Origin of the sequence: Mesorhizobium sp. M0276, assembly GCF_040321755.1 — a bacterium.
Lineage (GTDB): Bacteria > Pseudomonadota > Alphaproteobacteria > Rhizobiales > Rhizobiaceae > Mesorhizobium.
The window spans coordinates 1-57671 of the sequence record NZ_JAMYSC010000040.1; the positions used below are offsets into that span (position 1 = coordinate 1).

General features: G+C 60.4%; 50 protein-coding genes (1 of these 50 running past the window's edge). 18 read left to right on the forward strand and 32 right to left on the reverse strand.

Annotated features, from left to right (window positions below; genetic code table 11):
* Nucleotides 1-47: 47 nt before the first annotated feature.
* From trbK-alt to NKJ01_RS26135, 6 genes are read left to right on the forward strand one after another with little or no spacing between them, the layout of a single operon-like run.
* Nucleotides 48-323, forward strand: coding sequence for a putative entry exclusion protein TrbK-alt (gene trbK-alt, locus NKJ01_RS26110; protein WP_352732286.1), 276 nt, complete (start codon nt 48-50; stop codon nt 321-323).
* 4 nt (nt 324-327) lie between these two features.
* The gene (gene trbL / locus NKJ01_RS26115) at nt 328-1689 is read left to right on the forward strand and encodes a P-type conjugative transfer protein TrbL (RefSeq protein ID WP_352732289.1); all 1362 of its coding nucleotides are present in this window, start codon (nt 328-330) and stop codon (nt 1687-1689) included.
* A complete protein-coding gene (trbF, locus tag NKJ01_RS26120) occupies nt 1689-2372 on the forward strand; it encodes a conjugal transfer protein TrbF (RefSeq protein WP_352732291.1) in 684 nt (227 codons plus the stop codon). The genes trbL and trbF overlap by 1 nt, the downstream gene beginning before the upstream one ends.
* Nucleotides 2369-3415, forward strand: a complete 1047-nt coding sequence (gene trbG, locus NKJ01_RS26125; RefSeq protein ID WP_352732294.1) for a P-type conjugative transfer protein TrbG — start codon at nt 2369-2371, stop codon at nt 3413-3415. The genes trbF and trbG overlap by 4 nt, the downstream gene beginning before the upstream one ends.
* A complete protein-coding gene (locus tag NKJ01_RS26130; RefSeq protein ID WP_352732296.1) occupies nt 3412-4614 on the forward strand; it encodes a TraB/TrbI/VirB10 family type IV secretion system protein in 1203 nt (400 codons plus the stop codon). Before trbG ends, NKJ01_RS26130 begins: the two co-directional genes overlap by 4 nt.
* A gap of 3 nt (nt 4615-4617) precedes the next feature.
* On the forward strand, nt 4618-4836 hold the full coding sequence (locus NKJ01_RS26135) for a DUF2274 domain-containing protein (protein WP_352732299.1): 219 nt from the start codon (nt 4618-4620) through the stop codon (nt 4834-4836).
* On the opposite strand, the gene NKJ01_RS26140 is transcribed toward NKJ01_RS26135, so the two are convergent.
* From NKJ01_RS26140 to NKJ01_RS26185, 10 genes are all read right to left on the reverse strand, one after another.
* Nucleotides 4790-5743, reverse strand: a complete 954-nt coding sequence (locus NKJ01_RS26140) for a LysR family transcriptional regulator (protein WP_352732302.1) — start codon at nt 5741-5743, stop codon at nt 4790-4792. The two genes, NKJ01_RS26135 and NKJ01_RS26140, sit on opposite strands and share 47 nt — an antisense overlap.
* A 22-nt stretch (nt 5744-5765) precedes the next feature.
* Nucleotides 5766-6404: an acyl-homoserine-lactone synthase gene (locus tag NKJ01_RS26145; protein ID WP_352732304.1), complete on the reverse strand. Its 639-nt coding sequence runs from the start codon at nt 6402-6404 to the stop codon at nt 5766-5768.
* Nucleotides 6405-6634: 230 nt separating this feature from the next.
* Entirely contained in the window at nt 6635-7453 is an 819-nt protein-coding gene (locus tag NKJ01_RS26150; RefSeq protein ID WP_352732307.1) for a LuxR family transcriptional regulator, read from the reverse strand.
* Between the two features lie 420 nt (nt 7454-7873).
* Nucleotides 7874-9721, reverse strand: a complete 1848-nt coding sequence (locus NKJ01_RS26155; RefSeq protein WP_352732310.1) for an ABC transporter permease subunit — start codon at nt 9719-9721, stop codon at nt 7874-7876.
* On the reverse strand, nt 9661-10698 hold the full coding sequence (locus NKJ01_RS26160; RefSeq protein ID WP_352732313.1) for an ABC transporter substrate-binding protein: 1038 nt from the start codon (nt 10696-10698) through the stop codon (nt 9661-9663). The genes NKJ01_RS26155 and NKJ01_RS26160 overlap by 61 nt, the downstream gene beginning before the upstream one ends.
* 26 nt (nt 10699-10724) lie before the next feature.
* On the reverse strand, nt 10725-11813 hold the full coding sequence (locus NKJ01_RS26165; RefSeq protein WP_352732315.1) for an ABC transporter ATP-binding protein: 1089 nt from the start codon (nt 11811-11813) through the stop codon (nt 10725-10727).
* Entirely contained in the window at nt 11813-13099 is a 1287-nt protein-coding gene (locus NKJ01_RS26170; RefSeq protein WP_352732318.1) for a M24 family metallopeptidase, read from the reverse strand. The genes NKJ01_RS26165 and NKJ01_RS26170 overlap by 1 nt, the downstream gene beginning before the upstream one ends.
* 204 nt (nt 13100-13303) lie before the next feature.
* Nucleotides 13304-14293: a LacI family DNA-binding transcriptional regulator gene (locus NKJ01_RS26175; RefSeq protein WP_352732321.1), complete on the reverse strand. Its 990-nt coding sequence runs from the start codon at nt 14291-14293 to the stop codon at nt 13304-13306.
* Between the two features lie 236 nt (nt 14294-14529).
* The gene (locus NKJ01_RS26180; protein ID WP_352732324.1) at nt 14530-14952 is read right to left on the reverse strand and encodes a RidA family protein; all 423 of its coding nucleotides are present in this window, start codon (nt 14950-14952) and stop codon (nt 14530-14532) included.
* 58 nt (nt 14953-15010) lie between these two features.
* Complete coding sequence (locus NKJ01_RS26185; RefSeq protein WP_352732327.1) at nt 15011-16345, reverse strand: NAD(P)/FAD-dependent oxidoreductase; 1335 nt, start codon at nt 16343-16345, stop codon at nt 15011-15013.
* A gap of 199 nt (nt 16346-16544) precedes the next feature.
* Between NKJ01_RS26185 and NKJ01_RS26190 the strand changes: the two genes are divergently transcribed.
* Nucleotides 16545-17594, forward strand: coding sequence for an aldo/keto reductase (locus NKJ01_RS26190; RefSeq protein ID WP_352732330.1), 1050 nt, complete (start codon nt 16545-16547; stop codon nt 17592-17594).
* 168 nt (nt 17595-17762) lie between these two features.
* Here the strand turns inward: NKJ01_RS26190 and NKJ01_RS26195 are convergent, their stop codons facing one another.
* Nucleotides 17763-18227, reverse strand: a complete 465-nt coding sequence (locus NKJ01_RS26195; protein WP_352732333.1) for a hypothetical protein — start codon at nt 18225-18227, stop codon at nt 17763-17765.
* A 606-nt stretch (nt 18228-18833) separates the two neighbouring features.
* Here NKJ01_RS26195 and NKJ01_RS26200 point away from each other — a divergent pair.
* Nucleotides 18834-20018 carry a hypothetical protein gene (locus NKJ01_RS26200; RefSeq protein WP_352732336.1) on the forward strand — a complete coding sequence of 395 codons (1185 nt, stop codon included), beginning with the start codon at nt 18834-18836 and terminating at the stop codon, nt 20016-20018.
* Between the two features lie 242 nt (nt 20019-20260).
* Here NKJ01_RS26200 and NKJ01_RS26205 read toward each other — a convergent pair whose 3' ends face one another.
* The 8 genes from NKJ01_RS26205 to NKJ01_RS26240 form a co-directional block, all read right to left on the reverse strand.
* A complete protein-coding gene (locus NKJ01_RS26205) occupies nt 20261-21067 on the reverse strand; it encodes a hypothetical protein (RefSeq protein WP_352732338.1) in 807 nt (268 codons plus the stop codon).
* Nucleotides 21068-21257: 190 nt separating this feature from the next.
* Nucleotides 21258-21977 carry a CBS domain-containing protein gene (locus NKJ01_RS26210; protein ID WP_352732341.1) on the reverse strand — a complete coding sequence of 240 codons (720 nt, stop codon included), beginning with the start codon at nt 21975-21977 and terminating at the stop codon, nt 21258-21260.
* The gene (locus NKJ01_RS26215) at nt 21974-23668 is read right to left on the reverse strand and encodes a restriction endonuclease subunit S (RefSeq protein ID WP_352732344.1); all 1695 of its coding nucleotides are present in this window, start codon (nt 23666-23668) and stop codon (nt 21974-21976) included. The genes NKJ01_RS26210 and NKJ01_RS26215 overlap by 4 nt, the downstream gene beginning before the upstream one ends.
* Nucleotides 23665-25119: an N-6 DNA methylase gene (locus NKJ01_RS26220; protein WP_352732346.1), complete on the reverse strand. Its 1455-nt coding sequence runs from the start codon at nt 25117-25119 to the stop codon at nt 23665-23667. The genes NKJ01_RS26215 and NKJ01_RS26220 overlap by 4 nt, the downstream gene beginning before the upstream one ends.
* Before the next feature lie 6 nt (nt 25120-25125).
* Nucleotides 25126-25977 (reverse strand): FRG domain-containing protein, encoded by an 852-nt coding sequence (locus tag NKJ01_RS26225; protein WP_352732349.1) that lies wholly within the window; start codon nt 25975-25977, stop codon nt 25126-25128.
* A 2-nt stretch (nt 25978-25979) separates the two neighbouring features.
* The gene (gene hsdR, locus NKJ01_RS26230) at nt 25980-28424 is read right to left on the reverse strand and encodes an EcoAI/FtnUII family type I restriction enzme subunit R (RefSeq protein WP_352732352.1); all 2445 of its coding nucleotides are present in this window, start codon (nt 28422-28424) and stop codon (nt 25980-25982) included.
* Nucleotides 28425-28929: 505 nt separating this feature from the next.
* A complete protein-coding gene (locus tag NKJ01_RS26235) occupies nt 28930-31095 on the reverse strand; it encodes a GmrSD restriction endonuclease domain-containing protein (RefSeq protein WP_352609412.1) in 2166 nt (721 codons plus the stop codon).
* A gap of 396 nt (nt 31096-31491) precedes the next feature.
* Nucleotides 31492-33852: a hypothetical protein gene (locus NKJ01_RS26240; RefSeq protein WP_352732355.1), complete on the reverse strand. Its 2361-nt coding sequence runs from the start codon at nt 33850-33852 to the stop codon at nt 31492-31494.
* Nucleotides 33853-34429: 577 nt separating this feature from the next.
* On the opposite strand from NKJ01_RS26240, the gene NKJ01_RS26245 reads away from it, so the two are divergent.
* Nucleotides 34430-34726, forward strand: a complete 297-nt coding sequence (locus NKJ01_RS26245; RefSeq protein ID WP_352732358.1) for a helix-turn-helix transcriptional regulator — start codon at nt 34430-34432, stop codon at nt 34724-34726.
* On the opposite strand, the gene NKJ01_RS26250 is transcribed toward NKJ01_RS26245, so the two are convergent.
* The 3 genes from NKJ01_RS26250 to NKJ01_RS26260 form a co-directional block, all read right to left on the reverse strand.
* Nucleotides 34680-35936 carry a tyrosine-type recombinase/integrase gene (locus NKJ01_RS26250; protein ID WP_352732361.1) on the reverse strand — a complete coding sequence of 419 codons (1257 nt, stop codon included), beginning with the start codon at nt 35934-35936 and terminating at the stop codon, nt 34680-34682. The genes NKJ01_RS26245 and NKJ01_RS26250 overlap by 47 nt on opposite strands.
* A 292-nt stretch (nt 35937-36228) precedes the next feature.
* The gene (gene guaA / locus NKJ01_RS26255) at nt 36229-37791 is read right to left on the reverse strand and encodes a glutamine-hydrolyzing GMP synthase (protein WP_352732363.1); all 1563 of its coding nucleotides are present in this window, start codon (nt 37789-37791) and stop codon (nt 36229-36231) included.
* Between the two features lie 55 nt (nt 37792-37846).
* Nucleotides 37847-38350, reverse strand: coding sequence for a MarR family winged helix-turn-helix transcriptional regulator (locus tag NKJ01_RS26260; protein ID WP_352732366.1), 504 nt, complete (start codon nt 38348-38350; stop codon nt 37847-37849).
* An 86-nt stretch (nt 38351-38436) separates the two neighbouring features.
* Between NKJ01_RS26260 and NKJ01_RS26265 the strand changes: the two genes are divergently transcribed.
* Entirely contained in the window at nt 38437-38754 is a 318-nt protein-coding gene (locus NKJ01_RS26265; RefSeq protein ID WP_352732369.1) for a hypothetical protein, read from the forward strand.
* A 12-nt stretch (nt 38755-38766) separates the two neighbouring features.
* On the opposite strand, the gene NKJ01_RS26270 is transcribed toward NKJ01_RS26265, so the two are convergent.
* The 3 genes from NKJ01_RS26270 to NKJ01_RS26280 form a co-directional block, all read right to left on the reverse strand.
* A complete protein-coding gene (locus tag NKJ01_RS26270; RefSeq protein WP_352732372.1) occupies nt 38767-39402 on the reverse strand; it encodes a 5'-methylthioadenosine/S-adenosylhomocysteine nucleosidase in 636 nt (211 codons plus the stop codon).
* A 4-nt stretch (nt 39403-39406) separates the two neighbouring features.
* Nucleotides 39407-39865 carry a PaaI family thioesterase gene (locus tag NKJ01_RS26275; protein ID WP_023756802.1) on the reverse strand — a complete coding sequence of 153 codons (459 nt, stop codon included), beginning with the start codon at nt 39863-39865 and terminating at the stop codon, nt 39407-39409.
* Nucleotides 39866-40006: 141 nt separating this feature from the next.
* Nucleotides 40007-41296: an RsmB/NOP family class I SAM-dependent RNA methyltransferase gene (locus NKJ01_RS26280; protein WP_352732375.1), complete on the reverse strand. Its 1290-nt coding sequence runs from the start codon at nt 41294-41296 to the stop codon at nt 40007-40009.
* A gap of 316 nt (nt 41297-41612) precedes the next feature.
* Here NKJ01_RS26280 and NKJ01_RS26285 point away from each other — a divergent pair, with 316 nt between their 5' ends.
* Nucleotides 41613-42290, forward strand: a complete 678-nt coding sequence (locus tag NKJ01_RS26285) for an MIP family channel protein (protein ID WP_023756805.1) — start codon at nt 41613-41615, stop codon at nt 42288-42290.
* A 140-nt stretch (nt 42291-42430) separates the two neighbouring features.
* On the opposite strand, the gene mocR is transcribed toward NKJ01_RS26285, so the two are convergent.
* Entirely contained in the window at nt 42431-43891 is a 1461-nt protein-coding gene (gene mocR / locus NKJ01_RS26290) for a rhizopine catabolism transcriptional regulator MocR (RefSeq protein WP_352732379.1), read from the reverse strand.
* 98 nt (nt 43892-43989) lie between these two features.
* On the opposite strand from mocR, the gene NKJ01_RS26295 reads away from it, so the two are divergent.
* From NKJ01_RS26295 to NKJ01_RS26315, 5 genes are all read left to right on the forward strand, one after another.
* Entirely contained in the window at nt 43990-45108 is a 1119-nt protein-coding gene (locus tag NKJ01_RS26295) for a Gfo/Idh/MocA family protein (RefSeq protein ID WP_352732382.1), read from the forward strand.
* Entirely contained in the window at nt 45105-46004 is a 900-nt protein-coding gene (iolE, locus tag NKJ01_RS26300) for a myo-inosose-2 dehydratase (RefSeq protein WP_352732384.1), read from the forward strand. The genes NKJ01_RS26295 and iolE overlap by 4 nt, the downstream gene beginning before the upstream one ends.
* A gap of 114 nt (nt 46005-46118) precedes the next feature.
* Complete coding sequence (locus tag NKJ01_RS26305) at nt 46119-47075, forward strand: rhizopine catabolism ABC transporter substrate-binding protein (protein WP_352732386.1); 957 nt, start codon at nt 46119-46121, stop codon at nt 47073-47075.
* Nucleotides 47076-47130: 55 nt separating this feature from the next.
* Complete coding sequence (locus NKJ01_RS26310) at nt 47131-48228, forward strand: ABC transporter permease (protein ID WP_352732388.1); 1098 nt, start codon at nt 47131-47133, stop codon at nt 48226-48228.
* The gene (locus NKJ01_RS26315) at nt 48228-49007 is read left to right on the forward strand and encodes an ATP-binding cassette domain-containing protein (RefSeq protein WP_352732390.1); all 780 of its coding nucleotides are present in this window, start codon (nt 48228-48230) and stop codon (nt 49005-49007) included. Before NKJ01_RS26310 ends, NKJ01_RS26315 begins: the two co-directional genes overlap by 1 nt.
* 85 nt (nt 49008-49092) lie before the next feature.
* On the opposite strand, the gene NKJ01_RS26320 is transcribed toward NKJ01_RS26315, so the two are convergent.
* Nucleotides 49093-49617 carry a DUF8737 domain-containing protein gene (locus NKJ01_RS26320; protein ID WP_352732393.1) on the reverse strand — a complete coding sequence of 175 codons (525 nt, stop codon included), beginning with the start codon at nt 49615-49617 and terminating at the stop codon, nt 49093-49095.
* Nucleotides 49618-49718: 101 nt separating this feature from the next.
* On the opposite strand from NKJ01_RS26320, the gene NKJ01_RS26325 reads away from it, so the two are divergent.
* Complete coding sequence (locus tag NKJ01_RS26325) at nt 49719-50627, forward strand: LysR substrate-binding domain-containing protein (protein ID WP_352732396.1); 909 nt, start codon at nt 49719-49721, stop codon at nt 50625-50627.
* Nucleotides 50628-50727: 100 nt separating this feature from the next.
* Here NKJ01_RS26325 and NKJ01_RS26330 read toward each other — a convergent pair whose 3' ends face one another.
* From NKJ01_RS26330 to hisS, 5 genes are all read right to left on the reverse strand, one after another.
* Nucleotides 50728-51684 carry a calcium:cation antiporter gene (locus NKJ01_RS26330; RefSeq protein WP_352732398.1) on the reverse strand — a complete coding sequence of 319 codons (957 nt, stop codon included), beginning with the start codon at nt 51682-51684 and terminating at the stop codon, nt 50728-50730.
* Between the two features lie 190 nt (nt 51685-51874).
* A complete protein-coding gene (locus tag NKJ01_RS26335) occupies nt 51875-53647 on the reverse strand; it encodes an AMP-binding protein (protein WP_352732400.1) in 1773 nt (590 codons plus the stop codon).
* A gap of 328 nt (nt 53648-53975) precedes the next feature.
* A complete protein-coding gene (hisG, locus tag NKJ01_RS26340; protein ID WP_352732403.1) occupies nt 53976-54674 on the reverse strand; it encodes an ATP phosphoribosyltransferase in 699 nt (232 codons plus the stop codon).
* Nucleotides 54671-55792: an ATP phosphoribosyltransferase regulatory subunit gene (locus NKJ01_RS26345; protein ID WP_352732405.1), complete on the reverse strand. Its 1122-nt coding sequence runs from the start codon at nt 55790-55792 to the stop codon at nt 54671-54673. Before NKJ01_RS26345 ends, hisG begins: the two co-directional genes overlap by 4 nt.
* A 64-nt stretch (nt 55793-55856) precedes the next feature.
* Nucleotides 55857-57362, reverse strand: a complete 1506-nt coding sequence (gene hisS / locus NKJ01_RS26350; RefSeq protein WP_352732408.1) for a histidine--tRNA ligase — start codon at nt 57360-57362, stop codon at nt 55857-55859.
* A gap of 257 nt (nt 57363-57619) precedes the next feature.
* On the opposite strand from hisS, the gene NKJ01_RS26355 reads away from it, so the two are divergent.
* Nucleotides 57620-57671: the 5' end (the start) of a hypothetical protein gene (locus NKJ01_RS26355; protein ID WP_352732411.1), read on the forward strand. 203 nt of this gene lie beyond the right edge of the window; 52 of the gene's 255 nt are visible here — the first part of the coding sequence; its start codon is at nt 57620-57622; its stop codon lies beyond the right edge, outside the window.

A 57671-nucleotide genomic window follows, 5' to 3' on the forward strand; every position in this document is an offset into this window, starting at 1 on the left:
CGCGCTCTGTACCCACCCGGCCCTGGGCGGCCGGCTTCTGGCCCTAAATGTCGGCCCCGGGGCGGGGGGGGTGGTTTTTTGGGGGGGGCGCGGTGCCGGCCCCCGCGCTCCAACTGACCCGGAAGGAGGATCGCCCCGCGACCTCCTCGATCGGCCGATCGGAGGGCATCACCGCCGATCCGCTGCGCGGCGAGTTGATCCGCTGCCAGGCGCTTGGGGAGGCAGGCACGCGCGATTCGCGATGCCTCAGCATCTGGGCCGAGAACCGTCGCCGTTTCCTCACGCCCGCGCCGCCGGCGATCGATCGGCCGAAGGCCCGATAGCATCATGGGCGGCACTGGCGTCATCGATCATTTTCTCGAGGTTTTCACCCGCTACATCGATTCCGGCTTCGGCGTGCTCGGTGGCGAGGTCGCCTTCATTGCCACAACGCTGATCGTGATCGACGTGACCCTGGCAGCCCTGTTCTGGTCCTGGGGCGCCGACGACGACATCATCGCGCGCCTGGTCAAGAAGACGCTCTTCATCGGCGTGTTCGCCTACATCATCGGCAATTGGAACAATCTTGCCCGGATCGTCTTCGAGAGCTTCGCCGGCCTCGGCCTGAAGGCCTCGGGCACCGGCTTTTCGGCCGCCGATCTTCTGCATCCCGGCAAGGTCGCCCAGACAGGGTTGGACGCCGGCCGCCCGCTGCTCGACTCCATTTCCGGCTTGATGGGCTACTGGTCGTTCTTCGAGAATTTCATCCAGATCGCCTGCATGTTTCTGGCCTGGGCACTGGTGCTGTTCGCCTTCTTCATTCTCGCCGTCCAGCTCTTCGTCACCCTCATCGAGTTCAAGCTGACCACGCTGGCGGGCTTCGTGCTCATCCCCTTCGGCCTCTTCGGCAAGTCCGCCTTCATGGCCGAGCGGGTGCTCGGCAACGTCATCTCCTCCGGCATCAAGGTGCTGGTGCTCGCCGTCATTATCGGCATCGGCTCGACGCTCTTCTCCGAATTCACAGCCGGTTTCGGCGGCGCAACACCCACAATCGACGACGCCATGGCGATCGTGCTTGCCGCGCTCGCGCTGCTCGGCCTTGGAATCTTCGGCCCCGGCATCGCCAACGGCCTCGTCTCCGGCGGACCGCAGCTCGGCGCGGGTGCTGCTGTCGGCACGGGTCTCGCTGCCGGCGGCGTGGTGATGGCGAGCGGCGCCGCCCTTAGCGCGGCCGCAGGTGGTGTCGGGGCTGTGGCGGGTAGCGCGGCAACAGCCGCGCGTGGTGGTGCGGCTCTCGCCGGCGGTGCCCAGACCTCCTACAGCCTTGCCTCTGCCGGCCAGGTAGGCGCGGCCGGCATTGCCTCGGGCCTCAGCGGTGTCGCCCGCGCCGGCGCCAGTGCAGCCACATCGCCGTTCCGGCGCGCCGCGTCTCGGACCGCTGACAGCATGGCGCAGAGTTTTTCCAGCGGCGCGAAAGCCGCCTTCGATGCCACTGGCGGGGCATCGACCAAAGGCACGATCGGCGGCGGCGCTGATGCCGCGAACGATCCTTCCTATTCCGCAGGCTCCTCGATGCCTCCCGCCTGGGCCAAGCGCATGAAGCGCTCCCAGACGGTCAGCCACGGGGTCTCGGCCGTCAGCCACGCCGTCCGATCGGGCGACGCCCATGGCGGCGGCTCATCCATCAATCTCTCCGCAGGGGACCGCTAATGTTCAGACGACCGTCCACCCACTACGGCATGACACCCCAACCTGAGACCCCTTACCAAAAGGCCGCCCAGGTCTGGGATGAACGGATCGGTTCGGCGCGCGTCCAGGCGAAGAACTGGCGCTTGATGGCCTTTGGCTCGCTGCTCCTCGCCGGCGGCTTCGCGGCGGCGCTGGTCTGGCAATCGGGGCGCGGGACGATCGTTCCATGGGTGGTGCAGGTTGACCGGCTCGGCCAGGCACAGGCGGTCGAGCCGGCCGTTGCCGACTACCGCCCGACCGATCCGCAGATCGCCTGGCACCTGGCCCGCTTCATCGAACAAGTCCGCTCGATTCCCGCCGATGCGATTATCGTTCGCCAGAACTGGCTCCGGGCATACGACTTCACAACCGACCCCGGCGCGCTGGCGCTCAACGACTACGCTCGCGTCAACGATCCGTTCTCCAAGGTCGGCAAGCAGCAGATCGCCGTCGAGGTGTCGAGCGTCATACGCGCCTCCCCGGATAGCTTCCGCGTCGCCTGGGTGGAGCGCCGCTATCAGGATGGCTCGCTCGCATCCACCGAGCGCTGGACCGCCATCCTCACCGTCGTGATCCAGCCGCCGCGCGACGCTGAGCGGCTGCGCAAGAATCCTCTCGGCGTCTTCGTAAACGCCCTCAACTGGTCGAAGGAGTTGGGCCAATGATCTTTGATACCCGCACGAATGTTGGGATAGATTCACTGAAAGCCGGATTTCCTCGTTTCCGCAAATCCGTGCTTCCGCTTATGCTGCTCTCTGCAACGGCGCTTGGCGGTTGCGCCACCAAAAAGCCGCCGCAGATCTCCTACGACGATCCGCAGCCAGCTGTGTTCGCGCCCGCGCCGCCGGGGCCGGTCCAGGTCGTCGAACTGCCCCACCCCCTGCCCTTGCCGGGCCAGTTGAAGCCAATCAAGGAAACCCGGCGCGTTCCCGAGCCGACCGAGCCAACGGCCCGTGTGAACCAGGCCAACGCGGCCGCGCGCATGCAGCCAGTTCGCGATGGCTTCATCAATTCAATGCAGGTCTACCCGTTCACAGAGGGCGCCCTCTATCAGGTCTATGCCGCAGTTGGACAAATCACCGACGTCGCCCTCCAACCCGGCGAGCAACTTGTTGGCTCCGGCCCCGTTGCCGCGGGCGACACGGTGCGCTGGGTCATCGGCGACACCGAAAGCGGCTCGGGCGCAACGCGCCAGATCCACATCCTCGTTAAGCCGACGCGTGCGGACCTGACTACGAACCTTGTCATCAACACCGACCGCCGCACCTATCACATGGAGCTGCGTTCGACCGAGAAGACCTACATGGCCTCGGTCTCCTGGCAGTACCCACAGGATCAACTCATCGCCCTTCGACGCCAGAACGCCCAGGCTCAGACCGCCCAGCCCGTCGCCACCGGCGTCGACCTCGCCTCGATCAACTTCCGCTATTCCATCGAGGGCGACCGCCCACCGTGGCGGCCACTGCGCGCCTTTGATGATGGCCGCCAGGTCTTTATCGAATTCCCGCGTGGCATCGGCCAGGGCGAAATGCCGCCACTGTTCATCGTCGGCCCTGCGGGCGACACCTCCGAGCTTGTGAACTATCGCGTCCGCGCCAATCACATGATCGTCGACCGGATGTTCGCGGCTGCCGAGCTGCGTTTCGGCAGCAGCCGTAAGCAACAGCGGGTGCGCATCGTTCGGACCGACGGGAGGCCCGCGTGGTGAGCGAGGACCGGCAAGAGGAAGAACGGCCAACGGCCGGGGGCGATGCGCCTAGGCCCGCGCTCATGCGCCTGCGCGGCGAGACGCCGCGCGTCACCCGCCTGTCCCGGCGCGTGCTGGCCGGGCTGGGCCTAGTCGCCAGCCTCGGCATTGGCGGCGCGCTGATTTACGCGCTACAGACACGTCATGGTGGCCCCGGCAACGAGGAACTGTATTCGACCGACAACCTTACCACGGCGGACGGTCTTGCCGGACTGCCACGCGACTATTCCGGCGTGCCTCAGCCTACTGTCCCTCAACTAGGGCCTCCGCTTCCTGGTGACCTGGGGCGTCCGATACTCAGCACCCAGAACCGTGGTCAGCCCGTCGCAGGCGTCAGCGCCGAAGAACAACGCCGGCTTCAGGAGATGGACGTCGCGCGTACCAGCCGGCTATTCGTCGGCACCGAAACGCGGTCCGCACCGACCACTCCGCCACCAGCGTCGGCCGAAACGTCGGCAATGGAGCCGCCTACGCTGGCGGGCCTTGGCCTCTCTCCACAGCCTGCCAGCCCCACGGCGCAGGAACGACAGGCCGCCTTTCTCAACGCCGCCGCAGACCGCCGCACGGTCAGCCCCGATCGCGTTGCAGCGGCGGCCTCGCCCAATATCCTGCAGGCGGGTTCGATAATCTCGGCCGCCCTCATCACCGGCATCCGCTCCGACTTGCCCGGCCAGATTACTGCGCAGGTGACAGAGAATGTCTATGACAGCCCCACCGGGCAGATCCTCATCATCCCGCAGGGCGCGCGATTGATCGGCCAGTACGACAACGGCGTCGGCTTTGGTCAGCGCCGCGTGCTGCTGGTCTGGAACCGCATCATCTTGCCAAACGGAAGGTCCATCGTGCTGGAACGGCAGCTTGGCGCCGACTCTGAAGGCTATGCCGGCCTCGAGGACGGTGTCGATTATCACTGGCGCGAACTGTTCAAGGCCGCCGCGCTCTCGACGCTGCTGAGCATCGGCGCGGCGAGCGGATCGTCGAGTGGTGAAAGTGATATCGTCCGCGCGCTGCGCCAGGGCGCGTCCAACAGCACTAGCCAAATCGGGCAGCAGATCGTGGGCCGCCAGCTCGATATCGCCCCGACGCTGACCATTCGGCCGGGTTTCCCCGTCCGTGTGATCGTCACCCGCGATCTCGTCCTCGAACCCTACGGAGGCTGATCGATGGCCAAGCTGAAACTTGGAGCTATCGCCGACGACAAGCCAGTCAAGATGTCGATCGAACTTCCGGCCGCCGTTCATCGGGATCTCATCGCCTACGCCGAGGTTCTCGGCCGGGAGACCGGCCAGCCTGTCGGCGAACCGGCCAAGCTAGTCGCGCCTATGGTTGAGCGTTTCATGGCGACTGATCGGGCGTTCGCGAAGGCGCGGCGGACGCGGTAGGCCTAGATGATGGCAAGGGATAGCGCTCCTCCAACAGCGTGAGGAAGTGCGCGAGCGCCGGGTTGTCGTTGTTGCTCTGCCAATAGGCGGTGTAGCTGATCCGGCTCGGGCCGTTGCCGTCCTGCACATCGCGATAGACGACGCCAGCGTAGTAGGTGCCGATATCAGCCTCGAATACCAGGCTGACCCCAAAGCCCGCGCCCACCAGGCTCATTATGCTTTCACGGCTGACGTCCTGGCTGACTATCTTGGGCTGGACACCGGGCGAAGCCAGTTTCGCTAACAAAATGTCCCTGAGTTCCGGTCCGGGGTCGCGCTGGCTCAGCAGCAAGGTCTCGCCTCTGAGATCGGTCCAATACACGATCTCGTTCGTTGCCAGTGGATGGCTCTCTGGGAGAGCAACCATGACGCGTTCGCCCCACAAGGGCATTGCTCCCCCTTCGCGAGTGGCCGGCTCGCCGGTGACGATGGCAACATCAAGGGTGCCCTGCTCCAGGCCCACGAGCAGACTCGCTCGCGCTCCCTCGACCGTGCGGATTTCCACCCCAGGGAATCGTCGCGCATGTTCCAAAAAACTCGCCCGTAAATTCCCAGCCGACAGCGATGTGTAGTAGCCGATGGCCAGCCGACCGGCTTCTCCCCGGCCCGCGGCCTTGGCCGACGCCATCATGCGGTCCAAACACTCGACCAGATGCCGGGAGGCGCGCAGGATTTCGGTGCCGGCCGTCGTCAACCGCACGCCGCTGCTCGACCGGTCGAACACCGCGACGCCCAGACGATCCTCCATCTGGCGAATGCGACGGCTGAGCGACGACTGCTTGACACCAAGTGCCTCCGCCGCGCGACGGAAGCTGCCATAATGCGCGGCGGCGACAGCGTACTGAAGATGGCGGAGCTCGATCGTCATTGTCGGCTTGCCGAATCCGTGATCAAGCTGCCACCCTCTGGGTGAAGCGAGCCGCGAGCACTGGCCCTTGGAGCTGCCCCGTCTCGCGGACGTTCATCAGCGCGGCTTCAGAGATCGGCAGGTGGCCGGCCAACGCCTTTGTGTCGCCAATCTGCATGGGCGGAGCAAAGCGTTCCAGCGGCCATCCAGCGCGCCTCAAGATGCGCTCAAATCGAACATCCGTTACCGTGACCACAGTCTCTTGGCCGTTCGCTAGACCCCATTCAAGAATCCCTGCAAGCAGGCTGAATGTAACGTTGCGAAGGCCGGTTGCGCTCACGCTGTCAGCTGAGCTGGTATCCACACAGAAGCGCGAGCTTTCGAATATCTTGTCGCTTCGCGGAAAGGGATTAGATCCAAGTAGCACTGGGAAGGTGTTCGCCAGCATCATTGGCCCTGTTGTTGGCAGCAGCCTCGCACAACCGACCACCGAGCCGCTCTCGTCGACAGCAATGATATATGTCGGCTTAAGCGCGTCGTAAGCGTCGATCTCCATATCGCCCGAAACAGAAACATCCCAGTTCAGACGATCTCGAAAAACGCGATGGCGCAAGCGGTGCATCCCCGCGATCAGATCCGGAAATTCAGGGTAGTCAGAGTGAGTAATTGAAATTATGCTCATAGCAATAGGCTCCTTTGTTTGCAGAAAACAAAGAGCACGGCGTGACGATCTGCGTAGCTGTAGAGTTTTACAGGGTAGCTAGGCGACGAAACTCTAGCGTAAAATTTGCGTACGATAGACGTTGCTACAGTAGAAGCGGCTGGTGAATCTATAGGACTTCGGTCAGAAGGCAGGTCGTGACATGAGAGCGCCCGTGGCGACCGTACGGGAAGCAGCGTCGAACCGCTTCCTCAAGACAAGATCAGGCCGCGGTGCACAGCCTCGGCTACGGCTTGGGTCACTGTGGAAGCCCCCAGCTTCGACCGGGCATTTTCGAGGTGGAAAACTACTGTTCGCGTGGTGATGCCGAGAACCTTCGCGGTTTCGGGCGTCTTCTTGCCGCGTGCCGCCCAGGAAAGGCACTCCCGCTCCCGTTGGGTGAGCGGCGCGTCCGCAAGACGGGTCAGGCCCAGTTGGAGTTTCGCGTAAACGTGCGCATGATAGTAGAGCCCGGCAAGTTGCAGGGTATCCATTACCTCGGTCGGACGACGCTCAAGACTTGCGTCTCGATTGCCCGCGAGCGTGAACGCTGCGAAACGCCCAAAACCGCCGCGTATAGGAACAGTCGCGCCACTGTGAATCCCGAATTTGGCGGCCTCAGCGAAAAAGCGCTGCTGGGATGCTGACGGCAGTCGCAACGTCCGCCGATCCCATTGAAACAACCGCTGCGATGATCGAGCCAACCTGACTACAGGGTCGATATCCTCGTATTGTTGCTCGATGTACTGCCGCGCCCATGAAGCTGGATATGAAGAAAGAACCTTGAGCGCCGGTTCCGAAAACCCAAGATAGGCAAACCATTTGTAACCGAGCCGTGCAGCAAATCGATCAGCGGCAGTTTTGAAGCCAAACTCGTCATGAGCCGTTTCAAGCGCGTCGACAAATTCTCGGAATGCGAGATCCAGAACAGTCATCGATATCAGAGCCGCCGACATATTGCGGACCTCGCCTTGGGGTAGTTGCTCGCGAACGTCCGCATGCGCGACATCACCGGCATCTTTAGCTGCCACAGACCAAATCTCTCGGCACGTCTGGCAGTCCAGCAGTTCGTAACGGCCGGTCCCGTAGTGCATCTTGGCTGGGCAGATGCGCCCGGCATGCCGACGCCTTCTCAGATCAAGTACGCGAAAGGAACGTTGGAACCGCCACGGTGCGTCCTTTTGCGTCGAATTGGGGTGCCGGTGGGCCACCTGGGAGGTTGATGCCCACCGGCGTCCCGGCCGCGCCGCCGTACGGCCGGGATAGCGGATCAGCATTGGAATGACGCAAAACCGAGGCCCGCACGCCCCCGGCTGAGCAACTGAGAGGGAGCCGGAAGTTGACGGTCGCTTTTGTTGCCCCTGTCAAAACTCAGCTGTTCCACCGTTTCCTTTGTCTCGATCGAAGACCGGTATTCGCTGCTGATGAGCAACGAAGACAACAAAGACCGGTCAAGAAACGGGTTCAGGAGCGCCTTGCAACGTCAACAGAGCCTTTTTCCGTCGCCCGAGGACAACCGCCATGCCGGCGATGACCACGACGCATGTCACACCGAGTAGCATAACGGAGACGGCTGCGGATTCGGGGCTTGTGTTGAACCGAATGCCTTCCCAAAGCTTTCTCGGCAGTGTCTTCACGGACAGGTTGCTGAGGAAGATGGAAGCCACCGATTCATCGAATGAGAGAAGCATCGCAAGCAGAGCGCCGATGGCCAAGCCTGGAAACAGAAGCGGCAAGACAACCGTTCGAAAAATGCGCCACGGATTGGCCCCAAGGCTCGCAGCGGCGAGCGACAACCAAGGATCGATGGAACTGTATGTCGCGGATGCGACGAGATAGACCACCGGGAAGATCAGAACCGTATGAGCTATGATGATGCCTGCCTCGGTATCAACCAGCCCTACGCGCGCGAAGGTCAGATAGGCCCCCAGCGCGAAGACAACACTTGGTACGGTCGCGGGCGATAGCAGCAGGGCTTCGGCAGCACCCTGAAACCGGAAATGACGACCGAAGCCAAGCACCGTAAGAGTGGCCAGGGCGAGGGTCGCACCGCAGGTGGCAGCTCCGATGCGAAAGCTGGTGAATGCCGCCGCAATCCATTCCGGGCTGCCGAGGATCTTCTCAAACCACCGCATCGAATAGCCGGGAGGCGGAAAGATGAGTACGTCCGCCGCACTGAACGACACCGGAATGAGCACAACCAGCGGAAGGAGAATGAAGACAGATATGACACAGAGATAGGCTGGTTCGACAAGCCGCGCGGCGAAGCGCCAAGTCGCAGGCATGTGGAACCGCGAGGCGGGCTGGGCCACCGGCTGGCGAAGAAGTGCTTTGTCCACATTCCGCACCTGCTGTTGCGGCAATGTCGGCGGCAACGAGGCGGGACGCTGCCAACGCGAGAAGTATCGCGCCACCGAAGAGAGCGCCATGACGACAATCGTCGCCGTCGCTGCAAGCGCAATGCCGAGTGCGGCGGCGAAAGCCCAGTCGGCCCCGGTCTCTATTTCCGACTGGATCACTTGTGCAAGCATTTGCTGGCGTTGGTTGCCGAGGAAGGCAGGCGCAATGAAGCTCGCCATGTTGAAAAGGAAGATGATGATGACGCCGGATTGGATACCGCGGATTGCAAGCGGAACAAGTATGCCTGTCCAGGCGCGTAGCGGGCTGGCCCCGAGTGTATGAGCGGCCAGAAGAATGCGCCCGTCGATGCGCCGAAGGACACTGACGAGAGCGAAGACCATCATCGGAATGGAGGAGTGCACCAGGGCTAGAACGACCGCCGGTTCGCTGAAGAGAAGGGGGAGCGGCTGCGAAATCAGCCCGAGGCTGAGAAGCGTCGCATTGACAAGGCCACGCTGTCCGAGGATCGCCAACCAGGCGAAAGTCCGGACCAGCACGCTGGTCAAGAAGGGAACCAGCACCAATAGACCGAGAAGCAGGCCTTTCACCCCGGACGCCCGGCTCAAAAGCCACGCCAAAGGAAACGAAACGACGAGCGTTATCGCGGTCGATTCCAGACTGATGCGGACCGTCGTCGCGATGATCTGTGGGTACGGACTCCCGAGAATCCGCTGAAAGCGCTCGACGGCATCACCGCCGAACGCCTCTGGCACAATGGCAAGCAACGGCAGAGCGAAAGCGAGGAGCAGCAGCAGGAACGCTGGAGCCAGCAGGAAAAACCGCCCCCAATCTATGATACCACTCCGCCTCATCTTCGTTTGCTCCCGTTTACGCGCCGTCACTGCATGATGTAAGTGGCCCACCGGGCCTTCACGGACTCGTAGTTGTCGTGCCACCATTCTGAGTTGAGGACCGCGCCGAGCTTTGCGTTATCCGGATTGCTCGGCAGGTCCTTGGCAACGGCAGGGTCGAGAAGCTTCAGTGCATCGACATTGGTCGGACCGTATGGAATTTGCCGGGTAAGTTCTGCCTGCTGATCGGGCTGGACGGCGAAGTTGATGAACTTCATCGCCTCAGCAGCATGCGGAGCGCCCTTCATCACCGCCCAGAATTCCGTATCCGACAGCGAAGCATCCCAACTATAAGCCCAGTTGGCGCCTGCTTTGATCGCGTCGTTAACACGGCCATTCGCTATGTAGGCCAGGTCGATCTCGCCCTGCTGGATGAGAGCCTGCTGATCTGAGGCGCCCTTGTAGCCAATGATCTGGTCCTTGACCCGATCAATAACCTTGAAGGCGCGATCCACGTCCAGCGGATAGAGATCGGCCGGCTTTACGCCGTCACCCATCAGAGCGAATTCGAGGGAGTAGGTCGGGTCCGACGGCATCACGCGACGAGCTTTTACCCTAGGGTCGAAGAACTGAGCAGCAGTCACTCCGTTCGGGAACTTCTCCTTGCTCCACGCCAGATTCGTGCCGAACTTGATATAGCCGACACCATACTGTTTGCGGAACTCGGCCGGGATGCCATCAGCCTTGACGACCGAATAGTCGATCGGCTGAAGAAGATCATCCTTCACTTCGTTCACAAAGGCCGGGCTCTCAGCGGAGACGACGTCCCAACTGATGTTGCCGGTCTGCTCCATCGCCTTGACCTTGGGATAGCCGGTGCCGGTGGTGCCGGTCACCTTGGCGCCGGTGGCTTTGGCGTAGGGTTCGAAAAAGGCCTTTGTCTGGGCGTCCTGGAACGCACCACCGTAGGAGGCGACCACGACCTCCGCCGGATCGGCGGCAGGTGCCGATTTCGCGAAGAAGGTTACGCTGGCCGCCGCGAGTAAGGCAGCGGATACACCCATATACAGTCTGGTTTTTGTCATGTTTTTTACTCCCCTTAATATCCGCTTCAGGATGATCCTTCAGCCGGAAGAACAGCGACGGATGCCGGCGCCCATCGCGCGATGACGGGCTTGCCGGGAGTTAGGTGTCCGGCCGCATCATCTCCACGCATGATGCTGGCGAGCAGAGACTGCCCGTCGGAAAGTTCGAGCGCCACGCGCCAGCCAGCGCCGAGGTAGGTGACATCGCGGATCGTCGCGGGAATACCAAAGGCACCGTCCGATACGACTTCGGGTCCGGGGCGGACGGAGACGTTCTCCGGCCTCACCACAATATCGAAAGGCGCCGTCGCGGGAGACGGCAATGGCTGGCGCACGCCGGCGATCTCGTATCCACGGCCGCCATCCGTCGCGGTGACGCGCAGAATCGAGCACTCGCCGAGGAAACGAGCGACGAAGTGATTGGACGGCGCGGCGTAGATGGTTTCCGGATCGGCGACCTGGAGAAGCCGCCCCCCGGCCATGATCCCGATCCGGTTCGCCATGGCCATGGCTTCCGACTGGTCGTGCGTTACGTAGATGACGGTGATGCCGAGCTCGCCCTGAATGCGTTTCAATTCTTGCTGCATCTGGTCGCGGAGCCTTCGGTCGAGAGCGCCAAGCGGTTCGTCCATAAGCAGGAGGTCGGGGCCGAAGACGAGAGCGCGGGCAAGCGCCACGCGTTGCTGCTGTCCACCAGACAACTGCGAAGGATATGAGGACCAGCGATCGGCAAGATTGACGAGACCAAGCGCGGCATTCACTCGCGCCTCGCGCTCGGCACGCGCGACGCCGCGCATCCTCAGCGGATAGGCAACGTTCTCGGCAGCCGACATGTGCGGGAAAAGCGCATAGTTCTGGAAGACCACCCCGATCCGACGCCGATGCGGAGGCACGTCCGAGACAGACCTGCCCGACATCAGCACGCGGCCTTCGGTCGGCGTGTCGAACCCCGCCAGAAGCATAAGCAGCGTCGTCTTGCCAGAACCGCTCGAGCCGAGCAGCGCGAAGAATTCCCCAGACGAGATGTCGAGGGTAACGTCGCTGACCGCGCAGACGCTTCCGTAGCGCCGGGTGACACCCTGAAAAGAAACGGCGGGGAGCGGCTGTTCTCTCATTAGATGTCCCTGCCGAGGTCGAACGGAGTGAGCACCTCGTACCCGGTTTCAGTCACGAGAACGGTATCGCCGAAGCGAGCGCCACCAATGCCGTCGACATAGGGAGCTGGCTCGACGGTAAGCACCATGCCCGGCTCAAGCACGGTCGGAGAATTGGCCTTGAGCTCGATCCCGTCCCAATCGGAGTAACCGATCCCGCGACCGGTGCGGTGCAGGAAGGGACTCTTCCAACCCTGGCGTTCGATCACCGCCACGGCCGCAGCATGGACCTCTCCCGCCAACGCGCCTGGACCTACTTTTGCCAATGCCGCTTCCTGGGCCTCGCGCGCGACATCCACGACTTTGCGCAGGTCCGCCGGCAATGGTTTCAACCCAATGTGAAATGGCCGGTCGTAACCAATTGCGTGCCCGAAGAAGGACGGGCCGCAAAAACAAACCTGCAAGATTTCGCCCTCTCGCATTTTGCGACCGCCGCCAGCAGAATGGCAGCGCGCCGTGCGCTCGCGGCCGGCCCCCATCATTTGCATGCCCTGCACAAACGGCGACTGCTCCTCATTGCCGTTCCACCATTGTGCAGCCCGCTCCGTCCCGGCCGTCAGAGAAGCAAGCGCCACTTTCCATTCGGGAACGCCGGGGGCGACAAGCTCACGGCAGGCCGCGAACTGGTGTGCAACGATGTCGGTGCAGCGTCGAATGACGTCGATCGCCACTGCATCCTTGCGAGCAAGCAACTCGCGCAACATCACGGTGGCGTCCTTGACGCGCTCGGCGCCAAGTGCTTGCTCGACCAACTCAATGTTTAGAGCCCAGGTGGAATTGAAGTCGACGCCAATAGTGCGGGCCGTCGGAGCAATGTCTGCTACATACTTCGCGAGCGCGGCATGGTGCGTCATGGGCGCCGGCACCGGCTCTTCCCATTCGACCCATTCCATAGCCACCGGGGTGTTGCATCTCGCCCTTATCTCCTTTGCCTCGCTGCGAGGAGAGACAAAGGCCGGCGCGCCGTCCTGTAACAGGACCAGCCAAATCGGCCTGCCGACGGGGAGCCCATTCAATCCGGTGAAGAAGCGAAGGTAGTCGAAGCCTGAAATGGCGAGAACGTCGATCCCGCTACGCTTCATCGAAGCTTGGGCTCGTTCAATGCGATTGCGATAATCCGCATCGGTGGGAAAAGCGAGCCCGGAATTCTTAAGGTTCTCGATCATGGCGTTCTCTGATTTCTCGTGTGTGAAGCTAGCAGCCTGACTGTGCAGAAGCTCGGCAATCCAATCGTTTGTATCAATCATGCAATCGGTTGGATTGTCAATTGAGAATATTCAGGTGACATACCCGCGGAGTGCTGTTTCATGGCGCCTCAGGATGGCATTTTGTCGGGTTGGTTCGCGTGGCCCAAGGAACAGCGCCCCGCGGGGTTCATTTGCCCCCACAGGTCACACACTGAACTTCATCTTTGTGTGCCCGTAGCCAACACCGCTGGCCCGCCTTTTAAGTCACCCGATCCGCGCTACACTGTCCCTAAGGACCAGATGATGGGGCAGCACGATTTTCGCAGGCGCAATAATGTCCTGGTATATCTGGCCAAAGAGCGCCTCGGCTCCGGAGCGACCGATCTCGATGCGTGGAACCGACACCGTCGAAAGCGGAGGATGCATCAGCGCGGCCACCCCCAGGTCGTCGAAACCAACGAACGAGAGGTCGTCTGGAATACTGAGCCCGGCTTGCCGCGCCACCGCCATGGCGCCTATCGCTAAGTCGTCAGAAGCACAGAAGATAGCGGTGGGGCGCTGGCCCGATCCGAGCAGGGACTTCATGACTTCGACACCTGCGTCGGCGTCGAAGTAATCGGTTGGACGTACCGTGATCAGGTCGGCCAGGCCATTTTCCCGCATGAAGTCGACATAGGCCGCGGAACGGGCACGGAATGTCTCGGAGCTCATTATTCCCCCGATATGGACGATGCTCCGATGCCCCATGCCATACAGGTGGTCCATTACCTCCTTGGATGCTGCGTAGTTGTCCATGGTAACCCAGCAAATGCCCGGCTGCGGGACCGGTCGCGCCAAGGCGACAACTTTGCGCTGGAAGTCCGGCATGTTGAGGATAGTCTCGGGGATGCTTCCGGTGATGGTGATGATGCCGTCTACGACGCCGGTCAGTAGTCGCTTGCCGAGTTCCGCTTCGCGCTTGGCCTCACGCTGCGTAGCGCCCAAAAGAACATTGATTTCCTGTTCATCCAGTGCCTCGATTATGCCTTGAACCATCTCTGGGTAGGACTTCGACGAGAGCTCCGGAATGATGACCAGCACCTGATTGGCGCGACCATCACGCAGAGTACGAGCTGCCTTGTTAACGACGTAGCCGGTATCGCGCACAATCTCTTGAATTCGCGCACGCGTCTCCACAGTGACTCGCTCACTTCCCGACAGAGCTCGGCTGACGGTCGAAATGTCGACGCCCGCTATGCGAGCGATGTCGGCCATCCTGGGTTGTCGGCCGCCAGTCGGCTTTTCCGTCCTATCGTCGGTCAATGAATTAGCCATGTCCGTTCAGTAAATGGGTCTGGATAAGAAAGGCGCAATCTCCAACACGGTGCCTGCGAGGTGATGCCGCGTGCAAGTGCACACGGCAGGTTTTTTTGCTTCGCCAATGGCTGTACACGGAAAAGTTCGTTTCGACGAAGAAGGCCGGACCAAGTCCGACCTCTCGAGTCCCGAAATCAAAGACTGATCACCTTATGCTCAACTTCCGCCGTGCTGACGCCGCGATAGGCCTGCACCTCAATTTCCACCTTGTAATCGGGGCCTCCAAGTCCCGGGCACAGCACCGTGCGGGCGGGGTCAATCCCCTTAAAGCGTTCGCCGATATAGGCCATGACAGTAGGAGCATCCTCAGGGTTTGGAATATAGACCGTTGACATTACGACGTCGGCCAAGCTGGCGCCAACTGATTTAAGCGCACCTTCTATCTTGTTAAGGCACTCCTTTGCCTGCTCCACCGGGTCGATTGACATTTTCTGGGTTTTGTAATTCACACCCGCCGTGTTCGAGACAAAGATCCAGTTGTCCACAACGACAGCTCGCGAGTAACTCTCCCTATCTTCAAAGGGGCTTCCGGACTTTATTTTAGTGACGTTTGACATTTTTTCTCTTTTGCTAATGAGAGTGAGATAAACTTACACCATGCCTGATGTTTTTGCCTCAAGCATGCTCCGGCGAAAGAACTATCCTGGTTCCGTCGCTGAACCGAGACAGCCTGAAGGCTTTGGGATCAACGACTGGAGGCTTTCCGGTGACGAGGTCCGCCATCAGCCGTCCGGCGGCGGGGCCTATGCCAAATCCGTGTCCAGAAAATCCTGTAGCGATAAATAAACCGGGGACCTTTGCTGCCGCGTCGATAACAGGGATAGCGTCTGGCGTGACATCGATGACGCCACCCCAGCGTTGTGCGATCGTCGCGTGCCTAAAGACCGGCCAGTGCTTGGCAAGCGCGTTGAGAGCGCCGTCGGAGAGTTTTTTCGAAGGCACTGGATCGAGGACGCGCGTGTATTCGAACGCGCTGGCTTCATCCAGTGGCCGCTGCTTGGCATCTAACATGTCCTTGAAGAATTGGCCCGAAATCCGAAAGTTCAGGGACTTCCAATCGGACCGAAGCGCAGGCAGGTACTTGAACATGTACTTGAAAGAGCGGGGCACGATATCCACCACGTTTTCGTGGCCTGAGGCGATCGTGTAGCCACCGTCCAGGCGCTTTCTCAGGGCGAAGTCTTTGCACCACATCGCCTCTTCCGGTCCCCCTTCCAAGGGGTTGGTCCGCAGCACAGAAGCAGTGACATTAAGCTGCGGAATATCGATACCGTACCGGCGGGCGAAAAAATTGCTCCAGGCGCCACCGGCCAACACCACGGAATCGCAGGCGATAGGTCCATGCTCGGTAACGACACCAGACACCCGGCCGGCCGCAAGCTCCAGACCCCGAACGGCGCATTCGACCAGAATATTCGCCCCTCGTTCGCGCGCTGCCAACGCGATGGCCGGCCCGGCTAATTGCGGTTCAGCGCGTCCATCGCTGGGTGTTGACAAGGCGCCATGAAGCGGCAGGTCAAGCTCAGGGTATTTGTCCTTTAATTCCCTCGCAGACAGAAGATTGGACGACACCTGAAAACTTTGAAGCTGATCACGATACACCGCATTTTGGGCCTGGTCGCCTTCCGAGGGGGCGGTGAAGACGATGCCCGTCTCGCGGTAACCCGTCTCGCGGCCAATGCGCTCGACGAGACCATTCCAGATTTTTTTTGCCTCCATCATGAGCGGCATCTCTCGGATGTCCCGGCGAGAAAGGCGCACCCACCCCCAGTTCCGGCTCGACTGCTCGCATGAGATACCTCCCTTTTCGCAAAGGGCCACCGAATGGCCACGCTCCGCGAGTTCCAACGCGGTTGAGGCACCGACAATGCCGCCGCCAATTACGACCACATCCACGCGCTGCGGAATTTTCTCGTCACCGACAATCGGCAACACATAGGGACCAGGCATATAACTCCTTTGCCGCACCCCTCGAAGAGGTCGCCATTACCATCCAATCGGTTGTATTATCTGTACAATCGTTTGGATTGTCAACAGCCTAATTCATTGCTATAGAAATTGGAAAGCCGGGCGGCGATGACTTGACCCGTAGGATCGCGGCGTGCCGCGAGCCACCGCCGGCCGCCTGTTTCATTCTTGGGAGGAAACTATGGAATATCGTCTGCTTGGTCGTTCCGGCCTCAAGATTTCGACCATCACAGTGGGTACGATGACCTTCGGCGGGGTAGGCTGGGCAAGGACAGTCGGCGATCTCGGCATCCCCGAGGCCAAACGCATGGTCGATCTTTGCCTCGATGCCGGCGTCAACCTCATCGATACGGCCGACGTTTATTCCGACGGCAAGTCAGAAGAGATTGTTGGCGACGTCCTCGGCGGCAAGCGCAGGGATGGCGTGCTGCTCGCCACCAAGGCGCGTTTCCGCATGGGCGACGGCCCAAACGATGTCGGCTCGTCTCGCCAGCACCTGATCGCTGCCTGCGAGTCAAGCCTCAGGCGAATGAAGACCGACGTCATCGATCTCTACCAGTTGCATGAATGGGATGGCCAGACGCCGTTAGAAGAGACAATAGAGGCGCTCGACACGCTCGTTCGCGATGGCAAGGTTCGCTATATCGGCTGCTCGAACTTTTCCGGTTGGCACATCATGAAGGCTCTCGGCGTGAGCGAGAAAGACAAGCGCCAGCGCTTCGTCAGCCAGCAGATCCACTACACGCTGGAAGCGCGCGAGGCCGAATATGAGCTGCTTCCGATCGCCGTCGACCAAGGCCTCGGTGTGCTTCTCTGGAGCCCGCTCGCAGGCGGTCTGCTCTCTGGCAAGCATCGGCGAAACCAAACCGCGCCTGAGGGCACACGCCAGTTCGCCGGCTGGACGGAACCGCCGATCCGCGACGAAAATCGACTGTGGAACGTCGTCGATACGTTGGTTTCAATTGCGGAAAGCCGCGGCGTTTCGGCCGCGCAGGTGGCGCTTGCTTGGCTAATAGGACGAAAGGCAATCACCTCAGTCATCATCGGTGGACGGACGCAAGCGCAGTTCAAAGATAACCTGGCAGCAGCCGACCTGAACCTGACCGCGGAGGAGCGGAAACGTCTGGATGAGGTTAGCGTGCCGCCGATTATCTACCCCTACTGGCACCAGTTGGGTACAGCGAGCGACAGGCTGAGCGAGGCGGACATGACATTGCTCGCCCGCACTTGAATAGAATAGTCGACCTCTGTTGACGGCGATCGTCGAGCAGCGTTCGTGAAACACAACCGCCCAAACGGGGATGACCTTTAGAATCAACGATCGCGGAACTGCCTCCCCTTGAGTGTGGCTTTTTCCGCACTCTTAGCGCCGCTTGTCCGAGGCCCGCTTTGAGACCGGTCAAGAAACGGGTGCAGGAGCGCTTTGCAACGACAACAGAGCGTTTTTCCGTCGCCCGAAGACAACCGCCATGCCGGCGATGACCACGACGCATGTCACGCCGAGCAGCATGGCGGAGACGGCCGCGGATTCGGGGCTTGTGTTGAAGCGGATACCCCACTCGGTCCAAGGGATCGCTCGAGCGTCTGTCAGTTTGGTCATGGGACCCCAATCCGACCACACCAATCTTGCCTTGCGCAGTTCCTTAATCGCCCAATCATCGAGCTTGGCGAGAATGTCCTCTCCAGCCTGAGTTACCAGCCGATTGTCATACCAACTGCTGTGTCGGGTCGACGGCCGGCGCCCCATGCCGCTTTTGGTGAAGGGCACGCCCAACCCACCAGCTTTGGTCAGCGCCTTCGGCAGGAGGTGCGAGTCCACATACTTGCCAAACTCACCTGTTAGCTTGCATATCCCGCTGGCCATCAAGTTTCATCCTGTGCGTCTAACTTTATCCTGTCATCCCGATTGTGATCATGCGGAGCTATGACCGGGCGCGGAAAACTGTGTTCATTGGGCCATATCTTTCAGAATACTCCTCCGACAAGTCGGCTTGATAGGACTATACGCGACAATGCACTTGACTTTTTGTCTGCACTCAACAATCGCTTTGGCCAACTGGGGGATGCCAAGCTGAACTTTGATCCTGATTTGCCCGCCGCATGTCCTCCACAGGATGCCGAGGACACTAACGGGTTTGTCTATAGGGCAGTCCCGTCAGTTCCGATTTCGAGAGAACATTTCCTCTCATGGGTGCGCGCAAAGCAGCCTAACGCTAAGCCGAATGATTGCAGACACTGGGGTTTATCGGTGTGGACCTCTATAGATGCGGTCCAGCATGCCCGTGGAATTAATGCGCATCTGAGATCGCAGTGGATCGCCGAAGGTCATCTGAAGGTGGGCGACGGTGTAATAAAAGCTACGCCGACTAAACCGCAGCCTCAGCATCACACGCTTTGGTGCGACATCGGTCAGGACATCCCCTCCAAATTCTCTGTTATACTCCCGCCCACTCCAGAGGGGGCTTAGGTGATGTGGGATCCCTCGGTGCCGGCGCACGGGACTCTTGGCAACCTGATGGTTGAACCATCTGAGACGCTTTACGAGTACGACGGGCCATTGATTTTTCGTGCGAGGTTGGGGATCGTCGATCTCCTGCTTAGTAAATTGGCAGACCGAGATGGATCACAAACATACTTGGCTTGCCAAACTGACGATCGAACTGTCGACTCCCTTCGGGAGGGCCGCCTTTCAGTCTATGGCGCGTTCGATCAGAGGAGCTATTGGATATTGCTGCTAGATCCTTCCTTGAGGGTAGCTTCGTATTGGAACTGCCTACGCGAGGATTTGCCTCCAAAGTTCCTGCCCAAAGCGGGACTCGGATTGTTTCACTGGCATGGCCAAGTACCAGACTCCCTAGAACAATCGTTCGCTCTGCTGGCTATAAAATTTCGTGGAGCTTCCCTCACCGAGAATGGCATCCCGCTAGGAAAGCTGAAGAACTTGGTCGACCAGTCATTTTCGACGGTTCGAAAGCTGCTAACTCCTGCGGCTCTTGCTCACACCAAATCATCGACCTTTGATGTCGAAGTCGCGCCCCCCAAACTTGCCAGCCTTGTGATCGCAGTCAAGGAACCTGTTATCAATATGACTGCTGTTCGACGCATCAGGGCATTGGATAGGTATACGAGGCAAGATTTTGAAAATGCGGTCAGAACTCGGGGAGAGGACTTCGCGAAAAAACTCCTCGAAGTGCAATTCGTCACCAAGACAAAAACTGTTGATAAGGACTATGCGACGGAAAATTTCATTCTTCTTGATATTCTTTCTGACATACTTCCGGATGAAAAGGGGTTTGTGTCATCTGTAGAATTTAATGCCAAGACTGGCTCTGGTTTTACGACAGTTGTCTTTGACCGTGACGCCGGCGGATCAATTCGCAATATGGCTAAATCGGCCCAAGGCCGCGTAGTAACTGAGATAGGCTCCATAAGCGGAGTAATTTCTGGCAGCAAGTCACTAAGGGTGAAGTCTGTTCGCGGGAAAGAAGTTACATGCTCTTTTGGAACCGAATCTTTCGATATGTTGCTGGAAGACCCCCTGTTCAAGCTTCATAACCCAATCAACGTAACCGGAAAGCTTTGGCGGCGACCTCGAATTGACTTTATGGATGTCGATAGCTACCGCATTTCCGATCCTTCGAGTTTGTTTGGCTAGGGTATGGCAAAAGTGGAGCCCGCGCCTCGATAGATCGTGAGATCATGGGCTGATCAGTGTGGTATCCCCTTAAATATCGCCAATCAGCTTCGGCAATTCGCCATCAGCGTGAAGCGTCCTGTACAACGCTCCAATCTGAGTTCACATTCTCGCCGTTCAAAGGACATCGGCGTCATTCAGGGATGTCATTGGAGATCAAACTCGTGGCCAGCATGCCAGACGACCGCGCCGCCCCAACAAGCTTATCTACCAAATCGCGAAACACCGGGGATCGCGGCGAAGATCAGCTGGGCGGAGGTCCAATCGCCTAGGAAGAACTCTCCTCCCAAACTCCGCAATCGCTTGTCACCCTCGTCTTTGAATGCCTGCTCCGCCGCCTCTGCGGCCCGCCGGTTTTCATAGGGTTCTGAAACGAGCGCCATCACCCATTCTCCGATGGAGGCTGGTGGGAAGCCTAAATTGAGCTCCAAAGCACGCCGGCTTTTGTCGTTAGATACGCCGATCTTGACCAGTACAGATTTGTCGAATTGCGGCTTGGCCTGCCCCAAGAGCGCAAACCCATCGCCCTCGAAGCGCGCCAGATACATACAAGTTGGACCATCTTCGTATGTGGCCGTTCTTTTTCCGAAACTGCCGGGAAATGCACGGGAGGGCCGGAAGGCCTCGCTGAAGGCGGTCCGCTGCAACGCAGTGTCGGGGAGGGGTGATTCCCCAAAGACGCCCACCTCCGTGACCTTTATCCTCAAAGCCAGATCAACTTCCTCGGGAAGTAGAGGCGGGTTCCAAACCGCGATCGCCTGCCCGGCTTCAGGTCGATAGGTCTTGGGCGCGATTCGTTCCAGCAATATGGGTTCATCCACCCGCCAGGCGCGGACCACGGGAATGGCATAGGTCCATTTATCTTCCCAGCCTTTTGAACGCTTGTACTGCATTCCGTTAGCGGAGGCCTTGTCGGTATCGCGAATGGCATGCGCATTTACCTCAAGGAACCCGATCACGCGATTGCGGTAGCGCCTTTGTGTTTTCGCGCTAACGGCGCCGTAGATCATGAATAGGTCCCCGTCCTCTACTAGGCCGAGCATTCGGTCGCGCGGGCCTTCTTCGGACCAGCCGATATAGCCATCGTCCTCTGGGACGAACCCATAGAAGGAGCGAAGCCAGATGCGGCGAGGCTTGTCGGGAAAGTCAGTCATCAGTCTGAAGAAATACCGAAGCGGGTTGAGCGCTCATCTCTCCGCCTCAAACATCGGTTGACATGGCGAGGACATCCCACGGCGTGATGAGACGTTGAAGCGGCTCCGTCTCTTTGCCTGAGGCAGTCACGAACGCGGCACCCACCCGCGTCAAGGGCGACTCGACGGCAAGGAACATTTCGATGAGGCTATCTAGTGGGGTTCTCGGGCCTAAGAACCTGAAAGTCTCCATACGATTGGCATCGAGACTGCAACTATCGAAGATATCCGAGATTTTCATCTGCCGACCAACGATCGTCTCCGGCTCCGCCCACAAGAAATGGAAGACGGCCGCTTCGTTAAACACCCCAATGACCGTGTCCCGCTCATCCAGAATTGGTACATGAGTGAAGCCGCCCCGTTTCATCTCATCAGCCAGATCGCCGAGTTGGTCGGTAAGGCGGGCGGTATTGATCTCCTTACGCGGCACACCGACAGAATTGGCAGTAGGCGGATTTCTCAGATGGTTGAGCAGAGCCCCCACCTCATCGAGAAACGCCCTAGAAATCTCAATGGCGTTGCCATCGGAACGATGCTTGGGATGTTGGAGCGCGTTTCGCACGTCACGGACATAGACGAGCAGGGCGCGGTTCTTCTTCACAGTACCGTCGCGCTCTGACGCCCTTTCGATCTCGAACGAGTGAGATGATGGCGAACCGGCGCGGCCATTAACCTCCCGGACGATGTCCTCGAAGGTGCGGATGAAGCCCTCGGTTGGGTTGCTCATTCCGCCGCTTCCAGTTCGCGATCGTCGACCGGTGCCAGGGCCTCGGCCAGCAGCGCGTCGAGCAACCGGCGGCGGGTGGCGGCGGTGACGGTGAGGCTCGCCTCCAGCCGGTCGCAAAGCGCCATCAACGCACCGATCTTGGCGACGATGCGGTGTTGTTCGGCGAGGGGTGGGAGGGGAATGGGCAGTGAGACGAGCGTCGTCTGATTAATTTTCGGCATTGTCGCCTGCGCACCAGACGCATTCGCAGAAAGGAAATCACGGGCGGGCGGCGATATAGACGCAAAATGTGCATAGTCAATGCAAACGTGTTCAGACACCCGCACCTTCATAATCAGATCGGGAAACAGGAACGTGTTCGGCGGGCCTCGATAGATCGCCGCCATCCCAACATATTCGCGTGTGTTCCCTCGTTGAAAGAGGAGGTCGCCATCTTTGAGCCAGAACTCAGATTCGGCCGATATTTTCGCTTCAACGTGCTTGAAAAAGATCGGGTTAAACGTACCGCTTGTCGTCGCCGTCAAAGTGATCGCCTTGGGCGCACCGTCACGCTTGGTTGGATTCGGCGAGATGCCGTTTTGCGGTCCCGATACAATCAGTTGGTCGAGTGCTGCCCAATTCCACGTCCCGGGCAACGCATAGGGTTCGTCTTCTGGCTTGATCGAAACGGTCCCATGCCGCGAGCGAACTTTCTCCTTCGCGATGCGCTTCAGCAATTCCGACGCCGGTTCGTCCTTCGAATCCTGCGCCACCAGCTTGCCGCGCACGGCGAGGTTGAGGATGGTCTGACGCAGGGCCTTGATCTGGTCGGGGCGCGTGGTGAGGGCGGGCAGGGCGTCGAGGGCGAAGCGGGCGTCGGCCTGGAAGGCTTCAGGATCGGGCGCGTTGAGGCGGGAGAGGCTCGCCGCCGCCAGCCGGTCGCGCTTCGTCTCCCGCGCCTGCCGCGCCGCCTCCAGCCGGTCGCACAGGTCCATAAGTTCATCGATCTTGGCGACGATGCGGTGCTGCTCGGCAAGCGGTGGGAGAGCTATCAAAAGGGCTTCTAGTTTTCCCTTTGTGATATGCTGAAGTCCAACGCCACCGTGCGCCTTGGCGATCATCTCGTCCAAACGGCCATTGATCGCTAGGCGCAAGTAAAGCGGATCAAAGGCATGAAGGCGGAAATCACATCGAAAGATATGCTGATTTAGTACCGCATCGCCACGCTCCCAGATAAAAGCGCCGAATGAAGTGCCGGGTGTCCCCGACCAGCTAATAAGGAATGCGCCGTCCGTGATGAAAAACCGATCCCGAACAGTTTTCGGATCGCAGTAGTTGAACGGTGCATCTGGTCGATTGAGGTTCTGGATACGGACGATTTTGATCCCATCCTGTTTCCAATCGCTGGGCTTGAAAGCCATGCCGTTGAATAGTTCAAGGTGATCCCCAATTCGCACCCAGAGCCAACTAGCCGGAAGGACATAATCTGGTTCAGCGGTTTCGTTCTTGTCCGTCCGGCTTTCTTTTAGCGAAGCGTGCGACCGACTTTTCTTAGCCCGCTTCAACAATTCCGTGGCCGGTTCGTCGGTCGCATCCTGCGGCACAAGTTTGCCGCGCACAGCCAGATCGAGAATGAAGCGGCGAAGCCTCGTAATCGCGTCGGGCGCGTCCGCGATCCGCTCGTAATGCGCCAGCAGGCGATCCGCATTCATCGGGCCAGCGCCTCGGCGAGGATCGCCTTCAACCGGTCACGATAACCCGCCGTCTCGGCTTCGGCGGCGGTGAGGGCGGCCAGTAGTGTTTCCGGATCGCCATGATCGTCGGCAACGCTGTGCGGGTTCTTGATGTCTAGGTTATAGCCGCGCGCCTTTACCTCTTGCGCCGTGACACGCCACGCCTGCGGCGTCTCCTCGCGGCCCTGCCGCTCCTTGCCGCCCCACCAGTCGATGCAGCCCTGAAAATGCTCCAACCGGATCGGCTTGGTCATCGAATAGGCTTTCTGGCCTTCGGGGACGCGGTGCTCGTAGAACCAGATGTCCTTAGTCGGCTCGCCCTTCTCGAAGAACAAAAGGTTGGTGCCGATCGAGGCATAGGGCTTGAACACGGAATTGGGCAGGCGGACGATGGTGTGGAGGTTGCACTCCTCCATCAGATGTTCCTTCAGCCGGGTTTTCACGCCTTCGCCGAACAGCGTGCCGTCGGGCAGCACCACGGCGGCACGGCCATCGGCCTTGAGCAGGCGTACGATCAGTGCCAGGAACAGGTCGGCCGTTTCCTTGGTGCGGAAGGTCGGAAAATTGTTCTCGATGCCGTCCTCCTCCTTGCCGCCGAAGGGTGGATTGGTGACGACAATATCGACACGCTCGTCCTTGCTCCACGAGATCAGCGGTCGGGCCAGCGTGTTGTCGTGGCGTACAAAGGACGGGTCCTCAATGCCGTGCAGAAGCATGTTGGTGACGCAGAGCATGTGCGGCAGCTGCTTTTTCTCCACCGCGCGTAGGACACCTTGCATGGCCTCGCGCTGTTTGGGCGTGCGGACGTATTTGGCTTCCATGTGGTTGATCGCGCAGGACAGGAAGCCGCCCGTGCCGCAGGCGGGATCGAATAGGACTTCGCCCGGATGCGGATCAATGCGATCGACCATGAAGGCAGTCACGGCGCGCGGCGTATAGAACTCGCCAGCATTGCCAGCCGATTGGAGGCTGTTGAGCAACTGCTCGTAGAACTCACCAAAATGTCGGCGCTCGTCGAGATTGTTAAAGTCGATCTCATCGATCCTGTTTACCACCTGCCGGATCAGATGGCCTGACTTCATGTAGTTGAAGGCGTCTTCGAACACGTCGCGCACTACCTTGCGGCGGTCGCCGAGCTTGCCGGTGAGTTGAAGCCCTTTCAGCGCTGGAAAGAGTTCGCTGTTGACGAAGGCGAGCAGCGCTTCACCCGTAAGGCCTTCCGGGTCTGCCGCCCAATTCCGCCACTGGAACTTCGGTTGGATCGGCGAGACATAGCCATCGCGGGTGAGCTCAAGCTCCAGATCCTGATCGTCGATAATCTTGAGGAAGAACATCCAGCACAACTGGCTGATGCGCTGAGCATCGCCGTCAACGCCTGAGTCCTGGCGCATGATGTCCTGAATGGATTTGACGGTGGTTCGAACAATCATGATCTATCACATGCCCAAGCGTCTACGGACGGTTTGCGCCACTTCGTACAATGGATCGTGATCGTCCGGATACAGAGCAGCATGAGGAACCGGAGGAAAATCAGGATTCCCCCAGAATGTTCCTGGATTGAACACGAACTTGGCGACCAGCCTGCGACCGAAGTCGATCTCGAAGTGGCCGTAGTTTCGCTTTTGGTCATAATCACCCATGTCAGGGTATTCACCCAGAAGGTACCCTTCCTGAATATGAGGTCGCAAGGCCGATGGGGGACAAACACTGGCCAAGCGAACAATCTGCAAGCCAGCTTCCGCGCTCGCTGTTATCGCGCCACTTATGTTCGGCACCCCTAGAACCATAAGGTATGCTCTGCGAGGCGACTCGTCTGAAGCAAATGACGCTGCGACGCGCATAGACTGCGAAACATCGAGCAGCGGCGTGTCGCAGATGCCGTAGTGTTGAATTATCGACCAGCGCAAAATTCGTTGCCGGGCCAACCGTTCTGGTTCAGGAAATCCAAATTCCTGATACTCTGTCAGAAGTTGAGCCTCGGCTTCCTTCAACTTTTCGAAGCGATGGCGCAGTTCCGGCGCTCCGGGGACCGGCGTCCCACGAAACAAATTCGGCTTTAGCGTCGAAAAGTCACCCTCCGAGCTGGAGCGCTTGTGATCGCTAGGTTGGCCTCGGAACAGCAACACCTGGCCAGGGTTGAGGAACTGCAAAGTAGCTACCTTGGTTGCCAAATCGAGGAAATCTTGAACTTTACAACCCTTACTTTGACGAACCGCAAAGCACTCACGCGCTGCAATTCGTCCACGATCGGAGAAACTGAAGAGCTTCTCTTGCCCGACGATTTTCATGATCAGGCGGCTCCGTCGTAAAGTGCGTCCTGCATCTCGTGGACGGCCTTCTCGAAACCCTCCTTGCCGCCGAACGCGTTGATTAGTTGCACGACGCTGCCCATCGCGGTGAAGGGCGTCACCTTCAGCACGTTGGTGTCGTCGAGATTGAGCACGCCCTCGTCGCGATATTTTTCAAGAAGCGCATCGAGCACTGCGCGAGCTTGTTGGCCATACTTTGTGAACACGTCGCGCTTTTTCACGTTCTCGGCCCGTTCGCGACGGGTGAGCGGCTTCATGTCGAATGCGACGTGGCAGATCAGATCGAAGGGATCAAGGTTTTTGCCCATCTTGTCCGCTACAGCATCGAGCACCAGACCTTCGGCTTCCAGTTCCTCGATGATCGCCTGTTTTCGTTCCGCCGATTTCCAGCGCTTGAGGAAATCCTCGAGGCTAGCGAAGCGCTTCTTCAGCGCCGTTTTGGTGAAGTCACGCAGGGATTCGGTGACGAGCTTGCCGCTCTCGTCGAGATATTCCACGCGCTCGGCGACAATGCGGGCGCCGACGCCGTCGACGTAGATTTTTCGCCCTTGGTTGCCCGTCGGCTGCAGAAAGTCCGGCTGATCGACTATCACCTCGCCATTGCCCGGTTCGTAAGGCTCTTGATCGCGTTCCCCCAGCTCGATGACAGCCTCGTCGGGTGGCGTGATCGGATCGTACTCGTTGGGCTCATAAATTTGCACCGGATCGCCATCGAAATCCGGGTCGGCGAAATGGCTGGTCGCGCCGCGAAAGTCGATTAGCGTGAAGAAGTATTTCTTTGTGTCCTCGTGGACGCGGGTGCCGCGCCCGACAATCTGTTTGAACTCTGTCATCGAGCCAACCGCGCGATCAAGCACGATCAGCCGGCAGGTCTGCGCATCGACACCTGTCGAGAGAAGTCGCGAGGTCGTCACCAGCACGGGATATTTCGATTCCGGGTCGATGAACTTGCCGAGCTGGTCCTGGCCCTCCTTGTCGCTTCCGGTAATGCGCATGACGTAACGCTGGTTCTCGGCGACCAGATCGGCGTTCTCGTTGACGAGCGCCTGCCGCATACGCGCCGCGTGTTCCTCGTCCACGCAAAAGACAATGGTTTTTTGAAAGCGGTCGCCGCTTTCCTTGAGGAACTCGGTGATCTTTTTCGCGGTCAGCAGCGTGCGGTCGTCGAGTACAATGTGCCGGTCGAAATCCCTCGTGTTATAGATACGGTCCTCGACCTCGTTGCCGTCGCGGTCGAGCTGGCCGAGCTCCGGGCGAAAGCCTTCCACATCGCGATCGATATGAACCTTGATGACCTTATAGGGCGCGAGGAAGCCGTCGCTGATGCCCTGCTTTAGCGAATAGGTAAAAACTGGTTCGCCGAAGTAGTCAGTGTTGGAGACGTACTCGGTTTCCTTCGGTGTGGCAGTGAGGCCGATCTGGGTTGCACCGGAAAAATGCGCCAGAATTTCCCGCCAAGCCGAATCTTCGGCCGCGCTGCCGCGATGGCATTCGTCGATCACGATCAGATCGAAGAAGCCGGGCGAGAACTCGCGATAGAGTTTCTGGCGATCCTCCGGCCCCGTAATCGCCTGATAGAGCCCGAGATAGACCTCAAAGGCGGTGTCGATCCGTCGTTTTCTGTCAAGCGCGAGCGTGAGGTCTTCCTTGCTGCCGTCCTGCCGCTCGATGGTCTTGGCGTTGGTCGAAAGTTTCGCCATCGCCGCGCCGAACGGGCGGAAATCGTTCACCATCGTCTGGTCGATCAGCACATTGCGATCGGCAAGGAATAGGATGCGCTTCTTGCGGCCCGCCTTCCACAGGCGCCAGATAATCTGAAACGCCGTGTATGTTTTGCCGGTGCCGGTCGCCATGACGAGCAGAATGCGGTCGCGGCCCTTGGCAATGGCTTCGATCGCGGCGTTGACGGCGTTCACCTGATAGTAGCGCGGTGCCTTGCCGCTACCATCGTCAAAATAATCCTGAAGCACAATCTGTTCGGCCTCGGCGTCTAGGTCCTTCCAGGCGCGATAACGTGTCCACAGATCGGCCGGCGACGGGAAAGCGTCGAGCCCCAGATTGGTTTCGACGATGGCGCTCTGGCCGGTGCGGTCGTGGAAAACGAAGCCGTCGCCGTTGGAGGAAAACACGAAAGGAATATTCAGCGTCGTCGCGTAATCGAGACCCTGCTGGATGCCGTGGCCGACGCTGTGATTGTTGTCCTTGGCTTCGATCAGCGCGATCGGGATGTTCGGCTTGTAGTAGAGAACAAAGTCCGCTCTCTTCCTCTTCCCGCGATAGGTCATTTTGCCGCGAACAATGATCCGGCCGTTCGTAAAGGCGTACTCCTCCCGAACCTGCACCATCTCGTCCCACCCGGCACGTTTCACGGCGGGCAGGATGAACTTGGTGCAGATATCGCGTTCGGTAAGGTTTTTCTTGTCCACGGTGATCCCCACGCGCCTTCTCGCAGACAAGCGACTGAACAGCAACTCTGAAGACTGATCTCCTAGATTCAAGTTGCTGAAAGCGGCAATATACTGCCGTTCTGAGTACCTGCGGTGCTAGTCCGTTCGCGTATACCTCGCCTTATGAAGCGGCGCGTGCTGGGCGTGTATGTCCGATACCCGTGCCTCGCCGTGCCAACGGTACGGATATACGCGCCTTTCAGCAGCGGCGCAGCTACGTGGGCGTGTCCCGCCACTGAACTGTCATCCAGTTGCGATTAGAGCCGCGACCATTTCTGCTCCGATACCATTCTCTGGACCGCCGGAAGGTAGAGTTTCCCGGCTTTTTCACGAAGGCGGGCTGGCGGCGGATAAGGCCCGGGGACATTCGTTCTGTCTTACTACGAAAAGCGGCGACGACTAAGGCTTCTCGACGCTTGGTTTTCCAAACACGAGGCGGGTGAAGTGATTTGGATGCTCAACGCCAGGCCCTAATGCTCAGCGCTCATGTCTCCATATCTGCAGTGCTTCCCATTTGTCGGTCGAAGGCCTGTCTGATCATCCCCATCGCATATGGCAGATCATCCAAGCCAGAGATCTTGAGTTCGACGTCGCCGTTTCCCCACCGACCTAAATTCGATACGTCGATACACGCGTTCTTCGGATCCTCGATCTCATGAAACGGGACGTTGATGGATAGCCGAAGTGCCTTCGTTTGCGGCACAACATCGACGAAATTGGTCTCTGCTTTATAAGCCACGTAGACCTTCCAGAATTCCTCGGTAACAGCGGGGTCAAGACTAAGGATCGACTTGCGTAGCATGAAGAAGAGATCCTGAATCGGTCCTGGCGACAGGTTCGGATGGTCTTCTATCGTGTAGATGTGGGCCGGTACCACCGGGGCTGGGGGGCGGAACGTGTCCAGCACCTCCTGCTTCAATTCAGGCGCCCCCCACACTTTAGTCGATTCTGCGGCCAGCCGGTCCGCCCGGGCTTTGATGGATATTTCGTTCCACACCTGCACTTGGCCCAGGCCCTGGTTAAGCTTCAGCGGGCTAAATGCCAGACCGACAGAATTGCCGTCTTTGTCTTTGATCTGGTCTCGCTTTATCGCGAACGGTCGATCACTATATTCGCTGTTATAAGCGCTCAGCGTCAAGTTCCCAAGCGTGTGCAGGTAAGTCTGATGGACACTCTGCCAGTCTTTGCCAAGTTCCGCTTTCCATGTGCTGGAGATATCAGGGTTCTGAGGCAGAATATGCTCGATCGTATAGTCCTCGACCATGACGCGTTCTCTGCGGCCGTGGTTCTCGAGGCGGCGCAGCCAATAGCTACGGCTTCGGAAATTATAGAGGTCGCGCACCTTGAAGTCGCGCTCGAATTCAGCGTCGCTCGGGAAGCGCCGGTAGGATGGCTGCATCATGAACGAGGCCTGGAGGCTCTCCAGATATCGGCTCTTGTCCAGCGTCCGGCTCATCTGTGAGAACGTCTTGTTCAGAGAGTTGGTCGGGAACGAACAGATGGCACGGCGGAAAACGTAGCTCTCAACCAAACGCACAACCTTGATCACGTCGGGCAGCTCCAGCAACCCATTGCGGTAGTCGTGGTAGACGTCCAGCAGGAAAGGATACGACACATCGACCTTCAGCTCACGAAGGTCCCGGAAGGCTTGGTTGAGGTTGTAATCCTTCTCGGCGTCCAGGGCCATGGCGCAGTAGTATGTTGCGAACGAGTGGATCTCGGCGACCAGATCGCTGACGTTTCCCTTGAACCTCTGCGCATAACTTTTAAAGGCCAAGTAAACCTGCCGAACGTTTGGAATTTCTCCGGTCTTGGTGGTTAGGTAATGACGCATAAAAGCATCAAAATGAGAAGTATAGGCAGCTTGGCCAAACGCTTTTTCCATCGGGCGCCAGTAACTGGTATATAGCTCGGTTTGCAGTCGCGGCTCCAGTCCCATAAGAATGAAATTTCGGATCAGGTCTGCTTGGCTAAGCTCGAGGCCGGTGGAATTCATACTCTCAAAGATGAGCTGCGGATTATCCTGGGATCTATCTAAAGCGACCTCAACTATGACCAATTTGGACAGCCCCTTGCAGATGGCCTCGAGTTTGTTCGCATTCTCCACGATGAGGGACTGAAAGAGCTTGAAATTTTCGAGCACTCGAGTGCTACTTTCCGCAGGCAGTGGCGCCTCCCGCAGCAGTGCTAGCATTGTTTCCCTGTCTGCCTCGGAAAGTAGGAGCTTATAGTGGCGCTCTCCAGACTCGTCGGGATTCAGTAGATAGTAGTTTTTTAGTTTTCGAGCGGAAAAGGATTCAAGTATTTCCTCCAGCCTATTTTCCTCAAAGTGTTTCGCTAGAGCCGCGATCAGCAAGGTGCTTGTCGTTAAGCGTTGCTGCCCATCGATTACGAGAAGGGCCTCCTGGCTAGCAACAGTAGATAGTGCCCTCTCAACATAGACGATAGCACCGATGAAGTGAGCATTGATGCCATCGTTGCTGCCCGCTAGCATGAGATCGCGCCAGAGCTGGCGGCACTGGACCTCATTCCAGGAATAATTCCGTTGGTAGATTGGAATCACGAACTGGGGCGACTTCCGGATGAACTTTAGTAGATTAACTTCAGACGCCTTCATATTTCCCCCAATCGCGACGCACATTTCGCCCATAGGAGCCTCAAGCCACGTAAGAAAGCAAGTATCGGAGATACTAGCTCCCGCCATTGAGCTTGCTACGCCGGCCGCCGGCTGGTTCCTGGTGATGTGAACTGACACACATCCTCGCGACGCCGCGATTGCAATCCACCGAATTCACGGGAACGTGTAACCCTGTGGTAGCCGCCGCCTCGAAGCGCCTTTTTGGCCGGCCCCGATCTGGGCCGGCCCAAAAACGAAAAAGCCGCGGCGAACCGAGGCTTTTCGATGCTTGGTTCCCGAATGAAACCGGAGCGGGTGAAGCGATTCGAACGCTCGACCCCAACCTTAGCAAGCAACAATCAGTCCTCAATCGGCTTTACGTCGGCAATGATCAGGTCGCTCGTGGCGAGCTAGCGGAAACGTAACTGGTTACGCGGCCTGCCAGACTTGGTTCAATATCCGCGCGGCAAGTGCAGCTTTATCTTGCGGCAAAAAACGACCATAGTGCTGCGCCACCATGTCTGGCGTGTCCTGGATGGCGTAACTTGCCTGCTCATATGAGCCCGTCCGCTTCAGTATATGCGTTGCCAGCACGTCACGAACATTGTGCGGGCCGTGAGGGAGAAGACCGGGGATCGCGCCGCGCTGCGTATATGGATTGTAGATGCCATATCGCTGGATGGTCAGGCGCCACGCCTCATAAAATGTGTTTCGATCGTATGCGGCGTCCTTGCTGGTCGCCTTTACCGTTTTGATAAAGAAGGTGCCGGGGTCTTCCGATCCTCCAAGCAGCACTTGGCGATGGCGATCAATGTACGCCTCGATGTTCTCGTACAGACCGCCCAAGTTCGGCAGGACGAGCCTAAACGGCTTACTCCCGAAAAAGGACGAGTTCGCGTTCTTGAAAGCGACTGACGGAATGAGCACCTCCCAGCCCTTTTCGCGCTCGCTCCAGCGGAGTTCACCGCGTTTCATGTCGGCAAGCTGGCGCTCAGACCGCGGGAGTCTGCCGCGTTCACTGACCATCAGTTGGCGCAGGTTCTTCTGTCGCAACCCAAGATGCAGCCCGAACCGAAGCATCAGGAACGAGCGGACTGCTTCGGCGGCAGGACGGCGATGGAAGCGCTCATCAGGCATGAGCCGAAGAATCTCTTCAGTGATCTTTCGGTACTCGCCGACTGGGCTATCGGCCTCCAGCACAGGCATGATTGGTTCAAAGGGATCACGATGCACACGCGCGACACGCTGAATTTCCTTCACGCGAGAGGTGGCGTGCTTGAAGAAGACATCGCACGCATCGTCCCAATCCCCGCTCGCGCGATCAATGTCGGTCTGTGAAACCAGCCCATTGATCGGATGGATTCGCGACGCCAGATGAGGTTGCTGCCTGAGCCAGCCCGTGTCCTTGCGGGTGAGCGCGAGAGAAATTCGCAGCATGTCCACCTCCCATGCAGTGTAGAATCCGCGCCGTCTCTCGCGCCATTGCACATACCAGTCCCATACAGAGGGGAAGACGAGCAGGCCAAATGTCAAATGCTGCGTCGGAACGCCATAGCCACGTACGGGTCCGCTCGGATGCGCTGCTAACGCACCGAACATCAAACCGAGGTGCTCAACCTTCTGTGATGCCGTTTCCTCGCCCCAGACACCGTTGCGCTGTAGACCGAACGCAGTTAGTGTCGCGGTCTTGAAGCGGATCAGATCCGCCATTTCCATCGCAAGCGCCGGCGGGGCGTCTATGACGCCGGACATCAAGTCGGGGTCAGTTAAAAGAGCACCATCATCGTCATGCTGCTCGCGCCGAACTCGACAGCCGTCATTTGCGGCATCCGACTGACCATAGGTGATACCCGGGAAACGGATCGCGTAACGCTGCTTCAACGCGGCCGCCTGAAATTTCCTGTAGTCAGTTGACCCGCTGATAATCACGCGCCGAACCCATTCTAGAATCTCTTCCTGCTCCTGGGGACGACGCATGTTGAAGTCGTCAGGCAAATGCCACGCAAGCCGACGGCGTTCGGCCGAGCCGATATCATCGAGAATGTGGCCGGAGGCGGACCGCGTCTGAAGCGGGAGTTTCGCTTTAAAATACCCTGCCGGCAGACGATAACGACGCTCGATCCGAGCTAGGACTTCCATGCTCGCTACGCTGCGCGGCGATTTTGATCCTTGGAGCCAGTGACGAATTGTCGAGCGGTCGAGACTCTCATCGTCTCGGACAACAGCACGATGAAGATGCCAATAGCTGTCGCCATGACGGCGCATCTGGAAATCCAGCGCGGTTTGAAAGGTCGGTGGATCAAACCGTTCCTCGAAAAGAGGCTCCGGGAACTCCTCGATATCGCGTGGTTTGATGCCGGGCTTCTGCCGTTCAAGTGCCGCTTCGCGCCCCGGCCGGTCGACGTTTCTGTCGCGGCATGCTGAGGACGCCTTCGCAGGTGCCGGCTGCGGACGCCCTCGCTTGGGACGCTTCAGTTTGGCGTTACGGGAATCGCCGACGGTCGCCCGCTTCGGCGAAGCGTTCGCGTTTCGACCGATTGCATCCAGTGCCCGCTCGATTTCATCCCTGGCAGTTCGCAGCGCGTTTTCGTTGAGGCCGCACTGAATGGCGATTTCTTGCCAATCATAGCCGCGGGGTCTTCGCGGCGGAGTTTGAGCTCGGGAGATGAGGTTGAGCAGATACTCTCTGGTGCGCGCGCTTTCTTGAGGAGTGAGCACAGGGTCAAGACGGAGACGGCAGAAATCCGAGATTTTTCGGGTGAGTAGTCTGGTATGCGAGATTTCGGTCATGCAGCTAGGCTATGTGGTTTATCAGCGACAGCGGTGAAAGAGTGCGCGGACATACCCCGATTCTTGTCGCTTGGGAGGCCCAAAGCGCATGCCCCCTAACGGGAAAGTCGTTAACGGTTGAAACGAGTTGGATCTAATCACGGCACGCCCGCCCTCCTCCGGCTTGAAGCCCACAGTCGAATGTCAATTAAGAGTAGCCGATGGGGAAGTCTGAGAACCCAGCTTCCTTTGCGAGCGCGCGCGATTCGGCTGGTGGAGTCAGACAAAAAGTTCGAAAGCTTCCAAGAAACCCCAGCCCAACTGGACCCGGCGAACAATGAGGTTGGCGGACATCCCTGCGAACATCCGCATTTGAGCGGTCAATCGCGTTAGCAAATGAATTCAGTGGCCGCACTGTATTGGCGGTATCCCTCTCCCGACTCCAACCCCCGAAAATGTTGAAACCGGCATCCTGAAACGCCGTTGGACCTGTCCCTTTCACAGGTCGAGACCGCCGATGACACGACGCCGGGGCTGAAGCTCTTTTTTCATCGAACATAATCGCCTTCAATTTCGGCTCATTGCAGAGGAGTGCGTCATGGCCCAATCGAACGACGAAGCACTGAAGCGTACAATCCGAAGGCGGCAGCTGCGCGAGATGGTGCCGCTGGCAGACAGCACGATCTATGAAATGGAGCAGCGGGGCGAATTCCCGCGACGCTTCGCTTTGACCCCGAGATGCGTGGTCTGGGATCTGAGCGAGGTTCAAGCCTGGCTCGCGGCCCGTCGCGCAAAGCCAATCCTGCGGGCTCCGAAGCCGGATCTGAAGCAGCGCCGAGCCCGGCCGATCAAAGGGCCGGATCAGCCTCCAGGATCGGGATCGATGGCGGGATGATTGTCGGCACATGCTTCTTGCCTTCGACCCAGGCGTCCAGGATGTCCGACCATTCCTGCATCATGTGGCGGCGCTGGACCTCATATTCGGCCTTGTTGTAGACGCCGCGCGACGAGCGTCCATCCTCATGCGCCAGGCACTTTTCAATCCAGTCGCTGTTGAAGCCAAGTTCGTTCAGCAGAGTTGAACCCGTCCGCCGCAGGTCGTGCACCGTGAACGGCTCGAGGGGCAAACCCTCCGCCTTCGCCCGTTCGACAACTGCGTAGGTAACCCGGTTAAAGGTGGCGCGCGACATCGGAGCATCCGCGTCATACCGCGATGGAAGAAGGTATCTGGAATTTCCCGCACAGGTCTTCAGCGCGATCATGATGTCGAGGGCCTGGCGCGACAGGTACACGTTATGCGCCTTGGAGCGCTTCATCCGTTCCTTCGGGATCGTCCAGACCGCATTCTCGAAATCGACCTCGTCCCACACCGCGTCCTGCAACTCGCTCTTGCGCACCATGGTGAGCAGGTAGAGCCGCATTCCCAAACGGATCGTGGGAAGTGTGGCGATGTGCTCGAGCTGTTTCAGCATCACCCGAATTTCCGAGGGCGAAAGCGAGCGGTCCTTTGGCACGAACCTAGCAATCGATGCGGGCCCGACATCATTAGCCGGGTTGGCGACCTTCTCCCCGTGTAAGATCGCAAAGCCGTAAATCTGCTTCAGGATATCTCGCACATGGATAGCGGTCGCCGGAGCACCACGTTCGACGATGCTGCCACAGTGGGCTCTTAGATCGTCCGGCGTGATCTCCGTCAGGAGGCGATTGCGCCAGATCGGAAGAAGCTCTCGCTCGAAGATGGAGCGCCGCATGGCGCGCGTGCTGTCGGCCATCGGCGCGGCGGTGAGCCACTTCTCCCCGAACTCGCCAAAGCTCTTTGCCTCTTTCAGGCGGCGTTTCTCGCGCTGTTTCTCGATCGCCGGCGATCGTCCCTCGCCAATAGCGCGCTTCGCGTCGAGACACTTCTCTCGGGCCAGGGCAAGTGAGATTCCGTCCCGTCCATACCTGCCTAGATAGACCGTCTCACGCCGTCCGTTGAGTCTGTAATCCAACCGAAATGAGATCGCGCCACTGGGCATGACCCGGACATACATGCCGTCACGGTCAGCAAGTTTGTACATTTTCTGTTTTGGTTTCAGCGCCTTAAGGGTGGCATCCGTCAACATGCCTACAACGTCCTGAAAAGTACCGTCAGTACGATTTTGAGGCTTCGCGGCAGAAAATCTGTTTCGCTTTCAATGCGTTAAGGCAAAAAAAGTACCGTCATGAGCCTCGTTGGTCGTGACGGTACTTTGAAAAATTGGAGCGGGCAATAGGCCGAAGGTCCGTCAAGCGGTCCGTCAAAGCCAATCTCTGCATGCCGATTGTCGCTGATTGTCCCTGAAAGAATTTATTTTTGTTTTCAGTACATTAGGTCGCAGATTGGCGTATTTTCGGCGGCGTTTGGGTGGGTCTGAATCATTCCCACTCGATCGTCCCCGGCGGCTTCGAGGTGACGTCGTAGACGACGCGGTTGATGCCGCGGACTTCGTTGATAATGCGGGTGGCGGCGGCACCGAGGAAGGCCATGTCGTAGTGGTAGAAATCCGCCGTCATGCCGTCGACGGAGGTGACGGCGCGCAGTGCGCAGACGAATTCGTAGGTGCGTCCGTCGCCCATCACGCCGACCGTCTGCACCGGCAGCAACACGGCGAAGGCCTGCCAGATGGCGTCGTAGAGGCCGGCCTTGTGGATCTCGTCGAGATAGATGGCGTCGGCTTCGCGCAGGATCTCCAGCTTTTCGCGGGTGATGCCGCCCGGGCAGCGGATGGCGAGACCGGGGCCGGGAAAAGGATGGCGGCCAATGAAGCTTTCGGGCAGGCCGAGTTCCTTGCCGAGCGCCCTCACCTCGTCCTTGAACAGTTCGCGCAGGGGCTCGACCAGTTGCATGTTCATGCGCGCCGGCAGGCCGCCGACATTGTGATGCGACTTGATCGTCACCGACGGGCCGCCGGTGAAGGAGACGCTTTCGATGACGTCGGGATAGAGCGTGCCTTGCGCCAGGAAATCGGCGCCACCGAGTTTCTTGGCCTCCTCCTCGAACACCTCGATGAACAGCCGGCCGATGGTCTTGCGCTTTTTCTCGGGGTCCGACTCGCCCTCCAGGGCGCCGATGAAACGATCCGATGCGTTCACCAGAATGAGCGGCAAATTGTAGTGCTCGCGGAACATCGCCACCACGCCCGCGGCCTCGTCCTTGCGCATCAGGCCGTGGTCGACAAGGATGCAGGTCAGCTGGTCGCCGACCGCTTCGTGGATCAACAGCGCCGCGACGGAGGAGTCGACGCCGCCCGACAGTGCGCAGATGACCTTGCCCTTGCCGACCTGCTTGCGAATGGCCTCGATCGCGTGCTCGCGGTAGGCGCGCATGGTCCAGTCGCCCTCGATGCCGGCGATATTGTGGACGAAGTTCCGCAGCAGCCGGGCACCGTCCGGCGTATGCACCACCTCGGGGTGGAACATGATGCCGTACATCTTGCGCTCGATGTTGCCGAAGATGGCGAAGGGCGAGCCTTCCGACTTGCCGAACACTTCGAACCCCTTGGGCAAGGAGATGACACGGTCGCCATGGCTCATCCACACCTGGTGACGCTGGCCGGGGGCCCACAGGCCCTCGAACAGCGGGCTGTCCTTTTCGATCTCGACAAAGGCGCGACCGAACTCGCGATGGTCGGAGCTTTCGGCGACGCCGCCCATCTGCACGCACATGGCCATCTGGCCGTAGCAGATGCCGAGCACCGGCACGCCGGCATCGAAGACGATCTGCGGCGCGCGCGGACTGCCGATATCGACGGTCGAAGCCGGACCGCCGGAGAGGATCACGGCTTTCGGATTGATGCGCTTGAATGCCGCTTCGGCCGACTGGAACGGCACGATCTCGGAAAACACGCCGGCCTCGCGGATGCGGCGGGCGATGAGCTGGGTAAACTGGCTGCCGAAATCGACAATCAGGACGGTGTCGGGATGATTGGCTGTTTTCATGGCGAGCGTTTAGAGAAAGAAATGAGTCGGCGCAATGGGTTGCGAGGCCTGGCCGTCACTTCGATTCCACGACTTCACCTTCAGCGCCAGCGTCTTCACCCATTGCAGCAGCTTCTCCGGCCGCAAGCGCCCGCAGAGCGCCCATCAGCGCCGTGAACCGCTCCTCGCCAATGCGACCGACATAGCGGCGCTCGATCTCCATCTTGATACGATCGCCGTCTCGCAAGGCATCCAGTCCCTTGCGGGTGTAGCGCACCAGCTTGCCGCGGCCATCTTGCGGATCAGGCAGACGTTCGACGATGCCTTCCGCCTCGAGGCCGTCGAGCAGTTGCTGGATCGCCTGCTTGGAGATTGCCGAGCGTTCGATCAAGGCCGACTGGCGCATGCCAGCCCTGGTGATGTGTCCAAGCAGTCCGGCGCGCGCTTCGGTGAACCAGCCGTGACCGGCGGCCCGCATCGCGGCGGCGAATTCGGCCTGCCAGGCACGACTCGCCTGCCATAGCCGCCAGCCGACGTGATCGGGCAGCGCTTCGGCTTTTTCGTCAAGCTCCTTGACCATTTACTCCAGGCTCCATATAGTCAAGATACTTGACGATGTTCATGCCGTCGAGGCTCTTTCGAACTCAAGCACGCGGACACGGAACCATGACAATTCTCGACAAGAACACGCTGGCCGTTATCATGATTGGCACCACGCATGTCATCGACATGGGCGGCAAGGACGCCTTCATCCACTACGAAAACGAAAACCGGGCGCATATGCTGTTGCCGGATGGTACCCTTTTCCATGGGCTTTGGACCCTGCTCGACGATGCCTACAAGGTCGAATGGAAGGATGGTCCCACCGGCTCCTGGAAACTCGATCATTCGCCGGGAGCAATCGACTATGTCGATGCAAACGGCGCCGTGCGCGGGCGTATTTCGCGCATCGATTTCGGCGATCCAGCGAGCTTGGCGGCTTGATCCGATCTGCGGTCAGGCGCCGAGCAGACCGTCGCCGATCGCCTGTTCCAGCAGCCCGATCGCCCCGGCGAGCTTCTCGTCGATGACATGCAGATACTCGGTCCAGTCGTTGACGTGCCTGAGATCCGCCGCGCCGTCGGAAATGCCGCGCAGCCCGACCAGCGCGATGTCGAACAGCTGGCAGGCGCGCAGGCAAGCGAAGGTTTCCATGTCGACCATGTCGGCGGCGATCGCGTCATAGGCCGCGCCAGTGACGATCGCGCCACCGGTCGACAGCGTCGCTTCCTTGATTCCAGGAATTCGCAGGGGCAGCGGCACCGTCACCGGCAGATCGAGAAACGGGGTCGCCCCTTTCTCGAAACCGAGCGGCGAGGCGTCGATGTCGCGATAGCTGACCGAGACCGCCTGGTAGATTTCCGTCTGCTCCAGCGTCCGGCTGCCGGCTGAGCCGAGCGACACGACGAGATCCGGCAGCGCCTTCCGCGACTTCAGCCAGGAGAGTTCGGCGCTTAGCCTGACGCCGGCCTCGACCGGGCCTACCCCCGTCATCAGTGGCGTGAACAGTTGCTTGAGGTGCGGGCCGTATTCGGCCTGCGCAGCCATGACGAAGAGGACGTCCTTGCCGCCTAGTCGCGCAACGTTGCCCATCGGATCAGCCTTCTATGCCGTCGCGCCCGACCACCGTCATCATCGTTCCGGTCATCGTGGCGATCAGCTTGGCCTCGCCGTCGGCGGCGAAGGCATAGGCTTGGCCGTCGGCGACGATGATGGTGCGGCCGGGTTTGGTCACCGAGCCGCGGAACAGGAAGCGCTCGCCTCGGCCCGGCGCCAGCAGATTGACCTTGAACTCGATCGTCAGCACGCCTGAGTTTTCCGGCATCAGCGAAAACGCCGCATAGCCGCATGCCGAGTCCAGCGCGATCGAAATGACGCCGGCGTGGAGAAAGCCGTGCTGCTGGGTGAGCGCGGCCGAATAGGGCATCTCGATCTCGATGATGCCGGGCGTCACCAGCGTCAGTTCGGCGCCGATCGTGGCCATCGCTTTCTGACGCGCGAAGGATGTCCTGACGCGGTCGTCATAGTCCGGGGCGGGTACGATCTTTGCTGCCATGGCCGCTGCTTTCCTTTATGCGGATAAGCTTATTGCAGAGGCACCGGCGGCAGGCAAATGCTTTTGCTGCACTGCAGCAATCGGCCTCGTCCGCCTGCAGGGGTTTCACATCCGGCAGGGATTGGCGATCTCTGACGAGATTCAGGCCGACCTGCGCAACGCACAAAAGAAAAACCCGTCGGTGCCGCTCAGCGCCGGCGACAGCGAGATGTCCCCTTCGGCACCGATGCGGGCGGCTGCCGCATGGCCGGGAAAACGGCCGTCCCAGAGCGCGCGATGATCGACCGGGACAAATCCGGGGTTGCGGTCGCGGAAGGCCGCGACCTGCTCCCCATTCTCCTCATCGAAGACCGAGCAAGTGATGTAGACCAGCAGGCCGCCTGGCTTGACGTAGGTTTTGGCCGCATCGAGGATCGTCGACTGCTCACCCTTGCGGGCATGGAGCTGTCTTTGCGTCAGCCGCCACTTGGCATCGGGACGGCGCCGCCAGGTGCCGCTGCCAGTGCAAGGCGCATCCACCAGCACGACGTCCATGTGGTTGCCGAGCGGGGCGAGTTCGGACGGTTTGGTGACGATCTGGATATTGCGGTTTTCCGAGCGACGGATGCGGTCGAAGATCGGCGCCAGCCGTGCCTTTTCGGCGTCGTGGGCGAAGACCTGGCCTGTATTGCCCATCGAAGCCGACAGCGCCAGCGTCTTGCCGCCGGCGCCGGCGCAGAAATCCAGCACCTGCATGCCGGCCTCGGCCCCGGCAAGGGCGGCCACCACCTGCGAGCCTTCGTCCTGGACCTCGAACCAGCCTTTCTGGAACGCCGGCTCAGCCTGGACGTTCGGATGCCTGCCGTCGCCGTCGATCGGCGGAATGCGGATACCCTGCGGGGCGATTGCCGCGGGTTTCGCGCCGGTACCCGACAGTTCGGCCAGCACCTTGACGCGATCGGCCTGCAAGGTGTTGACCCTGAGGTCGAGCGGCGGGCGTGTCGCAAGCGCCGCTCCCTCGTCGACCCAGGTCGGGCCAAAGGCTCGCTCGAAAAGCGGCGCGCACCAATCCGGTACGTCTGCTCGTACCGCGTCCGGCGCATCGGCAAGCCGGCGTTCGGCAACTGCCTGAAGCTCGGCGGCGTTGAGCAGCGGCGGTGCGAACTTGTCGCCTTCGAGCGCGTCGTTGAGCGATTGCGCGGTCTGGCCCCATTCGAGAAGCAGGGCACCGAAGCCGATGGCGCGCGGCGTGTCCTCGCCCAAAAGCCAGCCGGCGGACCGCTTGTGGCGCAAGGCATCATAAACGATGTTGCCGATCGCCGCGCGGTCACCGCCGCCGGCGAAGCGATGCGACAGGCCCCAGTCCTTCAGCGCGTCCGCCACCGGCCGGTGGCGCCGGCCGATGTCTTCCAGCACTTCGATGGCCGCAGCCAGCCGTCCGCCCAGTCGCATTCGTCATTCCATCAAATCGAGCACATGATCTCAGCCTGCTCTTAGAGCCTTTCGCGCCTGGATTGAACCCCGCTTCCGCCTGGCGACGACGCGGCAACCCAAACCGAGACCAGCGACCCAACCAGTAAATGCCTCAGGCCGGCGGCAGCAGATCGATCAATAGATCAAAGATCTCTAATATTCGTGACCGGCGACCGCAAGCATGGCACGTGGCGCAATAGCTCTGCTTCCCAAGTTTTTCCGTTGAGAATACTCTTGGCGCCATGATTCGCGGCGCAGAAAAGACGGACCGGCGGATCGCTACGAGGAGAGGGCAATGAAAACTTATCTGGCGGAAGTTCTAGGCACATTTCTATTGGTGTTCATCGGTACGGCGTCGGTGGTTACGGGTGGTTTCGGCGGCGCTCTGCCGCTCGGGCAGGAAGGCATCGGCCTGGCGTTCGGCATCGGCCTCATTGCGGCGGCCTATGCGATCGGCCCCATTTCGGGCGCGCATCTCAATCCGGCGGTGACGCTCGGCGTCTTCCTTGCCGGCCGGCTGCCGGCCAAGGACGTCATCCCCTACTGGATCGCGCAGGTCATTGGCGCCATCCTCGCCTCGCTGGCGTTGTGGATCATTGTCTTCGGCCAGGTTGGCGGACACACTGGCGGCTTCGGCGCCAATGGCTGGGACGTGGCCAAATGGGGTGTCAGCTCGGCGTTCCTGTGGGAAGTGATCGGCACCTTCACCTTCGTCACCGTAATCCTCGGCGTCACGGCTGAAAAGCACTCGACGGCGTTCGCCGGGCTGGTCATCGGCTTGACGCTGGCAGGGTTGCATTTCGCCATCATCCCGGTGACCGGCACCTCGCTCAACCCGGCCCGTTCGATCGGCCCGGCGCTGTTTTCCGGCACTGCCGCGATCGGCCAGCTCTGGCTGTTCATCGTTGCACCGTTGATCGGCGGCGCCATCGCCGGCGTCGTCGCCAAGGCGCGTGTCTTCGAGAAGGACTGAGCTTCGGAAGGTTGAATACAAAGACCAGAATACAAAAGGCGCGGGCATCGTCCGCGCCTTTTTGTTAGCGACAGACGCGTCGAATTCTCATCAGCAGCTCGGCCTCAAAGGCATGATCAATCTCGGCATTTTGGCCAGGATCAGGTGCTTTTTGAGAAACAGGTTTTCAGCACGGTCCGAAATTTCTGCATGGTCTTTTCGGTAGTCTGCGCATCAGCAGCTGCAAAGCCCATGACAAGGCCGTTCTGTTTCGTGCCGTGACGGTACTGAATCGACAAGGCCGATACGTTGATCCCGTGCTGGAGCGCCGCCTCGGCAATCGACGTGTCGTCACATCCCTCGCGGAAAATGCCGACAACCTGGATCCCGGACTCGGTGGCGTGGAAATCCAGCCATTCTCCGAGATGTCTCTGTGAGCTTTCCAGGAAGAACTGCCGCCTGTCCGCGTAGAGACGCCGCATGCGCCTGAGATGGCGGGTGAAGTGGCCCTCGTTCATGAAGTCGGCCAGAGCTGCCTGGGTAAGCAATGGGGCAAACTGGCCGGTCACGCTCATCGCCGATACGATCGTAGGGTCGATGGCCTTGGGCGCCACCAGAAAGCCGAGGCGCATGGCTGGAAACAGTATCTTCGCGAAGGTGCCGACATAGACCACGCGATTTGACGCGCCGATGCCCTGCAGCGCGGGAATCGGCTGTCCTTGAAAACGGTACTCGCCGTCATAGTCGTCCTCGATGATCCATGAGCGCCAGGCCTCGGCCATGTGCAGGAGGTTGAGCCGCTGTTCCATCGGCATGGTTATCCCGAGAGGGTGATGGCAGGAGGGCGTCACAAAAATCATGCGCGGAATGACAGGCGGTGGATCAAGGTCCCACCCCGCATTGCTCACCCGCAGCGGGGCCAGCTTCGCTCCCGCCGAGACGAAGGCCGAACCCGCGCCGTAGTATCCTGGCTCCTCCATCCATACCGTGTCGCCTTCGTCGATCAGCAGCCGAGCAAGAAGATCGAACGCCGACTGGGCACCATTGGTCACGACGATCTGCTCGGGGCTGCACTTCACGCCGCGCGAGGCCGTGAGATAGCGAGCTATGGCTTCGCAAAGCGGAGGATAGCCTTTCACGTGATAGGTTCCGAAAAGGTCGATATGCGCAAATTTTGCACGGCGACTGAGCAGCTTGGACCAGGTGTTGAAAGGAAAGTTGTCCGGATCGGGCATGCCGGGGTGAAAGGCCAGCATGCCGGGCCGGCCATGATGGTAGGGTTGGGCGAGCATGGTCTGCCCACGCAAGGATATCGGGTTCTCGTCCGCTGACGAGACGTGTTCCTGCACCGCTGACCTGGTCGGCAGATCCATCACCACGGAGGGCCTGCGCGGCCGTATGGCCAGGTAGCCTTCCAGGGCCAGTTGGTCGCAAGCGGCAATCACGGTGTTGCGGCCGACGTGCAGGTCCCGCGCCATGACCCGTGTCGAGGGCAGCGCGTGACCGCTCGGCAACACGCGGTGCTCGATCAGGTCGCGCAACTGGACATAGAGCTGCCGATGCAAATTGGCGGGACTGTCGCGGTCCAGTGCAATGCCGTCGATCGGAAAACTGGTCTTCATCGTGGTTCCACAAAATCAGAACGATCTGGTTCTAACAATGGAACCAAAGCAGCCTTAGGCTCAAGAAGAATGCGATCAGGTTCAGATGGGGCTGACCGATGCAAAGCATTAAGGTGGGTGTGATCGGTGCGGGCGGTGTCGCGCAGGTCGAGCACATTCCTAATCTGCTCAGATTGCACCGGCAGTTCGAGATCCTCGGCGTCTATGATCCTTCGCGCAAAGTCCGCGACTTTGTCGGCGACGAGTTCGGCCTCGAGACATTCGCCGATCTAGACCAGCTTCTCGCCATGCCGCTCGACGCCGTGGTCATCGCCTCGCCGGATGCGTTGCACTGGGAACAGGCTCTCGTCGCCCTTGCCAGAGGGCTGCATGTCTTCTGCGAAAAGCCGCTTTGCTATAGCCCCGGGGATATCGACGACTTGATCTCTGCCAGGGATCGCGCCGGGGTGGTGCTTCAGGTCGGCTACATGAAGCGTTTCGATCCGAGCTACGAGGCGGCATTGAAAATGCTGCCGGGCACAGCGCAAACGCTTCGCTACATTTCGGTCGAGGTCAGCGATCCCGACGCGTGGCCGTTCGTGCGGCACCATTCCACATGCCGGGGTGACGACGTCGCGACGGGGCTGGCTGCCTTGACCGAAGCCAGGCAGCGCGAGCAGGTGGACCGCGCGGTGCCTGGATTGGACGATCCCGACGCGTTTCGTGGCTTTGTCGGCGCCTACTGTTCGGCGCTCGTGCACGACGTGAACGCCGTGCATGGGCTGCTCGATGCGCTCGGCGTCGCGGATGGCGAGATTGTCGGCGCCTCGCTTTTCGCGAGGGGCGAAGGCGGCCAGGGCGCAGTGCGGCTACTCGGCGGCCAGGCGCTGTGGAGCATGGCGCATCTGGCCGTTCCGGGGCTCGCCGAATACCGCGAGCGCATCACGCTTTACTTCGATGACGCCGCGCTCGAGCTGGAATTCCCCTCGCCCTATCTCAATCACCAGCCGACGCAGCTGAGCCTGCGGGCAAGCAACGGCCACACCCTCTCCAGCCGGGAGGTTCGAAGCGGCTACGAAGAGGCGTTCGTAGAAGAACTGAAAGGTTTCTGGTCGGCGATCGTCGAAGGGACGCCGGTGCGCAACACGGCCGAACACGCGCGTCGCGACATGGTGCTGCTGGCCGGCCTCGCGCGGCATCACCTTGCCCAATTCAAGCAATCAGGAGTTCGCCCGTGAAGGTTCGCATCGGCATCAATCCGATCACCTGGACCAACGATGACGTGCCGGAACTGGGTGGCGACACTCCGCTCGAGGTCTGTCTTCGCGAAACCAAGCAGGCCGGCTATTCCGGCACCGAGCTTGGCGGAAAGTTTCCGCGCCAATCGGCTGAACTGAGGCCTATCATGGTGCGGCATGGCCTTGCCGTGATTTCCGGTTGGTATGATGGCCGCTGCGACGAGAAGGAAGTCGGTGCGGAAATGGATGCAATCACGCCGCATCTCCAGCTTCTGAAGGATATGGGCTCGACCCATGTCGTCTATGCCGACACGTCGCGGGGGCGCCACAATGCCATTTGGGGGCCCATCTCGCAGCGCCCGGCTCTCGGCCCGGAGGAATGGCCGGCCTATGGCAGAAAATTGACAGCGCTGGCCGAGAGGATGGCGGATTTCGGCGTGCGCATGGCCTTCCATCATCATATGGGGACCATCGTCGAAACCGATGCCGAAGTGGGCTTGCTGATGCGGCACACTGGCGAAGCGGTCGGCCTCCTCTATGACACCGGCCATTCGATATTTTCAGGCGGCGACCCGCTGGCTTTGGTCAAGGCGCACGTCAAACGCGTCGTGCATGTGCATTGCAAGGACGCGCGCAAGCCCGTCCTTGATCGTGCCCGCGCCGAGGACATGAGTTTCATGGGCGCGGTCATGGAAGGGATCTTCACGGTCCCCGGCGACGGGTTCATCGATTATCCGGCCATTTTGCGGGTGCTTGCGGACAGCGGCTACAGCGGCTGGCTGGTCGTCGAGGCCGAGCAGGATCCAAACAAGGCCAACCCGCTGATCTATGCGACAATAGGATTCCAAAATCTGTCGCGCATGGCCAGCGAGGCCGGATTTACAGTCTTGAAATGATCGAGGCCGCGATGCGGCCTCCAGGGAACCAGTGCTGATGAATGAGACTGGACTGAAGGGGCAACTGGACTGCCGACCGTAATTGCGGCGGCGGAAAACAAACAGGAGGTTATTATGTTTTCGCTTGCGAAATTAATAAAGCCTGCGCTCGGCCTGCTGGCCGGCATTACAATGGTGACGGCGGCCACGAGCCTTGCGGCCGCCGACGAAACGCGCGTGGTGTTTGTGACGCATGGCCAGAGCGGCGACCCCTATTGGTCGGTCGTGAAGAACGGCATGGACGACGCAGCCAAGACGCTTGGGGTCAAGGCTGAATATCTGGCGCCCGAAACATTCGACATGGCCAAGATGGGGCAGATGATCGACGCCATCGCGGCCTCGAAGCCCGACGGTATGGTTGTTTCGATCCCCGACGCGGCAGCTCTCTCGGCACCGGTCAAGAATGCCATTGCCGCCGGCATTCCGGTGATCGTCATCGATTCCGGCGGCTCCAAACTGACGCATGACCTTGGCGGCCTGCTGTTCATGGGCCAGGACGAATTCCAGGCGGGCGTCATGGCCGGCGAGCGCATCAAGGCGCTCGGCATCAACAAAGCGGTCTGCGCCAACCATGAAGTAGGCAATTCGAGCCTCGATGACCGCTGTGCCGGTTTTGCCAAAGGTCTCGGTGTCGATGTTCCGGTGATGAACGGCGTCATCGACCCGACCGAAATGAAGAACCGCGTGACCGCCTACATGACCGCTCATGGGGACACGCAGTTCGTTCTTGCAGTCGGCGCCAGCGGTGCCGAGCCGACGCTGGCCGCACTCGATGAAATGGGCCTCGCGGGCAAGGTGAAAACCGGCACATTCGATCTTTCTCCCACGATCCTGCAGGCCGTAGTTGCCGGCAAGATGGAGTGGGGTATCGATGCCCAGCAATATGCCATGGGCTACATCCCGGTCGCCATGTTCGATCTTTGGAAGAAGTACAAGATCGCGCCGATCGCCGACTATCCGACAGGTCCCGGCTTCGTCACCAAGGATACCGCCGCCTCGGTCATAGAACTGGCAAAACTGGGCAAGCGTTGACGGCTCGCGGCCGGGCATCAGCCCGGCCGCTCTCACCGACGAAGGTAGCGCATCAATGACCGTAGAGCTTCGCGACGAGCGGGTCCGCTCCGTCTCCCGCCTGAGCCGTCTTCTGAGCAGGCCGGAACTTGGCGCGGCGGCCGGAACCGTTCTGGTCTTTGTGTTCTTCGCCATCACGGCGGGAAATACCGGGCTTTTCAGCGCCAAGGGGATCATCAATTTCCTTGAAGTCTCCGCCCAGCTTGGCATTCTCGCCGCTCCCGTGGCGCTTTTGATGATCGCGGGTGAGTTCGACCTGTCGGTCGGCTCGATGATCGGGTTTGCCGGCATCCTGATCGCCATCCCTTCGGTGTTCTGGGGCTGGCCGATCTGGCTTTCCCTGCTGTTCTGCTTTGCTGTTTGCGGCTGCATCGGCGCGCTCAACGGGCTGGCCGTGGTCAGAACCGGATTGCCCTCCTTCATCGTGACGCTCGGAAGCCTGTTCATGCTGCGCGGCCTGACGCTCGGCCTCACGCGCGGCATATCCGGGCGAACGCAGGTTTCAGGCGTGCACGAACTGGCCCTGAACGATCCCCTCAACAGCCTGTTCTCGGGACAGGTACTTTCCGGCCCCATCGCCTGGCTTTCGGACATCGGCCTGATCGGCAAACGCGCGGACGGCCTGCCGTCGATCTCCGGCATTCCGGTGTCCATCGTCTGGTGGATCGTCTTGACCTTGGCCTGTACCTGGTTGCTGACCCGCAGCCGCTTCGGCAACTGGATCTTCGCCGCGGGAGGTGAAGCCAATGCCGCGCGCAACCTCGGCGTGCCGGTTGCACGCACCAAGATCACCCTGTTCGTCATGACGGCGATGGCGGCCGCGCTCTTTGCGGCGATCCAGGTTCTGGTCACGGGCTCGGCCGACACGCTACGCGGAACCCAAAAGGAATTCGAGGCCATCATTGCCGTCGTCATCGGCGGCACGCTGCTTACCGGCGGCTACGGATCGGCCGTAGGCGCCATGTTCGGAGCGTTGATCTTCGGCGTGGTGCAAATGGGCATCTTCTACACCGGCATCGACACAGACTGGTTCAAGCTGTTCATGGGTGCCATGATGGTCATCGCGGTGCTGTTCAACAGCTACGTGCGCAACCGCGCCATGAGGAGCCGGTGATGGCCGAGCCCTATGTCGAACTGAAATCGGTCAGCAAGTATTTTGGCTCGGTCGTTGCGCTGAAGGACGTATCTTTCGATGTATGTCTTGGCGAGGTGCATTGTCTGCTTGGCGACAATGGCGCCGGCAAGTCGACGCTGATCAAGACGCTGTCCGGCGTCTATACACCTGACGAAGGTGAGATCCGCGTTCAGGGCAAGCCCGCAAGGTTTGCCTCACCGGCCGATACACGCAACAGCGGCATTGCCACCGTCTACCAGGACCTCGCTCTGGTGCCGCTGATGAGCGTGGCGCGAAACTTCTTTCTCGGGCGCGAGCCGATGCGGAAGTTCGGACTGATCCGGCAGTTTGACACCGAGTTCGCGAACCGCACGGCGTATGACGAGATGTCGGCGATGGGGATCCAGCTGCGCGATCCCGAACAACCCGTGGGCACGCTTTCAGGCGGCGAGCGTCAGTGCCTGGCCATCGCCCGCGCCGTCTATTTCGGCGCCAAGGTTCTGATCCTGGATGAGCCGACATCCGCGCTGGGAGTCCATCAGGCTTCCGTGGTTCTGAAGCTTGTCGTGCAGTCGAAGGCGCGCGGCATCGGTGTCATCTTCATTTCCCACAACGTTCATCACGCCTATGTGGTTGGCGATCGTTTCACGTTGTTGAAGCGCGGCAAAAGCACTGGCACTTACGCAAAAAGCGACATTGATCGCGACCAGTTGCTCAATCTGATGGCTGGCGGCAAGGAACTGGTCGATCTGGAGCAGGAGCTGACCAATCGGCCATAAGCAGCCCGACTTGAAGCGCGCCCGACTTGCCTGACGAGCGCGATACATCCGGCATCACAGCTGAAAGGCACCGCGTTCGCCACGGTTAGGAAGCACTCGCATCTTCTGCAATGGCTCGAGTCGCGTTTTGGTGAGGGCGCGCCAGAAAATAGAATGCGGCGATGTGCGTGATCATCAGCAGCGGTACATAGATGATCGGGATCGCGTAGGTGGCGCCCAGCTGCTCCGCATGTGCAGGGAGGCCGACCTGTATCGCGTGGTAATAATCGACGACGAGGTCGGTCATTCCGACCAGGTTGAAAGCGACGACGAGCGGCCAGAAGAGCTGCGGTAGCCTCACCGTGAGCAGCGCCAGCATCGCCAGCACCCCTGTCGCGAAATCGCCATAGGCGGCGAACACGGCGAAACCGGCTGGCAGATCGGGGCTTACGACGCCCGGCAGGATGAACACGAGGCCAAAGAAGCGGAAGCTGTGCAGCGTGGCGATGGCGCGCTGCGCTCCGACCCGGTCCATTGAGCTCAGCCACGGCAGCCCGTATGCGCCGAAGCAAAGCAGCCACGCGACATAGCCGAGAACGAGATGGATTTGGAACAGCATTTCGGTGGACATTTGGCCTCCTGTCAGCAGCTGGTTCACGCGGCCTCCCAGCCAGTCGATTACCTCTAGGCCCGCTTTCATAGTTCGACTAGCCGGTGTAATCATCACAACCCATGAAGCAGAACTACACAGTCCGACACGGTGCGCTGGAGGGCGTCGAGGCTTTCCTGGCCGTCGCCAGGCGGCGCAATTTCCGCCGTGCCGCAGCCGATCTCGGGGTGACGCCATCCGCCGTGAGCCAGGCGGTGCGCACGCTGGAAGCCCGCATGGGTGCGGCGCTGTTCGTCCGCACGACGCGAAGCGTCGGTTTGACCGAGGCCGGTCAGCGGTTCCTCGACCGTGCGGGCCCTGCCTTCGAGGAACTCGTCGCGGCAGGCGAGGCCGTACGCGACCTTGGCCAACGGCCGACCGGGCTGCTGCGCCTCTCCGTACCCCGCGCCGTCGTGCCGCTGATCCTGGAGCCGATGATCGCATCGTTCTGCCGGGCCTATCCCGAGATCGAACTGGAGATCGCCGCGAGCGACGAGATGGTCGATCTCGCGACCGGCGGGTTCGATGCCGGCATCCGCCTAGGCCAGTTCATCGCGCCCGACATGGTCGCCGTGCGGCTGACGCCAGCGTTCCCCTTCGTCGTCGTCGGCAGCCCGGACTATCTCGAACGCCACGGCCGCCCCGAGCGTGTGGACGACTTGCGCCACCACGCCTGCCTGCGATTGCGCCGCTCGAACGGCGCCCTTGCACCCTGGTCATTCGTCGACGGCAACGAGGCAATCGAGGCGATGGTGTCAGGTCCATTGATCGCGCACGACTATCCGACGTTGCTCGGTGCGGCGATACAGGGCATCGGGCTGGCCCAGACGCCTCGTCCCGTCGCCGCAGGCCCCATAGAACAGGGAAAACTCAGATCGGTGCTGGACGGCGTCGCCGCCACGACGCCGGGCGTTTTCCTCTACCATCCCGGCAAACGCCAGATCCTGCCGAAGCTGCGCGCCTTCATCGATCACCTCAAATACGAGGGGTGAGGCTATGAGGGACGTCGCACCTGCGCCCTCACGCCGTCTTCAGCGTCACCAATAGCGGCCCCCTCATTCGCGCAGTAATTGCCCGCTCGAACCAAAGCTTTCACGGTACAAATATCAAAAATATATAAGTAAAAAATACTACAAGATGGATCATGCCGGTCAGGAATGTCGTTCTTTCAGTACTAAAACTCACGTTGCATATGAAGAGCGCTAAAATCAAAAGCACTGTGTCAGTCGCAGGAAGCCCCAAGGTTAACCCTCTTCCCGTCAGCAGGCTGGCGGCTGCGACCGCCGGTATTGTCAAACCAATTGTAGCGCAAGCGGAACCCATCGCGACATTCAAACCGCGTTGCAACTCATTGTTGAGGGAAGCGCGAACCGCCGAAATGGCCTCTGGCATCAAAACCAGCCCCGCGATCAATGCCCCCACAATACTGTCAGCCTGTGTCACCTGATAGGTAACGAGCGTATTTTCAACACTTGCGGCGACTTGCTCGGCGAGCATGACAATGCCAATCAGCCCGATTAACAGGAGCAAAGTGCTGGCAGAGATGCTTTCGTGAGGGGCAGTTCGCAGCGACACGCTGTGCGCCTGCCCTTCGATAAAGTCGTCTCGGTGCCGGACAGTCTGCGCGAACACAAAACTTGCATAAAGCAGCACCGAAAGCACGCTCACGAAACCAAGTTGAGCTGCTGAAAATGTGCCAGGACCCGTAGTTCGTGTGTAGGTCGGCAGAATAAGCGTCATGACGGTCAGCGCGGCCAGAACCGCCAGATATGCGCTGGTCCCTTGTCGAACGATTGCCTGCTTGCGATGGCGCCAGCCGCCAAGCGTGAGACACGTGCCGACAACGCCGGTAGATGTAATCATCACCGTCGAGAAGACGGACTCACGTGCAAGCGTAGGGTTGTTCTCTCCATGCAGCATCATGGAAACGATGATCGACACTTCGATTGCCGTCACGGCAAAAGTCAGCACCAACGTACCGTAAGGCTCCCCTACACGCCGAGCTACCGCTTCGGCGTGGTCGAGCACCACGAAAATGGTGATAAACATGATCGCACTCGAAAGCGTTCCGACAAGGATCCTGACGCTCGGCGAACCTTCGTCTACCGACAGCCCGCTGGCTCTGACTGCGACAGCCATCACCAAGGCGGCCAACGGCATCGCATAAGAAGTCACCGATCGCGCGAAACCACTCATTCAGGCCCTGTGCGTTTCTGCGAACCTTGCGGAAAGCCTATACTCACGCCGTCTTCTGCGTCACCAATCCCAGTTCCTCGATCATCGCATTGCGCATCAGGAATTTCTGCGGCTTGCCGGTCACCGTCATCGGCAATTCGGAGCGGAAGCGGATGTAGCGGGGGATCTTGTAGTGGGCGATCTGGCCGGCGCAGAAGTTTTTGATTTCCTGTTCGGTGACGATCTGGCCGGGCTTGAGCACGATCCAGGCGCACAGCTCCTCGCCATATTTGGCGTCGGGAATGCCGAACACCTGCACTTCCTTGACCTTGGGATGGCGGTAGAGGAATTCCTCGACCTCGCGCGGGTAGACGTTCTCGCCGCCGCGGATGACCATGTCCTTGACCCGGCCGACGATGTTGCAATAGCCCTCGGCGTCGATGGTGGCGAGGTCGCCGGTGTGCATCCAGCCGTCGCTGTCGATCGCCTCGCGGGTCTTCTCCTCGTCGTCCCAGTAGCCCTTCATCACGGAATAGCCGCGTGTGCAAAGCTCGCCCGGCGCGCCGACGGCGACGGTGGCGCCATCGGCATCGACCGCCTTGACCTCGACATGGGGATGGACCCGCCCGACGGTCGAGACGCGCTTTTCCAGCGGATCGTCGACGCCGCTCTGGAACGAGACCGGGCTGGTCTCGGTCATGCCATAGGCGATGGTCACCTCCTCCATATGCATCAGCGACACCACCTTCTTCATCACCTCGATCGGGCATGGCGAGCCGGCCATGATGCCGGTGCGCAGGCTGGAGAGATCGAAGGACGGGAAGTCCGGATGGTCGAGGAGTGCGACGAACATGGTCGGCACGCCATAGAGCCCGGTGCAGCGTTCCCGAGCCACCGCCTTCAGCGTGGCGCCGGGGTCGAACCCCTCGCCCGGGAAAACCATGGTCGCGCCCTTCGAGACGCAGCCCATCGTGCCCATCGACATGCCGAAACAGTGATAGAGCGGCACCGGGATGCAGAGCCGGTCGTCGACGGTGAGCTTGATCGCCGAAGTGACGAAATTGCCGTTGTTGACGATGTTGCTGTGGGTCAGCGTCGCGCCCTTGGGCGCCCCTGTCGTGCCCGAGGTGAACTGGATGTTGATGGCCTCGCCCGGTCTCAGCCCCTCCGAGATGCGGTCGAGGCTGTCATGCTCGTCGCGCCCGGCCATGGCCAGCACATCACCGAAATTGAACATGCCGGGTGAGTTCTCGTCGCCCATGCGGATGACGATCTTCAGCGCCGGCAGCTTTTGCGCCTTGAGCTTGCCAGGCGTGGCCTTCGCGATCTCCGGCGCCAGTGTCTCGATCATGCCGAGATAGTCGGAGGTCTTGAACTTGGCCGCGGTGATCAGCGCCTTGCAGCCAACCTTGTTCAGCGCGTAGTCGAGCTCGGTCAGCCGGTAGGCCGGGTTGATGTTGACCAGGATCAGGCCGATACGGGCAGTGGCAAACTGCGTCACCAGCCATTCCCAGCGGTTGGGCGACCAGATGCCGACGCGATCGCCCTTTACCAACCCCAGCGCCAGGAAGCCGGCGGCCAGCGCGTCGACCGTGTCCGACAGTTCGCTCCAGGTGAAGCGCTTGTCCTGATCGACGAAAACGGCCGCATCGAGCGTGCCGTATTTGCTGACCGTGTCGGAAAACAGCGCCGGGATTGTCATGTCGAGCAGCGGCACGTTGCGCTCCCCCGAGACATGCGCCTTGCCGTCGACAGGTGCTACGAAAACACCGCCATTGCGCGCTCCGCGTCCGCGCAAACTGGTGGCGCTCTTCAGCTCGTCGAGATTGACTGGCATCGCTCTCTCCTCCCGGGGCTGGCCAAACCTATCAGCCCGAGGGCGTGGTGAAAATCCCGCCGAAAGTCGTGTCGAGGCAACGACCCGGTCAACGATGCTTCGGAGACTCGCGCTTGCTGACGAAGCATCAAAACGCAAAAACCCGCCTGGGCGGCGGGTCACTGGCGCAAATCAGCACCATAGCCAAATTAGTAGCATAACTGCCCTCACAAGTCAATGAAACGCTGCCGGCACAAAGGCATCTACATCGCCGGACCGGCCGTCGTCAGGGTTTTTGTCAAGCTGGGTTCGAAGCGCCGAGGATAGTGGCGGGCGGGAAGGGCCGCCGCTATCCGACCGCTGCCGCTACCTTCACGGCAATGTCGCGCAGGATCGCTTCATCCGCCGCCGCCCGTGTCTTCTTCGACGCCACGAGACAGGCCTGCGATCGCAGCACGAGGCCATCGCCAAGCACCTTGAGATGGTTGGCGCGCAGCGTCGAGCCAGTGGTGGTGATGTCGACGATGACATCGGCCAGCCCCGCGGCCGGCGCGCCTTCGGTGGCACCAAGGCTCTCGACGATGCGATAGACTTGGATGCCGTGCTTCTGCGAGAAGAATTGCTGGGTCAGCCGCCAGTATTTGGTGGCGATGCGCAATCGCCTGCCGTGGCGCTGGCGGAAATCGGCGGCGACATCGTCAAGGTCGGCCATGGTGTCGACGTCGAGCCATATGTCCGGCACGGCAACCACGACATCGGCACTGCCAAAGCCGAGACGGGCGACGATTTCGGCGCGGGTCTCCCAGTCAGCGAGGTTCTCTCGTACCAGATCTTCGCCGGTGATGCCGAGATCGACCGTGCCCTGGCCGATCTCGCCTGATATCTCGGAAGCCGACAGGAACACGACTTCGACATTGTCCAGGCCCTCGACGCGGGCGTGGTACTTGCGTTCGTCGCCGGGCAGGCTGACCGCAAGTCCGGCTTTGGCCAGTGTTTCCAGCGCCTGCTCCTTCAGGCGGCCTTTCGACGGGATCGCGAGCGTGATCATGGCGCCGTCTCCCGCAACGCCTCGATGCGGTCGAGCCAGACGGAAAAGCCGACGCCGGGGATCGGCGTCTTCGCGCCAAGCAAGGTCAGCAGCCGGTCGTAGCGGCCGCCACCGGCCAAGGGCCGGTCACCATTGTCAGCCGCGATTTCGAAAACCAGGCCGGTGTAGTAATCGAGCGGACGGCCGAAGGCGGCATCGTAACGGATTTTTCCGGCCGGCAGGCCATGCGCCTCGATCGCCCTGGCGCGGGCAGCGAACTTCTCCAGCGCGGTATCGAGCGAAAGCCCGGCAGCGCTGGCGAAGGAGGCCAGCGCCTCGGCCGCGCCGTCGAGCGGCACGTCGATCGCCAGAAAACCCTTCAGCGCCGCGAAGGCCTCGTTCGACAGCCGCACGCTGCGCAGTTCGGCTTTCTCGATCAGCCGCCGTGCAATGTCGGATGGCGGGCGTCCGGCGGACGCCGACAGCCCCGCCTCTTCCATGCCGCCGGCGATGTGGGCGGAAAGTCCGTCCAGATCACCGTCGAGGACAAGAGCAGCGACCGAGCCGGAGAGCTGGCCGTTGCGCGGCGGGTTGGCGAGATCGGCGAGTGCCGCCTCAAGCATCGGCGCCGAACCGAAGGCGCGGGCAAGACGCATGCGCCAGCCGCGCGGCAGGCCAAGGGAAGCCAGCACAGCCTCGAAAATGGTCTGGTCGCCGAGCGTGATCGCCAGGGCCTGGCCGGGCAGCACCAAGGAAAGCAGCGCATGCGCGTCCGCCAGCGAGCGGGCATCGGCTTCAGCGGTGTCGCGGTCGCCGAGGTCCTCGATACCGGCCTGGAAGAACTCGTTGCCGCCCTCGCGCCGCTGGCGAAAGACCTCGCCGAGATAGGAATAGCGCCGCGGCGTCCCGGCCTGCGAATTTATGTGGTCGAGACAGACCGGAATGGTGAATTCAGGCCGCAGGCACAATGTCTGCCCCGTCTCGCTTTCCGTCAGAAAGATACGGCGGCGCAGATCCTCGCCGGCCATGTCGAGGAACGGGTCGGCCGGCTGCAGCACCGCGACCTCGACCGCATGCGTGTCGCGGGAGGCGAAGAGGTTGGTGATGTCGGCTGCGATGGCGGGGTAGCGGGAGGTCATCGATCGGATGGGCGCGAGGCACCCCCCTCTGGCCTGAGATGGCCGGCAGGCCAGAGGGGAGTGTTCAAGCGCCACCTTTCGCGCGATCGGCAGCCTGCGCCGCCAAAATCTTCTTCACCTCGGCGACCAGTTCGCCCTCCGCCACCGTCACCTGCGCCGGACGGGCGGCGCGCCATTCGGCGTTGTCTGTGATCTCGGCCGACATGCGCGCGCCTTCGATCAGGTCCTTGATCTGCAGCTCGCCCTTGGCGCGCTCGTCGCCCCCCTGGATGATTGCGACCGGGCAGCCGCGACGGTCGGCATATTTGAGCTGTGCTTTCATGCCGGCGCCGCCGAGGTACATTTCGGAGCGGATGCCGGCGGCACGCAGCTCCGACACCATCTTCTGGTAACGGCCGAGGCTGTCGGTATCCTTGTCCATCACCAGCACCACGACCGGCGCGATCACGTCCGAGGCGTCGAGCTTGCCGAGGTTCTTCAGCGCGGTCATCAGCCTGGAGACGCCGATGGAGAAACCGGTCGCCGGCACCGGCTCGCCGCGAAAGCGCGAGACGAGGCCATCATAACGGCCGCCGCCGCCGACCGAGCCGAAGCGCACGATCTGGCCGTCCTCATTGGGGATTTCAGCCAACAGCTCGGCCTCGAAGACTGGGCCTGTGTAATATTCGAGGCCGCGCACGACGGAACGGTCCATGGCAATACGGTCCTCGCCATATCCGGCCGCCCTGACCAAGGCTTCAATCGTCGCGAGTTCGCCCACACCTTCCTGGTAGACTGCGTTCGAACTGACCATGGCATCCTGGCCGGCCTGTGTATTCCTCGCCGTCGCGAGAAGGACTGCCTCGGCTTGCCCGCTGTTCAACCCGGCGCCCTTGGCGAAGTCGCCTTCGCCTTCCTTGCCGCCATCCCAGCGCCCCGGCCCAAGCAGAAGCCTCACCCCTTCCGGTCCGAGCTTGTCCAGCTTGTCGATCGCGCGCAGCACCGTCAGCCGGCGGCCGGCATTCTCGTCGCCGCCAAGGCCGATCGCCTCCAGCACGCCGTCCAGCACCTTGCGGTTGTTGACGCGGATGACGTAGTCGCCGCGCTTGATGCCGAGCGCTTCCATCACATCCGCCATCATCATCGCCATCTCGGCATCGGCGGCCACGCCAGGCGTGCCGATCGTGTCGGCATCGAACTGCATGAACTGGCGGAAGCGGCCAGGACCCGGCTTCTCGTTGCGGAACACCCAGCCGGAGCGATAGCTGCGATAGGGTTTGGGCAGGCGCTCGTAATTCTCGGCGACGAAGCGCGCCGTCGGCGCAGTCAGGTCATAGCGCAGCGACAGCCACTGGTCGTCGTCATCCTGGAAGGAGAACACGCCTTCGTTCGGCCGGTCCTGGTCGGGCAGGAATTTTCCGAGTGCATCCGTGTATTCGATCAACGGCTGGTCGGCCGGTTCGAAGCCATAGAGTTCATAGACCGAGCGGATCGTCGCCATCATCTTCTCGACGGCGCGGATGTCCTCTGCGCTGCGGTCGGCAAAACCGCGCGGCAGTCGCGCTTTCGTCTTTTCCGATTTGTCGGCCATGAGCTGGATCTTTTTTGTTTGGTAAATGCGGACTTGTTTCAAGTGCGCGTGTCCTAGCCGAAGCGGCTTTGTGCGGCAAGGCCGCCGAGGCGCACCCCATCTGCACTCTCTCAGAGAGATGGGTGCGAGCGCCCGCCTTCGTTTCAGCCGCCCCTGAAACAGAAACGCGCCGAAAGTGAAACAATCCGGCCATGGGCGCGGCATCGTGCCGACACAATCGCAAGGGATAAACGCGCCGAATTGAGGGGTTCGCGGCGATGACCAGCACAGCAAGATTCCATGCCATCGACAGCGATGCCGGCGAATTGC

Excerpts from the sequence above, each read along its gene's own strand:
- NKJ01_RS26135 (WP_352732299.1), top strand. The coding sequence starts at position 4,618 with ATGGCCAAGCTGAAACTTGGAGCTATCGCCGACGACAAGCCAGTCAAG.
- NKJ01_RS26215 (WP_352732344.1), bottom strand. The coding sequence starts at position 23,668 with ATGAATGCGGATCGCCTGCTGGCGCATTACGAGCGGATCGCGGACGCG.
- trbL (WP_352732289.1), top strand. The coding sequence starts at position 328 with ATGGGCGGCACTGGCGTCATCGATCATTTTCTCGAGGTTTTCACCCGC.
- NKJ01_RS26325 (WP_352732396.1), top strand. The coding sequence starts at position 49,719 with ATGAAGCAGAACTACACAGTCCGACACGGTGCGCTGGAGGGCGTCGAG.
- guaA (WP_352732363.1), bottom strand. The coding sequence starts at position 37,791 with ATGAAAACAGCCAATCATCCCGACACCGTCCTGATTGTCGATTTCGGC.
- trbG (WP_352732294.1), top strand. The coding sequence starts at position 2,369 with ATGATCTTTGATACCCGCACGAATGTTGGGATAGATTCACTGAAAGCC.
- NKJ01_RS26345 (WP_352732405.1), bottom strand. The coding sequence starts at position 55,792 with ATGACCTCCCGCTACCCCGCCATCGCAGCCGACATCACCAACCTCTTC.
- NKJ01_RS26220 (WP_352732346.1), bottom strand. The coding sequence starts at position 25,119 with ATGATTGTTCGAACCACCGTCAAATCCATTCAGGACATCATGCGCCAG.
- NKJ01_RS26295 (WP_352732382.1), top strand. The coding sequence starts at position 43,990 with ATGCAAAGCATTAAGGTGGGTGTGATCGGTGCGGGCGGTGTCGCGCAG.
- NKJ01_RS26170 (WP_352732318.1), bottom strand. The coding sequence starts at position 13,099 with ATGATTGATACAAACGATTGGATTGCCGAGCTTCTGCACAGTCAGGCT.
- NKJ01_RS26280 (WP_352732375.1), bottom strand. The coding sequence starts at position 41,296 with ATGCGACTGGGCGGACGGCTGGCTGCGGCCATCGAAGTGCTGGAAGAC.
- NKJ01_RS26315 (WP_352732390.1), top strand. The coding sequence starts at position 48,228 with ATGGCCGAGCCCTATGTCGAACTGAAATCGGTCAGCAAGTATTTTGGC.
- trbF (WP_352732291.1), top strand. The coding sequence starts at position 1,689 with ATGTTCAGACGACCGTCCACCCACTACGGCATGACACCCCAACCTGAG.
- NKJ01_RS26190 (WP_352732330.1), top strand. The coding sequence starts at position 16,545 with ATGGAATATCGTCTGCTTGGTCGTTCCGGCCTCAAGATTTCGACCATC.
- NKJ01_RS26155 (WP_352732310.1), bottom strand. The coding sequence starts at position 9,721 with ATGGTGGCACGACAACTACGAGTCCGTGAAGGCCCGGTGGGCCACTTA.
- NKJ01_RS26145 (WP_352732304.1), bottom strand. The coding sequence starts at position 6,404 with ATGAGCATAATTTCAATTACTCACTCTGACTACCCTGAATTTCCGGAT.
- NKJ01_RS26210 (WP_352732341.1), bottom strand. The coding sequence starts at position 21,977 with ATGAGCAACCCAACCGAGGGCTTCATCCGCACCTTCGAGGACATCGTC.
- NKJ01_RS26260 (WP_352732366.1), bottom strand. The coding sequence starts at position 38,350 with ATGGTCAAGGAGCTTGACGAAAAAGCCGAAGCGCTGCCCGATCACGTC.
- NKJ01_RS26200 (WP_352732336.1), top strand. The coding sequence starts at position 18,834 with ATGTGGGATCCCTCGGTGCCGGCGCACGGGACTCTTGGCAACCTGATG.
- trbK-alt (WP_352732286.1), top strand. The coding sequence starts at position 48 with ATGTCGGCCCCGGGGCGGGGGGGGTGGTTTTTTGGGGGGGGCGCGGTG.
- NKJ01_RS26180 (WP_352732324.1), bottom strand. The coding sequence starts at position 14,952 with ATGTCAAACGTCACTAAAATAAAGTCCGGAAGCCCCTTTGAAGATAGG.
- NKJ01_RS26245 (WP_352732358.1), top strand. The coding sequence starts at position 34,430 with ATGGCCCAATCGAACGACGAAGCACTGAAGCGTACAATCCGAAGGCGG.
- hisG (WP_352732403.1), bottom strand. The coding sequence starts at position 54,674 with ATGATCACGCTCGCGATCCCGTCGAAAGGCCGCCTGAAGGAGCAGGCG.
- NKJ01_RS26235 (WP_352609412.1), bottom strand. The coding sequence starts at position 31,095 with ATGGGCGAAATGTGCGTCGCGATTGGGGGAAATATGAAGGCGTCTGAA.
- NKJ01_RS26275 (WP_023756802.1), bottom strand. The coding sequence starts at position 39,865 with ATGGCAGCAAAGATCGTACCCGCCCCGGACTATGACGACCGCGTCAGG.
- NKJ01_RS26270 (WP_352732372.1), bottom strand. The coding sequence starts at position 39,402 with ATGGGCAACGTTGCGCGACTAGGCGGCAAGGACGTCCTCTTCGTCATG.
- NKJ01_RS26185 (WP_352732327.1), bottom strand. The coding sequence starts at position 16,345 with ATGCCTGGTCCCTATGTGTTGCCGATTGTCGGTGACGAGAAAATTCCG.
- NKJ01_RS26165 (WP_352732315.1), bottom strand. The coding sequence starts at position 11,813 with ATGAGAGAACAGCCGCTCCCCGCCGTTTCTTTTCAGGGTGTCACCCGG.
- NKJ01_RS26140 (WP_352732302.1), bottom strand. The coding sequence starts at position 5,743 with ATGACGATCGAGCTCCGCCATCTTCAGTACGCTGTCGCCGCCGCGCAT.
- NKJ01_RS26265 (WP_352732369.1), top strand. The coding sequence starts at position 38,437 with ATGACAATTCTCGACAAGAACACGCTGGCCGTTATCATGATTGGCACC.
- NKJ01_RS26240 (WP_352732355.1), bottom strand. The coding sequence starts at position 33,852 with ATGACCGAAATCTCGCATACCAGACTACTCACCCGAAAAATCTCGGAT.
- mocR (WP_352732379.1), bottom strand. The coding sequence starts at position 43,891 with ATGAAGACCAGTTTTCCGATCGACGGCATTGCACTGGACCGCGACAGT.
- NKJ01_RS26250 (WP_352732361.1), bottom strand. The coding sequence starts at position 35,936 with ATGTTGACGGATGCCACCCTTAAGGCGCTGAAACCAAAACAGAAAATG.
- NKJ01_RS26205 (WP_352732338.1), bottom strand. The coding sequence starts at position 21,067 with ATGATCTACGGCGCCGTTAGCGCGAAAACACAAAGGCGCTACCGCAAT.
- NKJ01_RS26195 (WP_352732333.1), bottom strand. The coding sequence starts at position 18,227 with ATGGCCAGCGGGATATGCAAGCTAACAGGTGAGTTTGGCAAGTATGTG.
- NKJ01_RS26305 (WP_352732386.1), top strand. The coding sequence starts at position 46,119 with ATGTTTTCGCTTGCGAAATTAATAAAGCCTGCGCTCGGCCTGCTGGCC.
- NKJ01_RS26330 (WP_352732398.1), bottom strand. The coding sequence starts at position 51,684 with ATGTTTATCACCATTTTCGTGGTGCTCGACCACGCCGAAGCGGTAGCT.
- NKJ01_RS26310 (WP_352732388.1), top strand. The coding sequence starts at position 47,131 with ATGACCGTAGAGCTTCGCGACGAGCGGGTCCGCTCCGTCTCCCGCCTG.
- NKJ01_RS26160 (WP_352732313.1), bottom strand. The coding sequence starts at position 10,698 with ATGACAAAAACCAGACTGTATATGGGTGTATCCGCTGCCTTACTCGCG.
- NKJ01_RS26175 (WP_352732321.1), bottom strand. The coding sequence starts at position 14,293 with ATGGCCGACATCGCTCGCATAGCGGGCGTCGACATTTCGACCGTCAGC.
- NKJ01_RS26285 (WP_023756805.1), top strand. The coding sequence starts at position 41,613 with ATGAAAACTTATCTGGCGGAAGTTCTAGGCACATTTCTATTGGTGTTC.
- NKJ01_RS26225 (WP_352732349.1), bottom strand. The coding sequence starts at position 25,977 with ATGAAAATCGTCGGGCAAGAGAAGCTCTTCAGTTTCTCCGATCGTGGA.
- NKJ01_RS26320 (WP_352732393.1), bottom strand. The coding sequence starts at position 49,617 with ATGTCCACCGAAATGCTGTTCCAAATCCATCTCGTTCTCGGCTATGTC.
- hisS (WP_352732408.1), bottom strand. The coding sequence starts at position 57,362 with ATGGCCGACAAATCGGAAAAGACGAAAGCGCGACTGCCGCGCGGTTTT.
- NKJ01_RS26335 (WP_352732400.1), bottom strand. The coding sequence starts at position 53,647 with ATGCCAGTCAATCTCGACGAGCTGAAGAGCGCCACCAGTTTGCGCGGA.